63 protein-coding genes, 1 pseudogene, 1 riboswitch and 2 other annotated features (2 of these 67 only partly in view) are annotated in these 57,671 nt (G+C 37.1%); of the genes and pseudogenes, 41 read left to right on the forward strand and 23 right to left on the reverse strand.

All coding sequences use genetic code 11. From position 1 onward, the window contains the following. On the reverse strand, window positions 1-1,098 hold the 5' portion of the coding sequence (locus BKO01S_RS02010; RefSeq protein WP_066047938.1) for a DNA ligase D. It extends 732 nt beyond the left edge of the window; 1,098 of the gene's 1,830 nt are visible here — the first part of the coding sequence; it begins with the start codon at window positions 1,096-1,098; the stop codon falls past the left edge of the window. A gap of 132 nt (window positions 1,099-1,230) precedes the next feature. Here BKO01S_RS02010 and ku point away from each other — a divergent pair, with 132 nt between their 5' ends. The 10 genes from ku to BKO01S_RS02060 all read left to right on the forward strand — a co-directional run bounded on the left by ku (window position 1,231) and on the right by BKO01S_RS02060 (window position 11,490). Next, on the forward strand, window positions 1,231-2,067 hold the full coding sequence (ku, locus tag BKO01S_RS02015) for a non-homologous end joining protein Ku (protein WP_066047940.1): 837 nt from the start codon (window positions 1,231-1,233) through the stop codon (window positions 2,065-2,067). Between the two features lie 108 nt (window positions 2,068-2,175). Next, on the forward strand, window positions 2,176-2,718 hold the full coding sequence (locus BKO01S_RS02020) for a glycerol-3-phosphate responsive antiterminator (RefSeq protein WP_066047942.1): 543 nt from the start codon (window positions 2,176-2,178) through the stop codon (window positions 2,716-2,718). Between the two features lie 213 nt (window positions 2,719-2,931). Next, window positions 2,932-3,753, forward strand: a complete 822-nt coding sequence (locus tag BKO01S_RS02025; protein WP_066047944.1) for an MIP/aquaporin family protein — start codon at window positions 2,932-2,934, stop codon at window positions 3,751-3,753. Window positions 3,754-3,789: 36 nt separating this feature from the next. Next, window positions 3,790-5,280, forward strand: coding sequence for a glycerol kinase GlpK (glpK, locus tag BKO01S_RS02030; protein ID WP_066047946.1), 1,491 nt, complete (start codon window positions 3,790-3,792; stop codon window positions 5,278-5,280). A gap of 161 nt (window positions 5,281-5,441) precedes the next feature. After that, entirely contained in the window at window positions 5,442-7,121 is a 1,680-nt protein-coding gene (locus BKO01S_RS02035) for a glycerol-3-phosphate dehydrogenase/oxidase (RefSeq protein ID WP_066047948.1), read from the forward strand. Window positions 7,122-7,652: 531 nt separating this feature from the next. After that, a riboswitch (ZMP/ZTP riboswitch) is annotated at window positions 7,653-7,736 on the forward strand. Window positions 7,737-7,809: 73 nt separating this feature from the next. Beyond that, window positions 7,810-8,646: a bifunctional 5,10-methylenetetrahydrofolate dehydrogenase/5,10-methenyltetrahydrofolate cyclohydrolase gene (locus BKO01S_RS02040; protein ID WP_439951027.1), complete on the forward strand. Its 837-nt coding sequence runs from the start codon at window positions 7,810-7,812 to the stop codon at window positions 8,644-8,646. A 202-nt stretch (window positions 8,647-8,848) separates the two neighbouring features. Then, window positions 8,849-9,049, forward strand: coding sequence for a cold-shock protein (locus tag BKO01S_RS02045; protein ID WP_066047952.1), 201 nt, complete (start codon window positions 8,849-8,851; stop codon window positions 9,047-9,049). A gap of 195 nt (window positions 9,050-9,244) precedes the next feature. Then, on the forward strand, window positions 9,245-10,693 hold the full coding sequence (cshA, locus tag BKO01S_RS02050; protein ID WP_269748489.1) for a degradosome RNA helicase CshA: 1,449 nt from the start codon (window positions 9,245-9,247) through the stop codon (window positions 10,691-10,693). Window positions 10,694-10,796: 103 nt separating this feature from the next. After that, window positions 10,797-10,997, forward strand: coding sequence for a cold-shock protein (locus BKO01S_RS02055; protein WP_066047955.1), 201 nt, complete (start codon window positions 10,797-10,799; stop codon window positions 10,995-10,997). 85 nt (window positions 10,998-11,082) lie between these two features. Further along, window positions 11,083-11,490, forward strand: a complete 408-nt coding sequence (locus BKO01S_RS02060; RefSeq protein ID WP_066047957.1) for a cytosolic protein — start codon at window positions 11,083-11,085, stop codon at window positions 11,488-11,490. A gap of 18 nt (window positions 11,491-11,508) precedes the next feature. Here the strand turns inward: BKO01S_RS02060 and BKO01S_RS02065 are convergent, their stop codons facing one another. Continuing rightward, window positions 11,509-11,805 (reverse strand): DUF6509 family protein, encoded by a 297-nt coding sequence (locus BKO01S_RS02065; protein WP_066047959.1) that lies wholly within the window; start codon window positions 11,803-11,805, stop codon window positions 11,509-11,511. Window positions 11,806-11,961: 156 nt separating this feature from the next. Here BKO01S_RS02065 and BKO01S_RS02070 point away from each other — a divergent pair, with 156 nt between their 5' ends. Both BKO01S_RS02070 and BKO01S_RS02075 read left to right on the forward strand, forming a co-directional pair. Further along, the gene (locus BKO01S_RS02070) at window positions 11,962-13,191 is read left to right on the forward strand and encodes a two-component system sensor histidine kinase NtrB (RefSeq protein WP_066047960.1); all 1,230 of its coding nucleotides are present in this window, start codon (window positions 11,962-11,964) and stop codon (window positions 13,189-13,191) included. 80 nt (window positions 13,192-13,271) lie between these two features. Then, window positions 13,272-14,660, forward strand: coding sequence for an amino acid permease (locus tag BKO01S_RS02075; RefSeq protein WP_232311140.1), 1,389 nt, complete (start codon window positions 13,272-13,274; stop codon window positions 14,658-14,660). 378 nt (window positions 14,661-15,038) lie between these two features. Here the strand turns inward: BKO01S_RS02075 and BKO01S_RS23760 are convergent. The 3 genes and pseudogenes from BKO01S_RS23760 to BKO01S_RS24555 all read right to left on the reverse strand — a co-directional run. After that, window positions 15,039-15,501: pseudogene (locus tag BKO01S_RS23760) on the reverse strand (transposase); the annotation flags it as partial. A 199-nt stretch (window positions 15,502-15,700) separates the two neighbouring features. After that, window positions 15,701-16,327: a LysE family transporter gene (locus BKO01S_RS02085; protein ID WP_066047966.1), complete on the reverse strand. Its 627-nt coding sequence runs from the start codon at window positions 16,325-16,327 to the stop codon at window positions 15,701-15,703. 142 nt (window positions 16,328-16,469) lie between these two features. After that, window positions 16,470-16,631 carry a hypothetical protein gene (locus tag BKO01S_RS24555; protein WP_162927778.1) on the reverse strand — a complete coding sequence of 54 codons (162 nt, stop codon included), beginning with the start codon at window positions 16,629-16,631 and terminating at the stop codon, window positions 16,470-16,472. 209 nt (window positions 16,632-16,840) lie between these two features. On the opposite strand from BKO01S_RS24555, the gene BKO01S_RS02090 reads away from it, so the two are divergent. Beyond that, complete coding sequence (locus BKO01S_RS02090) at window positions 16,841-17,041, forward strand: cold-shock protein (RefSeq protein WP_066047968.1); 201 nt, start codon at window positions 16,841-16,843, stop codon at window positions 17,039-17,041. A 46-nt stretch (window positions 17,042-17,087) separates the two neighbouring features. On the opposite strand, the gene BKO01S_RS02095 is transcribed toward BKO01S_RS02090, so the two are convergent. Beyond that, the gene (locus tag BKO01S_RS02095; protein ID WP_066047970.1) at window positions 17,088-17,585 is read right to left on the reverse strand and encodes a GNAT family N-acetyltransferase; all 498 of its coding nucleotides are present in this window, start codon (window positions 17,583-17,585) and stop codon (window positions 17,088-17,090) included. Between the two features lie 109 nt (window positions 17,586-17,694). Here BKO01S_RS02095 and BKO01S_RS02100 point away from each other — a divergent pair, with 109 nt between their 5' ends. The 3 genes from BKO01S_RS02100 to BKO01S_RS02110 all read left to right on the forward strand — a co-directional run bounded on the left by BKO01S_RS02100 (window position 17,695) and on the right by BKO01S_RS02110 (window position 18,893). Continuing rightward, complete coding sequence (locus tag BKO01S_RS02100; RefSeq protein ID WP_066047972.1) at window positions 17,695-17,967, forward strand: hypothetical protein; 273 nt, start codon at window positions 17,695-17,697, stop codon at window positions 17,965-17,967. Window positions 17,968-18,138: 171 nt separating this feature from the next. Beyond that, window positions 18,139-18,555 carry a hypothetical protein gene (locus BKO01S_RS02105; protein ID WP_066047974.1) on the forward strand — a complete coding sequence of 139 codons (417 nt, stop codon included), beginning with the start codon at window positions 18,139-18,141 and terminating at the stop codon, window positions 18,553-18,555. A 107-nt stretch (window positions 18,556-18,662) separates the two neighbouring features. Then, the gene (locus tag BKO01S_RS02110) at window positions 18,663-18,893 is read left to right on the forward strand and encodes a hypothetical protein (RefSeq protein WP_066047977.1); all 231 of its coding nucleotides are present in this window, start codon (window positions 18,663-18,665) and stop codon (window positions 18,891-18,893) included. A 45-nt stretch (window positions 18,894-18,938) separates the two neighbouring features. On the opposite strand, the gene BKO01S_RS02115 is transcribed toward BKO01S_RS02110, so the two are convergent. Continuing rightward, window positions 18,939-19,118, reverse strand: coding sequence for an H-type small acid-soluble spore protein (locus tag BKO01S_RS02115; RefSeq protein WP_066047979.1), 180 nt, complete (start codon window positions 19,116-19,118; stop codon window positions 18,939-18,941). A gap of 239 nt (window positions 19,119-19,357) precedes the next feature. Between BKO01S_RS02115 and BKO01S_RS02120 the strand changes: the two genes are divergently transcribed. From BKO01S_RS02120 to BKO01S_RS24945, 4 genes are all read left to right on the forward strand, one after another. Next, entirely contained in the window at window positions 19,358-20,107 is a 750-nt protein-coding gene (locus tag BKO01S_RS02120) for a DeoR/GlpR family DNA-binding transcription regulator (protein WP_066047981.1), read from the forward strand. After that, window positions 20,104-21,015, forward strand: a complete 912-nt coding sequence (gene pfkB, locus BKO01S_RS02125; RefSeq protein ID WP_066047985.1) for a 1-phosphofructokinase — start codon at window positions 20,104-20,106, stop codon at window positions 21,013-21,015. The genes BKO01S_RS02120 and pfkB overlap by 4 nt, the downstream gene beginning before the upstream one ends. 13 nt (window positions 21,016-21,028) lie before the next feature. Further along, window positions 21,029-22,906, forward strand: coding sequence for a PTS fructose transporter subunit IIABC (locus BKO01S_RS02130; RefSeq protein ID WP_066047987.1), 1,878 nt, complete (start codon window positions 21,029-21,031; stop codon window positions 22,904-22,906). A 100-nt stretch (window positions 22,907-23,006) separates the two neighbouring features. Next, window positions 23,007-23,132, forward strand: a complete 126-nt coding sequence (locus BKO01S_RS24945; protein ID WP_269748490.1) for a hypothetical protein — start codon at window positions 23,007-23,009, stop codon at window positions 23,130-23,132. Window positions 23,133-23,172: 40 nt separating this feature from the next. Here the strand turns inward: BKO01S_RS24945 and bcbE are convergent, their stop codons facing one another. Beyond that, window positions 23,173-24,441 carry a bacillibactin exporter BcbE gene (bcbE, locus tag BKO01S_RS02135; RefSeq protein WP_066047989.1) on the reverse strand — a complete coding sequence of 423 codons (1,269 nt, stop codon included), beginning with the start codon at window positions 24,439-24,441 and terminating at the stop codon, window positions 23,173-23,175. A gap of 189 nt (window positions 24,442-24,630) precedes the next feature. Between bcbE and BKO01S_RS02140 the strand changes: the two genes are divergently transcribed. The 11 genes from BKO01S_RS02140 (at window position 24,631) to BKO01S_RS02190 (ending at window position 34,974) form a co-directional block, all read left to right on the forward strand. Next, on the forward strand, window positions 24,631-25,272 hold the full coding sequence (locus tag BKO01S_RS02140; protein ID WP_066047991.1) for an MOSC domain-containing protein: 642 nt from the start codon (window positions 24,631-24,633) through the stop codon (window positions 25,270-25,272). Window positions 25,273-25,346: 74 nt separating this feature from the next. Further along, window positions 25,347-25,601 (forward strand) — a binding site (T-box leader). A gap of 31 nt (window positions 25,602-25,632) precedes the next feature. After that, window positions 25,633-25,841 (forward strand) — a binding site (T-box leader). 52 nt (window positions 25,842-25,893) lie between these two features. After that, a complete protein-coding gene (trpE, locus tag BKO01S_RS02145; RefSeq protein ID WP_066047992.1) occupies window positions 25,894-27,276 on the forward strand; it encodes an anthranilate synthase component I in 1,383 nt (460 codons plus the stop codon). Further along, window positions 27,273-27,884 (forward strand): anthranilate synthase component II, encoded by a 612-nt coding sequence (locus BKO01S_RS02150; RefSeq protein ID WP_066047995.1) that lies wholly within the window; start codon window positions 27,273-27,275, stop codon window positions 27,882-27,884. The genes trpE and BKO01S_RS02150 overlap by 4 nt, the downstream gene beginning before the upstream one ends. Further along, window positions 27,856-28,884, forward strand: a complete 1,029-nt coding sequence (trpD, locus tag BKO01S_RS02155; protein WP_066047999.1) for an anthranilate phosphoribosyltransferase — start codon at window positions 27,856-27,858, stop codon at window positions 28,882-28,884. The genes BKO01S_RS02150 and trpD overlap by 29 nt, the downstream gene beginning before the upstream one ends. 2 nt (window positions 28,885-28,886) lie before the next feature. Next, window positions 28,887-29,675: an indole-3-glycerol phosphate synthase TrpC gene (gene trpC / locus BKO01S_RS02160; RefSeq protein WP_066048001.1), complete on the forward strand. Its 789-nt coding sequence runs from the start codon at window positions 28,887-28,889 to the stop codon at window positions 29,673-29,675. After that, on the forward strand, window positions 29,672-30,295 hold the full coding sequence (locus tag BKO01S_RS02165; protein ID WP_066048003.1) for a phosphoribosylanthranilate isomerase: 624 nt from the start codon (window positions 29,672-29,674) through the stop codon (window positions 30,293-30,295). Before trpC ends, BKO01S_RS02165 begins: the two co-directional genes overlap by 4 nt. Then, window positions 30,292-31,494, forward strand: coding sequence for a tryptophan synthase subunit beta (trpB, locus tag BKO01S_RS02170; RefSeq protein WP_066048004.1), 1,203 nt, complete (start codon window positions 30,292-30,294; stop codon window positions 31,492-31,494). The genes BKO01S_RS02165 and trpB overlap by 4 nt, the downstream gene beginning before the upstream one ends. Beyond that, on the forward strand, window positions 31,494-32,276 hold the full coding sequence (gene trpA, locus BKO01S_RS02175) for a tryptophan synthase subunit alpha (RefSeq protein ID WP_066048005.1): 783 nt from the start codon (window positions 31,494-31,496) through the stop codon (window positions 32,274-32,276). Before trpB ends, trpA begins: the two co-directional genes overlap by 1 nt. 71 nt (window positions 32,277-32,347) lie before the next feature. Beyond that, window positions 32,348-33,139, forward strand: a complete 792-nt coding sequence (locus BKO01S_RS02180; protein WP_232311141.1) for an MBL fold metallo-hydrolase — start codon at window positions 32,348-32,350, stop codon at window positions 33,137-33,139. A gap of 58 nt (window positions 33,140-33,197) precedes the next feature. Next, window positions 33,198-33,803 carry a sporulation-specific diadenylate cyclase CdaS gene (cdaS, locus tag BKO01S_RS02185; RefSeq protein WP_084361907.1) on the forward strand — a complete coding sequence of 202 codons (606 nt, stop codon included), beginning with the start codon at window positions 33,198-33,200 and terminating at the stop codon, window positions 33,801-33,803. Between the two features lie 70 nt (window positions 33,804-33,873). Beyond that, the gene (locus BKO01S_RS02190) at window positions 33,874-34,974 is read left to right on the forward strand and encodes an AI-2E family transporter (RefSeq protein ID WP_066048009.1); all 1,101 of its coding nucleotides are present in this window, start codon (window positions 33,874-33,876) and stop codon (window positions 34,972-34,974) included. A 66-nt stretch (window positions 34,975-35,040) separates the two neighbouring features. Here BKO01S_RS02190 and BKO01S_RS23765 read toward each other — a convergent pair whose 3' ends face one another. Next, window positions 35,041-35,148, reverse strand: a complete 108-nt coding sequence (locus BKO01S_RS23765; RefSeq protein ID WP_084361908.1) for a YjcZ family sporulation protein — start codon at window positions 35,146-35,148, stop codon at window positions 35,041-35,043. A 193-nt stretch (window positions 35,149-35,341) separates the two neighbouring features. Between BKO01S_RS23765 and BKO01S_RS02195 the strand changes: the two genes are divergently transcribed. Both BKO01S_RS02195 and BKO01S_RS02200 read left to right on the forward strand, forming a co-directional pair. Next, window positions 35,342-37,270, forward strand: a complete 1,929-nt coding sequence (locus tag BKO01S_RS02195; RefSeq protein ID WP_066048012.1) for a beta-propeller domain-containing protein — start codon at window positions 35,342-35,344, stop codon at window positions 37,268-37,270. Between the two features lie 108 nt (window positions 37,271-37,378). Continuing rightward, complete coding sequence (locus BKO01S_RS02200) at window positions 37,379-39,097, forward strand: ABC transporter ATP-binding protein (RefSeq protein ID WP_066048014.1); 1,719 nt, start codon at window positions 37,379-37,381, stop codon at window positions 39,095-39,097. A gap of 43 nt (window positions 39,098-39,140) precedes the next feature. On the opposite strand, the gene BKO01S_RS02205 is transcribed toward BKO01S_RS02200, so the two are convergent. Beyond that, window positions 39,141-39,377: a helix-turn-helix domain-containing protein gene (locus BKO01S_RS02205; protein WP_066048016.1), complete on the reverse strand. Its 237-nt coding sequence runs from the start codon at window positions 39,375-39,377 to the stop codon at window positions 39,141-39,143. Window positions 39,378-39,599: 222 nt separating this feature from the next. Between BKO01S_RS02205 and BKO01S_RS02210 the strand changes: the two genes are divergently transcribed. Together BKO01S_RS02210 and BKO01S_RS02215 are read left to right on the forward strand one after the other, a co-directional pair. Then, window positions 39,600-40,457, forward strand: a complete 858-nt coding sequence (locus BKO01S_RS02210) for a carbon-nitrogen hydrolase family protein (protein WP_066048017.1) — start codon at window positions 39,600-39,602, stop codon at window positions 40,455-40,457. A 24-nt stretch (window positions 40,458-40,481) separates the two neighbouring features. Then, window positions 40,482-41,153 carry a GNAT family N-acetyltransferase gene (locus BKO01S_RS02215; protein ID WP_066048019.1) on the forward strand — a complete coding sequence of 224 codons (672 nt, stop codon included), beginning with the start codon at window positions 40,482-40,484 and terminating at the stop codon, window positions 41,151-41,153. A 117-nt stretch (window positions 41,154-41,270) separates the two neighbouring features. Here BKO01S_RS02215 and BKO01S_RS02220 read toward each other — a convergent pair whose 3' ends face one another. Next, entirely contained in the window at window positions 41,271-41,900 is a 630-nt protein-coding gene (locus tag BKO01S_RS02220; protein WP_066048021.1) for a LysE family translocator, read from the reverse strand. 184 nt (window positions 41,901-42,084) lie between these two features. On the opposite strand from BKO01S_RS02220, the gene BKO01S_RS02225 reads away from it, so the two are divergent. Then, complete coding sequence (locus tag BKO01S_RS02225) at window positions 42,085-42,297, forward strand: hypothetical protein (RefSeq protein ID WP_066048023.1); 213 nt, start codon at window positions 42,085-42,087, stop codon at window positions 42,295-42,297. 35 nt (window positions 42,298-42,332) lie between these two features. Here the strand turns inward: BKO01S_RS02225 and qoxD are convergent, their stop codons facing one another. The 8 genes from qoxD to BKO01S_RS02265 all read right to left on the reverse strand — a co-directional run bounded on the left by qoxD (window position 42,333) and on the right by BKO01S_RS02265 (window position 49,744). Then, a complete protein-coding gene (qoxD, locus tag BKO01S_RS02230; protein WP_066048025.1) occupies window positions 42,333-42,635 on the reverse strand; it encodes a cytochrome aa3 quinol oxidase subunit IV in 303 nt (100 codons plus the stop codon). Further along, complete coding sequence (gene qoxC, locus BKO01S_RS02235) at window positions 42,636-43,241, reverse strand: cytochrome aa3 quinol oxidase subunit III (protein ID WP_066048027.1); 606 nt, start codon at window positions 43,239-43,241, stop codon at window positions 42,636-42,638. It abuts the gene before it with no gap. Continuing rightward, on the reverse strand, window positions 43,231-45,207 hold the full coding sequence (qoxB, locus tag BKO01S_RS02240; RefSeq protein ID WP_066048031.1) for a cytochrome aa3 quinol oxidase subunit I: 1,977 nt from the start codon (window positions 45,205-45,207) through the stop codon (window positions 43,231-43,233). Before qoxB ends, qoxC begins: the two co-directional genes overlap by 11 nt. Beyond that, entirely contained in the window at window positions 45,197-46,180 is a 984-nt protein-coding gene (gene qoxA / locus BKO01S_RS02245; protein WP_198158751.1) for a cytochrome aa3 quinol oxidase subunit II, read from the reverse strand. The genes qoxB and qoxA overlap by 11 nt, the downstream gene beginning before the upstream one ends. Before the next feature lie 411 nt (window positions 46,181-46,591). Further along, window positions 46,592-47,272 (reverse strand): DUF421 domain-containing protein, encoded by a 681-nt coding sequence (locus BKO01S_RS02250; RefSeq protein ID WP_066048033.1) that lies wholly within the window; start codon window positions 47,270-47,272, stop codon window positions 46,592-46,594. A gap of 12 nt (window positions 47,273-47,284) precedes the next feature. Continuing rightward, the gene (locus BKO01S_RS02255; protein WP_066048036.1) at window positions 47,285-48,079 is read right to left on the reverse strand and encodes a formate/nitrite transporter family protein; all 795 of its coding nucleotides are present in this window, start codon (window positions 48,077-48,079) and stop codon (window positions 47,285-47,287) included. Between the two features lie 127 nt (window positions 48,080-48,206). Next, window positions 48,207-48,389, reverse strand: coding sequence for an alpha/beta-type small acid-soluble spore protein (locus tag BKO01S_RS02260; protein ID WP_066048037.1), 183 nt, complete (start codon window positions 48,387-48,389; stop codon window positions 48,207-48,209). 77 nt (window positions 48,390-48,466) lie between these two features. Next, window positions 48,467-49,744 carry an ATP-binding protein gene (locus BKO01S_RS02265; protein WP_066048039.1) on the reverse strand — a complete coding sequence of 426 codons (1,278 nt, stop codon included), beginning with the start codon at window positions 49,742-49,744 and terminating at the stop codon, window positions 48,467-48,469. A gap of 226 nt (window positions 49,745-49,970) precedes the next feature. Between BKO01S_RS02265 and BKO01S_RS02270 the strand changes: the two genes are divergently transcribed. Next, on the forward strand, window positions 49,971-50,429 hold the full coding sequence (locus BKO01S_RS02270) for a BsuPI-related putative proteinase inhibitor (RefSeq protein ID WP_066048042.1): 459 nt from the start codon (window positions 49,971-49,973) through the stop codon (window positions 50,427-50,429). 134 nt (window positions 50,430-50,563) lie between these two features. Further along, entirely contained in the window at window positions 50,564-51,265 is a 702-nt protein-coding gene (gene pssA / locus BKO01S_RS02275) for a CDP-diacylglycerol--serine O-phosphatidyltransferase (protein ID WP_066049504.1), read from the forward strand. A 37-nt stretch (window positions 51,266-51,302) separates the two neighbouring features. Here the strand turns inward: pssA and BKO01S_RS02280 are convergent, their stop codons facing one another. Next, window positions 51,303-51,677, reverse strand: a complete 375-nt coding sequence (locus BKO01S_RS02280) for a nucleotide excision repair endonuclease (RefSeq protein WP_066048044.1) — start codon at window positions 51,675-51,677, stop codon at window positions 51,303-51,305. 377 nt (window positions 51,678-52,054) lie between these two features. Here BKO01S_RS02280 and BKO01S_RS02285 point away from each other — a divergent pair, with 377 nt between their 5' ends. Further along, window positions 52,055-52,588, forward strand: coding sequence for a competence protein ComK (locus tag BKO01S_RS02285; RefSeq protein WP_066048046.1), 534 nt, complete (start codon window positions 52,055-52,057; stop codon window positions 52,586-52,588). Between the two features lie 52 nt (window positions 52,589-52,640). Here BKO01S_RS02285 and purU read toward each other — a convergent pair whose 3' ends face one another. The 3 genes from purU to BKO01S_RS02300 form a co-directional block, all read right to left on the reverse strand. Then, on the reverse strand, window positions 52,641-53,522 hold the full coding sequence (gene purU, locus BKO01S_RS02290) for a formyltetrahydrofolate deformylase (RefSeq protein ID WP_232311142.1): 882 nt from the start codon (window positions 53,520-53,522) through the stop codon (window positions 52,641-52,643). Between the two features lie 145 nt (window positions 53,523-53,667). Further along, window positions 53,668-54,846, reverse strand: coding sequence for a trans-sulfuration enzyme family protein (locus BKO01S_RS02295; RefSeq protein WP_066048050.1), 1,179 nt, complete (start codon window positions 54,844-54,846; stop codon window positions 53,668-53,670). Window positions 54,847-54,996: 150 nt separating this feature from the next. After that, a complete protein-coding gene (locus BKO01S_RS02300) occupies window positions 54,997-55,719 on the reverse strand; it encodes a TVP38/TMEM64 family protein (protein ID WP_066048051.1) in 723 nt (240 codons plus the stop codon). Between the two features lie 273 nt (window positions 55,720-55,992). On the opposite strand from BKO01S_RS02300, the gene BKO01S_RS02305 reads away from it, so the two are divergent. Next, window positions 55,993-57,486: an alanine/glycine:cation symporter family protein gene (locus tag BKO01S_RS02305; protein ID WP_066048053.1), complete on the forward strand. Its 1,494-nt coding sequence runs from the start codon at window positions 55,993-55,995 to the stop codon at window positions 57,484-57,486. A gap of 179 nt (window positions 57,487-57,665) precedes the next feature. Continuing rightward, on the forward strand, window positions 57,666-57,671 hold the start of the coding sequence (locus BKO01S_RS02310) for a DUF2161 domain-containing phosphodiesterase (RefSeq protein ID WP_066048055.1). 753 nt of this gene lie beyond the right edge of the window; the window shows 6 of its 759 coding nt (coding positions 1-6); its start codon is at window positions 57,666-57,668; its stop codon lies beyond the right edge, outside the window.

The raw sequence follows: 57,671 nt of genomic DNA on the forward strand, positions 1-57,671 counted from the left end.
ACGTAGTACAGTTAATAAGCGATTTTGTAAAAATGGCAATATATACGGTGAGATTTCCTGCAAATAACGAATAAAATCAATCTTCTTTACTGCAGGGGTTTCCCATAACGGCTTATCTGGATGGGTAATATCAATATCCTGAGGTAAATTCTTTTGTTGGTGAACAAATTTATCAAACGTACAATCCTCAGGGGAAAGATCAAATCGAAACCGTTCAAAATGAGGTTCTCGCATTTGTTCATCATAAAGTTCTAAATACTTAATCTCCAAGCAGATGGCTGGTTGGACGTGAATGAACCGGTCGTCCTCGTTTGTTTTATTTTCTTTAATGATTTGAAAGAGTGCTTGTTTTTCCTCGGGCTTAATTCCAAATAAAAACTGTCCAATCGGATATATTTTGGAATCTTTGTAAACTCCGACATAGAAATACCCATTAGACTTTTCGTAGGCTGTTACAAAGCAGGAAACATATTTAAAGTTTTTAAACTTTAGCCAAAGAGTTGTTCTTTTGCCTTCTTCCCATATGTTTCTATCCTGCTTGGCAACAATTCCTTCCCCGTCATGTAATACGACTTGTTCCCAAAGGGATTGATAGTTCTTATATGCGGGAATAAGCTGTAGTAAATCAGTACTTATCGGGTCGGGTTTATTAGGTAAATTACAGGCTGCAAAAAGCTTTTGAAGTGCTAGTTTCCGTTCAGTATAATTTCTACCACTGAAAGATGTTCCGTTTAATGATAGTAAATCAAACACAAGGAGTCGGCATGGAGCGTGTAAAGCTTTTTCGAGAATTTTCTTTTCGCTTCTCATTCTCCCACGAACTTGAATGGTGCTAAATTGTGCTTTGAATTCATTTTCAAGATATACTAACTCCCCATCTAACGCTAAGGGGAGGAATTTTTTAAAAACCTCATAATTGTTTTCAAGGTAAAGTTTGATCTCTGGAAATATCTCTAGCAGGGAATTTCCATTCCTGCTGATTAGTTTTACCTCTTCATCCCATAGTAAAAGGGCACGGAAACCATCATATTTTACTTCGTAGTTCCAATTTTCCCCCTGCGGTACCTCAAAAGTTAGCGTAGGTAGCATTGGTTTCATATGGATCACGCTCCTTACTATTAGTTTTCCTACTTAATCATATCCTTACTCTTTTTCCAATTAGTTAGTAGGATAGCAAGGCTTAATAAAGCAATGATAATAAAAAATGACTAATAGGAATGGAGAATGCACATGCATACAATTTGGAAAGGGAGTATAAGTTTTGGTCTCGTAAATATCCCAATCAAGCTTCATTCAGCGACAGAGGATAAGGATATCAAGCTTCGGACATTACACAAGAAGTGTCACTCACCCATTAAATATGAAAAGACTTGCCCTATTTGTGATGAAGAAGTGAAACAGGAAGAAATTGTTCGAGCTTACGAGTACACAAAAGGTAAATTTGTCATTCTTGAAGACGAGGATTTTGAAAAGCTAAAAAAAGAAAACGAAGAAAAGGCAGTCGAGATCATTGATTTCGTAAAAATGGAGGAAATTGATCCAGTCTATTATGATCGAAGCTATTATATGTCTCCGAGTGATGGAGGAGGGAAGGCTTACTCCTTACTAAGAAAAGCGCTCTTAGAATCAGAAAAGGTCGGGATAGCTAAGATCATTATTCGTTCAAAAGAACAGATGGCTGTGATACGAGTATATGAAAATGCCTTAGTTATGGAGACGATTCATTTCCCTGACGAGGTTAGATCGGCTGCTGATGTCCCGAATGTTCCAGCAGAAGATAAAGTAACAGAAAAAGAACTGGATACCGCTATAATGTTGATTGATCAGTTAACTACAACATTTGACCCGGGGAAATACACGGATGATTATCGAACCGCTCTTATGGAGCTTATTGAATCAAAGCGTTCAGGAAAAGAAATTGTTGCACCAGTTGAAAAAGAACAAAAATCAAATGTTACAGATCTGATGGCTGCTCTACAAGCATCCATTGATAAAACAAAACCGAAAAAGGAAGCAGAAGCCCCAAAGAAAAAAAGAGCGACTGTAAAAGCAAAAAAGCAGGCATAAGGCTAAAAGTCAACCGTTTCATAGGTTGGCTTTTTTGATGGTCTAATTTAAAAAATTCTTGAGATATATGTATATACAAAATAAGATAATAGGTAAGGATGTGAGATAATGGATCAAAAAATATTGCCAGCATCATCAAATTTAAAGGATTTTGAGCTATTTTTAAAAAGTCCGTATCGAGTAGGGGTATTCCTTGAAACGCATATCGCTCAATTGAAAAATATTAATCAGTTGGCAAGAGCACATGGAAAAGACATACTCTTTCATGTAGATATGATACACGGTTTAAAAAATGATGATTATGGGACAGAGTATATTTGCCAAGAAATCAAGCCGTATGGAATTATCTCTACAAAATCGAGTGTCATTTTAAAAGCAAAGCAAAAAGGGGTAATTGCTGTTCAAAGAATCTTTTTAATAGATTCACATGCACTAGAAAAGAGCTATAAGCTTGTTAATAAAACAAAACCAGATTATATTGAAGTATTGCCAGGGGCTATGCCATGGATGATTAAAGAAGTAAAAAATAGACTTGACACCCCAATTTTTGCAGGAGGGCTTATTCGTACGATTGATGAAGTGAATAATGCATTAGAGGCAGGAGCAACCTCTATTACTACTTCTAAAAAAGAATTATGGGACTTGTTTTAAATTATTAATCCCATAGTTTATAAAATTTAGCAATTTTTCCATATAATTATTGACAGCGTTTTCAAAGGTTTATATACTGTAAATACAAGTTAATCATTTGTGACGGAGAATAGGAGACTCACGCAGATTACCTAAAAGGTGTATTCTGTCGTGGGTCTTTTTTCGATTTTTACAAAGGGCTGGCTTGATATTGGGTAAGAAAGGGGTATGTGTATGTCACCATTTTTAGGTGAAGTGATTGGTACAATGATTTTGATTGTGTTTGGAGCGGGGATCGGAGCGGGCTCTTCTCTAAAGGGGAGTTACTCCAATAATGCTGGTTGGATTGTAATTACTCTAGCGTGGGGGCTAGCGGTAACAATGGCTGTATTTGCAGTAGGCTCTATAAGTGGAGCGCATCTCAATCCTGCAGTTACGGTTGCGCTTGCGGTTAACGGTAGTTTTCCATGGGCAGATGTACCAAGTTACATAATTGCTCAATTGCTTGGTGCTATTATAGGAGCTACTTTCGTGTTTTTTCATTATCTCCCTCATTGGAAGGGTACAGAAGATGCTGGAACAAAGCTTGGTGTATTTGCAACTAGTCCAGCTATTCCACATACATTTTCAAACGTATTCAGTGAGATGTTTGGGACTTTTATTTTAGTTTTAGGGTTATTATTTATTGGAGCAAATAATTTTACGGAAGGACTAAATCCGATTGCAGTAGGGCTTTTAATTGTGGTGATTGGGATGTCACTTGGAGGAACCACTGGATATGCAATTAATCCCGCCCGTGATCTAGGTCCAAGAATTGCCCATTTTCTACTTCCAATCCCAGGAAAAGGTGGTTCGAATTGGGCCTATTCCTGGATTCCAGTTGTTGGCCCAATTCTTGGTGGTGCTTTAGGAGCAGTTTTCTACAATATCGTCTTTCTAGGAAAAGCGGGATCCTACACTTGGCCGGTAGTAGGCGCTTCCGTCATTGTTCTTGTATTATCATATGTTTTTGGTAAAAAACAATCAAGTAATACGACTGCTTCACAAGCAGCTTAAATTTTAAATTTTATCTATTATTAGGGGGAACTTTTAATGGAAAAGTACATCTTATCATTGGATCAAGGCACAACAAGCTCGAGAGCGATTCTGTTTAATAAAGAGGGAGGAATTGTTCACGTAGCTCAAAAGGAGTTTACTCAAATATTTCCGAAGCCAGGTTGGGTTGAGCATAATGCGAACGAAATTTGGGGGTCTATTTTAGCTGTTATTGCTAGCGTCATGTCAGAATCGAATGTAAAACCAGAACAAATTGCTGGGGTAGGGATTACAAACCAACGGGAGACGGCTGTTGTTTGGGATAAGGAAACAGGCCTTCCTATTTACCATGCGATTGTTTGGCAATCCCGACAAACAAGTGGAATTTGTGATGAATTAAGAGCTAAGGGGTATAATGATTTATTCCGTGACAAAACAGGGTTACTCATCGATGCTTATTTCTCGGGAACAAAGGTTAAATGGATACTAGATCATGTTGAAGGTGCACGTGAAAAGGCAAACGAAGGGAAGCTTCTTTTTGGAACAATTGATACGTGGCTCGTATGGAAGTTATCAGGTGGGAAAGCTCATGTAACCGATTATTCAAATGCGTCTCGTACGTTAATGTACAATATTTATGAATTACAATGGGATGAGGAGCTTCTTGATATTTTAACGGTTCCAAAATCAATGCTTCCTGAAGTCCGACCTTCCTCGGAAGTTTATGCTCATACGGTAGATTATCACTTCTTTGGCCGAGAAGTTCCGATAGCTGGAATTGCTGGAGACCAGCAGGCTGCATTATTCGGCCAAGCGTGCTTTGGAGAAGGAATGGCTAAAAATACGTATGGAACAGGCTGCTTTATGCTAATGAATACTGGTGAGAAAGCAGTTAAATCTGAGAATGGTCTCCTTACTACATTAGCCTGGGGGGTTGATGGAAAAGTTGAGTATGCACTTGAAGGGAGTATTTTTGTTGCAGGTTCTGCCATTCAATGGCTTCGTGATGGGCTTAGAATGTTAAAGAATGCAGGAGATAGTGAAAGCTACGCTTCGAGAGTAGAATCAACAGAAGGAGTGTACGTTGTTCCAGCCTTTGTTGGATTAGGTACGCCGTATTGGGATAGCGATGTTCGTGGTGCGGTGTTTGGGTTAACAAGAGGTACTTCAAAAGAGCATTTTGTCCGTGCCACTTTAGAATCGTTAGCATATCAAACAAAGGATGTTCTTTCAGCTATGGAAGCAGACTCGGGTATTGAACTTAAGGCGTTACGAGTAGACGGAGGTGCTGTTAAGAATGACTTCCTAATGGGCTTCCAATCTGACCTCTTGAACGTACCGGTGGAAAGACCAAAAGTAAACGAAACAACTGCACTTGGAGCCGCTTATCTAGCTGGATTAGCCGTTGGCTATTGGAATAGCAGAGAGGATATAGCTAAGCAATGGGCAGTTGATCGTGCCTTTGAGCCGAAAATGGATTCTGATAAGAGAGAAGAGCTTTATTCTGGATGGAAAAAAGCTGTTCATGCAACAATGGCATTTAAATAAAGGTAAATAAAGGTTTTACCTATTGAATACAATTTGATATACTAATGGTAAGTTAATAACAGGTTGGAGAATCGGAGAGACCACAAAATCATTATCTTTTATGGATAGTGCATTTTGTGGTCTTTTTTTATTACTCTACTGACTAATAGGGGGAAAAAGGGATGAGCTTTTCAAGCAAGCAACGAAAATATATAGTAAGTGAACTTTCTACCAAACATTATGACGTATTAATTATAGGCGGGGGAATAACGGGAGCTGGCATCGCGTTAGATGCCTCCCTTCGCGGAATGAAAACGGCTGTCGTTGATATGCAGGACTTTTCTGCTGGTACTTCTAGTCGATCAACAAAACTTGTTCATGGTGGTTTGCGTTATCTAAAACAATTTCAAATAAAAATGGTCGCGGAGGTTGGAAAGGAAAGAGCGATTGTTTATGAGAATGGTCCACATGTAACTACCCCAGAGTGGATGCTACTTCCCTTTCACCAAGGAGGCACATTTGGAAAATTAAGTACCTCATTAGGATTACGTGTCTATGATTTTTTAGCTGGAGTTAAAAAATCGGAGAAAAGAGTGATGTTTTCTGCGGATGAAACCCTCACAAAGGAACCACTCGTGAAGCAGGAGGGATTAAAGGGTGGTGGTTATTATGTGGAATATCGCACGGATGATGCAAGGCTCACAATAGAGGTGATGAAGGCAGCGGTAGATAAGGGGGCATGCGCGATAAATTATACAAAGGTAGAAAAACTTATTTATGAGCATGGCAGCATCGTCGGAGCAAGGGTAAGTGATTTAATAAACGGAGATTCATATGAAATTCGTGCAAAGAAAGTAATTAATGCCTCTGGGCCTTGGGTAGATAGTATTCGAGAGCTAGATCGGTCAAAATCTGGGAAGGTGTTAAAGCTGTCAAAGGGTGTGCATATCGTTATTGACCAAAAAAGGTTTCCTCTCAAGCAAGCTATTTACTTTGATACACCTGACGGTAGAATGGTATTTGCCATTCCTAGAGAGGGGAAAACTTATGTTGGTACGACAGATACTTTTTATAACGAATCAATTGTTCACCCTAGAATGACAAAGAGTGATCGAGATTATATTATCGCTAGCATCAACTATATGTTCCCTACGGTTCGTATTTCTATTGATGATATTGAGTCGAACTGGGCTGGAGTTAGGCCGTTAATTTGGGAGGAAGGAAAAAACCCTTCTGAAATTTCAAGAAAAGACGAAATCTGGGAATCGAAATCAGGATTAATTACGATTGCAGGTGGAAAGCTAACAGGTTATAGAAAAATGGGTGAAACAGTGGTTGACTTATTAGTGAAAAAATTCAAGGAAGATTTAGGAGTGACGTTTTCAAGCTGTCGAACCAAGGGTTTTCCTATTTCTGGAGGCGATGTTGGGGGCAGTCTAGGATTCGAAAAGTACATTTCTAGTCAAGCCAAAAAGGGAGAGGAAGTAGGATTATCCACAAAAGATGCACAGAAATTAACCAAAATGTATGGATCCAACGTGCCTGTCCTGTTTATGATTATTAAAAATAATATAGAACAAGCACAAAAATATCACATGCCAGTAACCTTATTTGCCCAATTAAAATACGCAATCGATCATGAGATGGCATATTCACCTGTTGACTTCTTTAATCGTAGAACTGGGGCCCTTCTTTTTGACATTGATACTGTAAAGACATATAAAGAGAAAGTAATTGATTTCATGGCTGATGAACTTAATTGGAGTAAAGAGATCAAGCTGAAGTACCAGAAGGAACTCGAATTAGAGGTAATATATGCAACGGTTCCTGTTGATGATCAAAATAACGAAAAGCTAGCATAGCTCTCCTTATGGGGAGCTTTTTTGACAAAAGTAAAAATATGTTATACAATTAACTCTGTTGCACTTTTGAGGTGGATTGTTATTTAAACAGATAATAGTATTAAACTTCACCAAGAAAAGATGTTTGTAATATATTTGATACTCTTCAGAATGGTATTCCATGATACCATTAGAAAATTACATTAGACGGTTTCCCCAACAATCCTTCTTTTAATTAGTATTTTCTCTTTATATACTCATTCCAAAAAAATGTTTTAGTTAAGCTTAAAAGAGTGTCATACCCTGTGTAGACTCCAGGGCCTGATTCACACTGGCGCGGTCTAGGAGCCGTAAGGATGGAAGAGAGGTAGGGCTTTCATTGTTTTAGGAAGATTACTGCAGCCAATCATATCTCAAAAGAATTTTCAAAACGGACAACAGCTGTTGTCCGTTTTTTTATACATATTTTTAAAAACCCGAACGATATGATATTATTTGGTTGAAATATATGTGTTTTAAGAATATAATAAGCATGAATTAACAAAGCTTACTAAAAATCGCAGTAACTGACGACAAATGTGGAAGCAACCACAAGGGAGCTGCGTCGCTGTTAAGCCGGTCGTCTGGGCAGAGGGAGGGCAAAGGTCTTTCTCTTTTTCTAATATATGGAGGGGTTAACGTGACGAAACCTATTATTTTGGATGGTCAGATGGTGGCGAACAAGGTCAAAAATTCTCTTAAAGAAAGAGTGGAAAAGCTCAACGAAGCGGGAGTTACTCCTTGTTTGGCTACAATACTAGTTGGTGATGATCCTTCTTCAGCAACATACGTAAAAATGAAGGGGAATGCATGTGAGAAGTTGGGGATTGTATCGAAAAGAATCCATCTGCCAGCTACAACCACCACAGAAGAGCTATTAGCCACAATTTCAGAATTAAATGATGATACAAGTGTAAATGGAATTCTCTTACAGCACCCAGTGCCACACCATGTAGACGAGAGAAAAGCGTTTGATACAATAAGCATCCATAAGGATGTTGACGGTGTGACGAGTTTTGGATATGGACAAACTGCATTAGGATTTGGTGTTTTTCCTTCTTGTACACCAGCTGCGATTATTACGATTATCAAGGAATACGGAATTGAAGTACAAGGAAAGTATGTAGTAGTTGTAGGGAGAAGTCCAATCCTAGGTAAACCGGTTTCAGCACTTTTATTAAATGAAAATGCAACCGTTACTACATGTCATTCATATACAAACAACTTAGCAGACATCGTGAAGCAAGCTGACATTGTTGTTGCGGCTGTTGGGAAACCAAACTTTATTAAAGGTGAATGGGTGAAGGAAGGATCAGTCATTTTAGATGCTGGTTATAACCCAGGCAACATTGGCGATGTTGAATACGATACATGTTTTAAGAAAGCTGCTGCTATTACACCAGTTCCTGGTGGTGTTGGCCCTGTAACAATCGCAATGCTTTTAAAACACACGGTAGATTCGGCGGAGCGTGCTCTACAAGCAAAAGGAGAAAAAGTGGTAGTCTAAACCAATTAATCTTCTTGACTTATTAGATGTATTGGATTAATATAAGGTTAACGCTATAAAGTTCGGTATATATTTTTTGGTTAAGTGGTCGTAACTGCAGGATGTGGTCGATTTTCTTCCCTTCCTTCCTGGTTACGGCTTTTTACGTTTTTGATCTATATATTTTGTACTTATGGTGAACAATTTTTTGGAGGTTTTACACATGAACACAGGTAAAGTAAAATGGTTTAACGCAGAAAAAGGTTTCGGATTCATCGAATCTTCTGAAGGTCAAGATGTATTCGTACACTTCTCAGCAATCCAATCAGAAGGCTTCAAAACTTTAGAAGAAGGTCAAGAAGTTACTTTCGAAATCGTTGAAGGCAACCGTGGACCACAAGCTTCTAACGTTCAAAAAGCTTAATATATTGAGTCATTTAAGGTGATGCATTGATATAAGCATCACCTTTTTCTTTGGAATGAAACCATGATAATTAACTCCGTTTTATTCTCTCGCGATCATTCCTTCACTCAAAAAAATTTACAAAAATAACTTTAAAAATTAAATCTAAGTACAAAATAATGATATAGGTGTTTAAAATAAGGAGGAAAAATAACTTTGACAACATTTTCAGATTTTGGTCTAAGTAGTGAATTACAAAAAGCAGTATCAAATATGGGATTTGAAGAACCAACACCGATACAGGCACAGGCGATTCCAATCGCTCTTCAAGGTAGAGATATGATTGGTCAAGCGCAAACAGGAACTGGGAAAACAACCGCGTTTGGTGTTCCGTTATTGGAAAAGATGGATGTAACGGAAGGTATACAAGGTCTTGTATTAGCACCTACACGTGAATTAGCTGTACAGGTGGCTGAAGAATTAAACCGAATTGGTCAAGTAAAGGGTATTCGTACTCTACCGATTTATGGTGGTCAAGATATTAATCGTCAAATTCGTTCATTAAAAAACCGTCCGCAAATTATTGCAGCTACACCGGGACGCCTAATTGACCATTTAGATAGAAGAACAATCCGTCTAAACAATATTAAAATGGTCGTTTTAGACGAAGCCGATGAAATGTTAAACATGGGCTTTATTGAAGATATTGAAAGAATTCTAAGCGATATCCCTGAGGATCGTCAAACATTGCTTTTCTCTGCGACTATGCCAAAGAGAATTCAAACTCTTGCTGAAAAATTCATGAAAAATCCAGAGCTAGTAAAAGTAAAAGCTAAGGAAATGACTGTAACTAACATCGAACAATTTTATTTAGAAGTTCATGAAAAACAAAAGTTTGATGTTTTAACAAGCTTACTTGATATTGAATCGCCTGAACTAGCTATAGTATTCGGACGTACAAAAAAGCGTGTTGACGAGGTAGTTGAAGGGTTAATAAAAAGAGGATATTCGGCTGAAGGTATTCATGGTGATATTCCGCAGTCAAAGCGTGATCAAGTCATTCGCCGCTTTAAGGATGGTACAATAGAGATCATGGTTGCAACAGATGTAGCTGCTCGTGGACTTGATATTAGTGGTGTATCACATGTTTATAACTTTGATATTCCGCAGGATCCAGAAAGCTATGTTCACCGTATTGGTCGTACAGGTCGTGCAGGGAAGAAGGGTCTAGCCTATACATTTGTATCGCCACGTGAAATGGATCATTTAAAAATTATTGAGCAAGTGACAAAGAAAAAAATGGTGAAAAAGCCAGTTCCGTCTTACAAGGATGTGATAGCTGGTAACCAAGAAGCTACTATTAACAAAATTATGAAGGTAATTGAGAATAATGAGTTTTCGGATTATAAACGTGCCGCAGAGTCATTGTTAGAGGATATTGATTCTGTAACTGTTCTTGCTGCAACATTAAAGCTCTTAACAAAGGAACCGGATGCTACTCCGATCAAACTAACAGCAGTAGAACCGATTCGTTCACGTAAACCGAAATCTGGATTTAGAGACCGTCCACGCTCGAATGATCGTGGAAGAAGCAAGGATTTCCGTAGCAAAGATCGTAGAGATGATCGTGGTTCACGTAATCGTAAACCAGCAAAACAAAAATAATTTACATTTTTATGATTGAAATATAAAAAAATTAGGCAAGATATTAATGTGATACAAGGTATCATTAAAAAAAGAGCTTTTGAAATTTAGGAGGATTTTTTACATGGCAACTGGTAAAGTAAAATGGTTTAACTCAGAAAAAGGTTTTGGATTTATTGAGGTAGAAGGTGGAGAGGATGTATTCGTACATTACTCTGCAATTCAAAGCGAAGGCTTCAAGTCTCTTGATGAAGGTCAAGAAGTTAGCTTTGACATCGAGCAGGGACAGCGTGGACCACAAGCTGTTAATGTGAATAAAATCTAATGGATCCAATAGAGCTCTTTTTAGAGCTCTTTTTTGTGTGATCTGAAGCTAATGAAACTGTAAGCTATCTATAAGGAGGTTTATCATGAAATCATTTACTGTTCAATTTCATAAAGAAGACCAAGTGGATAAGATGACGGTTATTAAACTAAATGAAGAAGATTTTCAATTGGCAACTAAAGATGGAACTCGTCATTTATTTGAACTCGATACAAATATAGGTTTTTTTGTTTATTTTGATGCAGTTGATTCCAAAGGCAAAGAATCGTATCTGGTTCTTCACTATGAAGAAGAAAGTGAAGAGCCAAGTGGTTGCTATTCTTTTGAACTCAAGGACTTTTATCAATTTGCAGCCCTTCATTTAAATGATTTAGAGTACAATGAAGAGGAAGTTGAGAAGGAAGATCCTGAAGAAGAGTATGGGCCCATTCACCATTTAGCGCATTTAATGTATCACATTATTGAAGAAGGTAAAAAAGTAGAAGAGGAGTAAAGAGAGCACTTGCTCTTTTTACTCCTCTTCTGCTTCTATATAATGCTCTTTACAAAATGATTGTAGCGATTCAATCTCTTCATCTTCTAGGTCAAATTCTAGCACTTTTTCTGTGTCAGCCTCTAAAATGTGATAGTGTGAAATGCGCGGACCATTTTCGTCAACAATATACAGGACCTTTAATTTTAGTCCTTGTTCTCGGTACAAATCATCTTCTTCGTCCACAGTAAAATCAATCAAAAATTCGTATCGATTTCCTATAAGTATGTTGAAGGGGTCTTCGACTCTTTCAACGGTGTATTCTGTAAAGTTCATCTTTTACCTCCTGAATGTAACTGATTATATTATACCCTTATTTTCTTTAAAATCCATTGAAACACTCCTTGGATACGTTATTTGAATATACAGTTTTCTTCAATTAACACTAAGCGTATAATAATTATTAAGAACGCTACAAGCTAGGAGAGTTTCATGGAAAATAATCAAAAAATGAAAGAGATGGAAGAAGAGCTGTCCTTTTATAAAAGACTCGTATCTACATTGCCTTTTTCCTTTACTTACAGTGACCCTGAATTCGATAGGAAACTATGTAAGAATGACAATGGGCAAGTTTACGTAAAAAGGTCAACACCAAATAGGAGAGAGTTTAAAATCACCTCTGCCAATAGGATTCCTTTTGAAGAGATTGAAGTACTGTTAAATGAAATATTAGATGTTGTACCCCATCATATTGTGTTTATTAATTCTAAAGGGATAGTCACTCTCTGCAATGAGCAAGCTGCAATAGATTTACATGTTGATCGTGAAAGTGTAATTGGAAAACATTTGCGAGAACTTCTTCAAATTCCGGATAAACAAATTAAAATGCTTGAAACATTACAAACGGGCAAGCCAATTGTCAATCAAGAAATATTAGATAAAAATTATGGAATTATTAATACAAGACTTATAAAAAACTCAGAAGGAAAGATAGAACGTGTGGTAGGAGTATTTCGATTCTTAAACCATATTAAGGAAGCAGAAAAACAGACATTAGCTAGTAGAATAGCAGCGGGAATTGCGCATGAAATACGGAATCCTTTAACAACTGTGAGAGGATATTTACAATTGCTAGAGGGGAGAGTAGAGAAGGAGACTGCGGAGGTGTTTCTTTCCCTTCTTATTCCGGAAATTGATCGAGCAAATAAGATCATTACAGATTTCCTCCGTATTTCGAAGCCAGGTGTAGAAAGAAGAGAAGTATTGGAGGTAAAGGATTTCTTTATTGATTATCTCGGTCATTTTCTCAACAGTGACGCTCTGCTTAATAATGTGAATATTACGTTTAATATTAGTGACGATTCTGCAAACTGTTTCTTTATTGGGGATCGGGAAGAATTATTTCAGGTATTCTCTAATCTATATCAAAATTCCATGCAAGCTAAAAAAAGCAGCTTAATGGAAATTACTATATCAACGGAATTGATTGGTTCCAATATATTCATTCAATTCATAGATAATGGAATTGGAATTGCTCCTAATCTAATCCAACATGTGTTTGATCCTTTTTTCACTACAAAGGATGAGGGGACGGGCCTAGGACTATCTGTTTCAAAGAAAATCATTGAAAACTATCATGGCACTATGAATGTCAAAAGCAGTCCTCTAGGAACGCACTTTCTTATTTATTTACCTGTTCATAAGGGAGAAATACCCCTCTAACCCAATTGTAAAACATTTTACTTCTAGATACATAACTCTTTCCTTTTCATCGAACAATAGGTATGAAAGGGGAGAATTGTGTGGATAAAAAGACAAAAGGAAACGAAGAGGGACTTTCCTGGTATGCGCTATCCTTAATTGGAGTCGGATGTATTATCGGAACGGGCTTCTTTTTAGGATCAAGTATAGGGATTCAAATGGCAGGACCAGCTGTACTATTCGCCTTTCTAGTAGCAGGGACAGGGACATATATTGTTTATGACTCTCTAGGAAGGATGTCTGCTCAGGACCCCCAAAAAGGATCCTTTCGGGCGTATGCAAAGAAAGCATATGGTCCTTGGGCTGGCTTTACAAGTGGATGGGTATACTGGATGTCAGAAATGCTTATTACAGGAAGTCAACTTACAGCTCTTTCCATATTTACGAAGTTTTGGTTCCCCGATATCCCATTATGGGTATTATCCGCTTTTTATGCCGTTCTAGGTATTGTAGTGGTTTTATTAGGAAACAAAGGTTTTGAAAAAATAGAAAATCTTCTTGGTGTTATTAAGGTTTCAGCTATTTTAATGTTTATTATTATTGCTATTCTTGCGTTAACTGGTGTTATAGACGGTCAAAAGGGATTTGATCACTTTCCAAATACCAAAAATGAAGTTTTGCCAAATGGATTAAAAGGCTTATGGTCTGCCCTTATCTTCGGATTCTATGCATTTGGTGGAATAGAAATTATGGGAATTATGGCCACTCGCTTAAAGAACAAAGATGATGCTCCAAAAGCAGGGAAGATTATGCTCATCGTCTTAACGATTATTTATCTAATATCCATATTTCTAGCTGTTACCATGATCCCTTGGCAGGAACATTCAGATAAAAAAAGTCCATTTGTAAGTGCACTTCACGAGTATGCTCACTTAGGCTTTGTTCCTCATGTATTTAATGGGGCTCTGATTATTGCTGGTTTTTCGACTATGTCAGCATCCTTATTTGCCATAACAACCATGTTAGTAACGATGGCAGACGATCATGATGCTCCTAAAATATTAGCGAAGAAAGGGAAATTAAAAGTACCGCCAATCGCTTTAATGGTAACAATATCAGGTTTGGTTGCGTCCATTGTCACGGCTCTCTTAATGCCAGATTCCATTTATGAATATATTACAACGGCAGCAGGTTTAATGCTTTTATACAATTGGATTTTAGTCTTATTTTCTGCACCGCGTCTCATTACCTTTTCTCGCTGGGATCATACCAAACGGTTTATTGGGATGGGTTTAATCCTATTGGCCATTTCAGGTACATTATTACATTCTTCTTCCCGTCCCGGTTTATTTGTTAGTATAGTAATTGTGCTTATTATTGTGTGTGCTGATATCATCTCCCATTTTGTGAAAGCAAGTGCTAAGAAGAAAAAAATAAACACACATAATGGAAAGTTAAAAAGTCATCGACCGTATCGGAAACGACAATAGCCCCTTTTAGAAAGGGGCTTCAGATTGTCGACAAAAGTTAGTGAGAAGCCCTTCTCGCTACCTTTTGTCATTTTTTGTTTGGAAATGGTGCGAAAAAGGCTGATTTCCGCTTCGGGCGCTTGCTTTCCGGGGGGCGGGCGGTGAGCCTCCTCGTCGCTGACCGCTCCTGCGGGGTCTCACCTGTCCCGCTGAATCCCCCAGGAGTCAAGCACCCTCCGCTCCAATCAGCAGGCTCGCTCTTTAAATTTTGACCCTAACCCCTGATATTGTCTCTTTGGGTCTTCATCAAGCACCTTGCAAGTCCAAGTTGCTAGTTTCTTCAAATTTATGGAAGCAAAAGTAAGCATCGCCTGCATGGACAATTTTTTAAGACCTCGTAGGTTTTTTACCATGTTCCTTTCGATCTAGATTCAGCTCCAATTGGAGTTTCTCTTCATAAGCGCGCGTTTCTTTACGCTTGCTTTTACATGTGTATAGTCTACAAATACATGATCAGCAGACAAACAGCCCTTTATCCATAATCTCTTTTAAAATATGATAGAAGATGTCTTCAAACACACTGGATTCAAGATAATGACGCTGATAATTCTTACCGAAGGTTGAGAAGTGAGGTACGATAAGCCACGTTGGTTTCAATCTCTTTTATGGTTTGACGCATGGAACGTATACCCAATATGTATTGGATGAATACCATCTTAAATAAAACGACTGGATCAATACTTGGATGTCCTACCTCCGAATAAAGATTTGTAACCAACGGATAAATAAACGAAAAATCTATGGCTGACTCAAGCTTACGTACTAAATGGTCATGTGGAACTAATTGATCAATTGCCAGCATTTCTAATTGTTCACGTTCATTAAACAGATTTTATGAATAAAGTTGATTCGAACGGAGGTTGGCGACTCCTGCGGGAAAGGCGGCTCGGCCCCGCCCGCGGAAAGCGTCCAACCGGAGTGGAAATTAACCACACTGATTATCTATCTTTATTTTAAAATAAAAAAGACTGTAGCCCCTTTTAGAAAGGGGCTTTTTTGTATTAATTCATAAAAATCTTGTACGCTTCAAAGCCAAAATACAAGCCGAATCCTATCAATGATAAAGATGAGATCAAGGTTATAATTGTTAATATTTTCGTTGTAAGTAATTTTCTAAAGCTGCTTGCAACTGCTGCCATACAGATATCCCAAATGACAAGGCCTAGTATAATGGCACTGCTAAAGTACAATAATTCTGCGTTTTCATACATGGTTGAAGTCTTTGCCAATACAGACCCGTAAATTCCTAACCAAAACAAAATGGTTAATGGATTAGAGATGGACATGAAAAATCCAGTAAAGAAGGATTTAGATAATGAGGCATCCCTTGTTCCTTTGCTATGTACAATCTTTCCTGCATTTAGTAGCCCTTCTACACCTGTGTAAACCAGCACAAAGAATCCAAATAACCATAGGAACAATTTTACGATAGGTATCTCAATAAACTGTGAGAAGCCTAAAAAAACTAGTAGCATATAAAAAATGTCTGCTATAACAGAACCTAGGCCAAGCACCCACGCATGTAAAAATCCATGTTTAATGCCTTTATCCATTTGTGCAGCATTAACGGGACCAATTGGAGCAGCAAGTGATAACCCTAGTAGCACATAACTGAAAAATACACCCAAAGCATTTCCCCTCCAATCAAAATACAACTGCTCGTACAAATTGTATTCATGAAGGAGTGCTCGTACGACTAAAATATGAAAATGATTTAGGTTGTTTAAACAAAATTCCCTTCAACAGGATATTTGTTGAAGGGAATAAGAATTAGTCATTCTCTTGGTATTCTGAATCAATGCGTTCATTAAGGTAAGTATTTAGAGTTGTAGCAAATTGAATAGATTGAAGACTCATTTCTTCCTCAATACCGTAACTAGTAGTCTGCTTTTTATAGGGAATTTGAAAGTTGTTTTGTTTTCGATAATCCATGAATAGTCTCCTTTCACTGTTAGTATGTACACATTCGTATTATTTATTGGAAAAATGTTTTCTATACAAAATTTCACAACAGTGGTATAATCTATTTAGTGGATAAAGCGAAGTAGAAAATCCAATTATTATAAAAAGGGTGATAGATTGGTCTTCTTTTTTATAATAGCTGGATTTTTTATTTTTTAGCTACTTTTAGGAGGGGAAATATGGGATTCGGAAGAAAAAATCAAGAAGAAGTTGTGAAAGAAGAAACAAAGGTGTGGGTCTGCTCATCAGAAAGCTGCAAATGTTGGATTCGTGATAATTTTAAAAGCACCGAAAGCCCAAGCTGCCCTTTATGCAAAAGTGAAATGAAGCAATCAACGAAAATCGTTGAAGTGTTAAATAACCCAAGTAAGTCATACTAATAAGTAAGAGAGAAAGGCTATATATAGCCTTTCTCTAAGGTATTTTCTATTGCCTTGGAAGGATGAGTTGATAGAAGAGTACATCCTGCCAAGTATCAAATTTAAATCCAACCTCTTTAAAATGTCCTGCCAATGTAAATCCAAACTTTTTATGAAGTGCAATACTTCCTTCGTTTCCTGCTGTTATACCTCCGATCATTGTGTGAAATCCGTGCGCATTTGCCCTATTAATAAGCTCAGTCATTAATGCAGTACCAATCCCTAAGCCTCTTGCAGTGGAATCAATGTAGATAGATAATTCTGTAGTAGAATTGTATGCCGGTTTTTCACGGAAAGGACTTAAACTTCCGTAACCGACTACTTCACCATGCCATTCAGATACGATTAATGGATATTTTCCACCGTACTTGGCAAACCAAATTTTTCTTTTTTCTAACGATTCAGGTTCTAAATCAAAGGTTGCAGTTGTGTTTACAATAGCATCATTATATATTGATAAAAGGGTAGGCAAGTCATCAATATGTGCGTCACGTATCTTTAGCATGGTAGTCCTCCAATAAAATAAAAAATAAAATATCTACTATTTTACCTTTTAGATAGCTAATTGAAAATAAAAATATAATTATTCTATACAAAAAGGAGAACGTTTCCTTGTGATTATGACTCACCCATACTTTACTGTAACGAGAAAAATTGTAAATGGTGCTCAGGTAGTGATACAGGAAGAGCAACTTTTAAAAATGTATGAAGATAAAATAACTACAACTATTTCAAGCTTTCCATTTTCTGATATTCATGATATATCGTTTAGGAAATTGACGAAGGAATTAGGTATTCTTTACTTACATACGAATCAAGGTTTGTTTCCATATAAAGTAAGAGAAGAACCTCACCGCTTTATTGAACATTTTTATAAGCTGAAATAGATGAGATAAAGCCACTTGGGTGGCTTTTTTATTTTGCCCGATATCGAATAGAATTAAATACCTAATATTGGAACATGTGACATAAAACAATAAGCGGAATAGTGGTTAAAAAAACCCCAATGAGAGCAAATTAAAGATGCTTCACCAAATGAATTCAAGGGGGTAACACGAATGATAAAGAAAAAAGTTCTTCTTACAGCTATGTCATCAGTTATGACACTTGGGTTATTGTCTGCTTGTGGAGTAGATGATAACAATAATCTAAATAATGACGATGATGTCAACTATAGACCGGTTAGGTACAATCAAAATGATGATAACGGGTTAAACAACAACGGGAACCGTCGTGGTACAGGAACTTTAAACAACAACGGGAACCGTGGAAATGGGATTTTTAACAATGACAACGATCTTGGCGAAAATAACGGTATTTTTGACAACGATCGAAATAATAACTTAAATAACGATTTATTAAATAACGATAATGATGATAATGACCTTGATTTAGATTTAAATGATGACAATAATAACAATGATCGTAATGGTCTTGGTGGAAAAAATGGAAATATGACTGGTAGAGACCGTTAATGACATTTGGTTGGGCTAAATTGGCCCAACCTTTTTTAATATTTGAACTTTTTGTGACAGTTTGTTATAATTATTACAAAATTCAGTATAATTAGTGGAGGTGTCACATGCTTCGTACAATTGTTGCTGGGATCGGTGGGTTTTTTCTAGTATTTATTGAGTCCTTTTTAGTGATGAAGTTAAAAGGTTGGAACTCAATTGAAATTGGAGGTATCGGACCTTTCGTAAGTGTATGGTCAATGAATTTCTTTTTATTATTTACAATGTTTTCTCATGTATCCTTATGGTATGAAAGGCTCCAAAATGAGCGAGAAGAGGCTCAACCCGAAGGGAAATAAAAAGAAGCATCCATATTTCGTCTGGGTGCTTCTTTTGTTTTTTTATTAAACTTCTTCTAGCTCAGAAATATCGACCGTTGATCTTTCTTCTAATGGTCCACGCAAATGAACGGTTGCGGTCTTCCTATCCTCATGAAGCTCGTCAATCCACACAGAAGCACCGTTATACTCCACGTTAATATCTGCTGATGATGATAATATTTGCTTTACTCTTCTAGAATCCATAATTACAGCCTCCTTATCTAATTCATTTACTACTTTCCCCAATTAATAAGTAAAACATGTGACTGTATTTAATCGGATTCGGTCAATTCCCGTGAGAAAATGATAGATTTTTGTCGAAAATTTGATAGTTTTTGATAATTTGAGAAAGATTTTGATAGAAAGTGATTGATTTTTGAAAAGGGTTGCAGTAAACTGAACTCAAGTAATTAATAAAGAAAGCGTTTTAATGAGGTGATACATTGTTAACGCCAGAGCGCCATCGATTGATTTTGCAGCAATTAAAAGAAAAAGGTGTTATAAAGATACAAGACCTTGTTGACTTAACTAATTCATCAGAATCAACGATAAGAAGGGACTTAACACAACTAGAAGATGATAAATTTCTAAAAAGGATACACGGTGGTGCCGCTCGACTACAGGGGAAATTGCAGGAACCGAGCATGGTTGAAAAATCCACCAAAAACCTTCAACCAAAGAGGAGGATTGCCAAGTATGCCTCCAGCTTAGTTGAAGAAGGAGATTGTATTTTTCTTGATGCAGGATCAACAGTTATGGAAATGATCCCCTTCTTACCAAAAAACATCGTGGTAGTAACAAATGGTCTGATGCATGTCAAACCTCTACTTGAAAGAGACATTCCTATGTATCTAATCGGTGGGTTTGCTAAACCTAAGACGAATGCCATTATTGGTCGAGGTGCACTAACTAGTTTGGAGCTATACCGTTTTGACAAATGCTTTATGGGAGTCAATGGAATCCACACTCAATTTGGGTATACAACTCCTGATCAAGAAGAAGCAATGATTAAACAATCAGCAATTGCTCTCTCAAGAGAGGCATTTGTTTTAAGTGATGAATCGAAGTTTTCGGAAATAGCTTTTGCTAAAATTGCAGATTTACACGAAGCGTCGATCATTACAGATGATCTGAACAGTGAGTTCCAAGATCAATACATGAGCAAAACGACAATAAAGGTTGTGAAAGAATGATATACACGGTAACGCTAAATCCTTCACTGGATTACATAGTGGAGGTAGATGATTTAACACTAGGTGATTTAAATCGAACGAAAAACGAATCAAAGTTTCCAGGTGGAAAAGGTATAAATGTTTCAAGATTGCTACAGAGAATGGGTGTTACTAGTAGAGCACTAGGGTTTGTAGGTGGATTTACAGGACTTTACATTAAGAATTACTTAAAAATGGAAGGTATTGAAACAAATTTTGTTGAGGTTAATGAAGATACCCGAATTAATGTGAAGTTAAAATCCACTAGCGAAACCGAAGTGAATGCAAAAGGACCTACTATTCAGGAGGTAGATTTTAGAAAGCTTCAAGAACAAATTTCAGAATTAACCTCAGAAGATACTTTAGTATTGGCTGGAAGTATTCCATCAAGTATGGAATTAAATACGTATGAGAAGCTTGTGTCTATCTGTCACAACAACCAAACAAAGTTTGTGGTAGATGCAGAAGGAGATTTATTAAAGAAAGTTCTACCTTATAAACCTTTTCTTATAAAGCCAAACCACCACGAACTAGGTGAATTATTTAATACAAGTTTTTCAACTGCAGAAGAAGTAATTCCTTATGCTCGTAAGCTTGTAGAAATGGGAGCAGAAAATGTCATTGTTTCCTTAGCAGGAGAAGGGGCTGTGCTTGTAAATCGAGAAGTAGCCTACGTTTCAAATGTACCAAAAGGTGAAGTTAAAAGTTCGGTGGGAGCAGGAGATTCAATGGTTGCCGGATTTCTTGCAAAATACGCAGAAACGAAAGAGATTGAAGAAGCATTCCGTTATAGCGTTGCATCCGGCAGTGCAACAGCATTCTCAATTGGTTTAGCAACGAAAGAAAAGATAGAAAATCTTTATACTCTGGTTAATACTACAAAATTCTAAAGGAGAAAAAGAGATGAAAATTACTGAGATTTTAACAAAAGAAACGATACATCTAAACCTTTCAGGCTCAACAAAGCTTGAAGCGATTGACCAGCTTGTTGATGTGCTTGATCGTGCTGGAAAGCTAACAGATGCAAAGGAATTTAAAGCAGGAATTCTAAAGCGTGAAGAGCAAAGTACGACAGGAATTGGAGAAGGAATCGCTATTCCCCATGCAAAAACAACTGCGGTTAAAACGGCTGCTATTGCATTTGGTAAGTCGGTTAATGGGATTGAATATGATTCCCTTGATGGTCAACCAGCACACTTATTTTTTATGATTGCAGCTCCAGATGGAGCAAACAATACCCATTTGGAAGCGCTCGCAAGACTTTCGTCCATTTTAATGAAAAATGAAGTGAGAGAGGCATTATTAAAGGCGAATACAGAAAGAGATGTTCTAAATATCATTGATCAATACGACCAGGAAGAGAGAGAGGACGGGGAAGAGATGTCTGGGGAAAAGCAATTTATCGTTGCTGTAACTGCTTGTCCAACTGGAATTGCTCACACGTATATGGCCGCTGATTCTCTAAAGGCAAAGGCCGCAGAGCTAGGTGTAGACATTAAAGTAGAAACAAGAGGTTCTGGCGGTGCAAAGAACGTTCTAACTCCTGCTGAAATTGATAGAGCAGTTGCTGTTATTGTTGCTGCAGATACAAATGTGGAAACGGATCGTTTTAGTGGAAAGCATGTTATTGAAACAAAAGTTGCAGATGGCATTCGTAAACCGAAAGAGCTTATCGAAAGAGCACTAAAACAAGATGCTCCAATATTTAAGGGTAGTGGAAATGCAACGGCATCATCTTCTGACCAAAAAGGTCAAGGTGTTGGTGCGACGATTTACAAGCACCTTATGAGTGGTGTATCTAATATGCTTCCATTTGTTGTAGGTGGTGGGATATTAATTGCTATCTCTTTCATGTTTGGTTACAACGCTTTTAATCCAGAAGACCCATCGTATCACCCAATCGCTGAAGCATTAATGACAATTGGTGGCGGCAGTGGTGCATTTGGATTTATAGTTCCTATTTTAGCAGCATTTATTGCCATGAGTATTGCTGATCGTCCTGGGTTTGCAGCTGGTGCTGTTGGAGGTTTATTAGCTAACAGTGGTGGTGCAGGTTTCTTAGGTGGAATTATCGCTGGTTTCTTAGCAGGTTATATTGTTGTTGGTCTAAAAAAGCTTCTAACAAGCTTGCCTTCTTCACTCGAAGGTATTAAAACCATTCTTTTATATCCTTTACTTGGAATTGCGCTAACAGGTTTTGCAATGATTTATATCGTAAATGGTCCAGTTGGAGCGCTTAATACAGGAATTACTAATTGGTTATCTGGTCTTGGTACAGGAAATGCAGTATTACTAGGGTTAGTGTTAGGATTAATGATGGCATTTGATATGGGTGGACCGATTAATAAGGCAGCATATGTTTTTGGTACTGGTTTGCTAGCTAATGGTGTATATGAGCCAATGGCTGCCGTTATGGCCGCAGGTATGGTTCCTCCACTTGGAATTGCGATTGCAACTACTTTCTTTGGTAAGAAGTTTTCAAAGCAAGAAAGAGAAGCAGGTAAAGTGAACTATATCATGGGATTATCTTTTATCACAGAAGGAGCAATTCCATTCGCAGCAGCTGATCCTTTACGTGTCATCCCGTCCCTGATGGCTGGTTCTGCAGTGGCAGGTGCGTTAACAATGATGTTTGGAATTGGTTTACGTGCACCGCACGGTGGGTTATTCGTAGTACCATTAGTTGATGGTGGCTGGTTTATGTATTTAATCGCTATTGCTGCAGGCGCAATCGTGTCTGGAGTACTACTTGGATTAGTAAAGAAACAAGTTCAACAATAAATCTTTCAGGTCAGTGGGTTCTCCACTGACCTTTTTTATGTGTAGAAGGCGGTTAGATAAGCCATATTAAATGTAGCTTGAATAAAGGAGGGTTACTAATATGACAAAAAGAAACATAAAAACGAAATCAGGCATGCAAAGTGTACCGAAAAGTATTAATGATATGGATCTATCAGGAAATGCCTCAGAAAAAGAAAAGAAAGCAGAAAAGAAAAGACCAAATTAAAGAGAAAAAAAGTCGTACTGGCAAAGCAGTACGACTTTTTTTAATGGGCATTTTTCTTGTTAGGTTTAATCCCAAAGAAAATGATAACTAAACCAACGGCACTTATACCTGCTAAAATATAGAACAAAGAGGACTGGAAACTCTTTTGTAGAATTGCCATCACAGGTGGTCCTACAGCAACCCCAATAAACCTCATCGAACTATAGATGGAGGAGATTGTCCCCCTTTCTTCCATTTCAATTCCTTCCGTTATAAAGGCGTCTAAGCAAGGGAGACCTACTCCAATACCTATCCCACCAATTGTAAACATGGCAATTAGAAACCATAATTGATCTGAGAAGCTCAATGCAACTGTACTTATGACAAGTAGCCCTATCCCTGTAAAAGTAATCCATTTCATCAGGATTTTGTTTTCTTTAATCATTTTACCAGTGATATATGAAGAAAGGCATAGGGCTCCAAGTGGAATGGTTAAAAATAGTCCTTTTTTTACATCTTTTATATTATATTGTTTTTCTAAAATATCCGATAAATAGAACAGCACAGCAAAAAGGACAAACATAAGAATGACACCAACGATAAAAACAGTATAGAGCCAACGCCCATTTTCTAAGAAGATTTTTTTTACTTTGTGAATAAACTTTTTAAACGGAACAGGTTCTTTTTTCTTTTTTGGATTCTGAACAAGAAACAGTGTTAAAAGGATAGAAATTAAACAAAACACAGGAATAGACCAGAATGGTAAATGCCAGAAAAAGCTTGCTAAAAATGCACCTAAGATGGGGCTTAGTACTTTGCCCAAGGTATTTGAAGTTTCAATGACGCCTAAGGAACTACTGACTTCTTCTTCGCTTTTAAACATATCACCAATAAGTGGCATTACGATAGGGAAAGCACCTGCTGCACCAACCCCTTGTAAAGCTCGACTTATGAGAATAATCCAGTAGGGGTCCTCTATTTTCCAAGCAGCCCATCCTGAAATGAGACCTCCAATACCTGCAATAAATAAACTCGGAATGATAACTTTTTTTCTTCCGATATGATCAGATAGGTAGCCTGCTATTGGAATAAGGAGGATGGCTACGATTGAATATACAGTAATTATCATGCTAGTCTGGAAAGGAGAAATGTTAATTTTCTTTTCCATAACTGGAAGTACCGGTATTAGCATGGAGTTTCCCAGTGTCATAACAAGAGGAATGGAGGACAGAGATAGTACCGCCCACCGTTGATTATGGTGTTTACCATCACCCTTCTTTTTGTCTTCTTTAAATTTTTTCCCATGCCTAGACTTATAAGAATTTGACATTTCGACCCGCCTTCATTTTTAAGTATTTATAAGAAGGGACCTTTTCGCCCAAAACAAGGGTATTTCTCACATATTAATAATATGGACAGAAATCCCGAAACTAATGAGTTTTTTCTCTTACATAAAAATGGATTTTCCAAACATTCTAGGCTAAAATATGTATCATCATTAGGTGTAAGGGGTGACAATATGGGAGAAATTATATCGCTAAGTGTTGGAAAGCCAAAAGATTTTATGTGGAAAGGGAAAAGCGAAAGTTCAGGAATTGGGAAAGGAAAGGTGTCGGTTGCCGAGTTAACAAAAGATGGTTTTGTTGGTGACGGTGTCGCTAGTATAGAATTCCATGGAGGACCAGAACGCGCTGTTTGTGTGTATTCTTATGAACATTATCAGCAATGGGAAAAAGAATTTAATGTAAAGCTTTCCCCACCGTCCTTAGGGGAAAACTTATGTGTGACAGGCATGCTTGAAAAAGATGTTTACATTGGGGATGTTTATTCCCTTGGGAATGCCGTTGTTCAAGTCACACAAGGGCGTGTTCCCTGTTCCAAAATCTCTAAGTTCAATGAGATAGACTTGTTTTTAAAAAGGATTGTTGAGACAAACTATACGGGTTACTTCTTTAAAGTGTTACAAGAAGGAAAGGTACATAGCGAAGGGAAACTTGAACTGTTAGATAGAACTCAAGAAAAAGTATCCATACTTTACGCGAATCAAATTTTCCTCCATGATAAAAAAAATAGAGCTGGTTTAAAAGACTTATTAGAAGTAGATGAACTAGCAGATGTGTGGAGACAAAATATTGAAAAGCTCTTAGCAAAAACTATTTAATTTACTTTTAAAAATTTTCAGTTTATATGGTTGACTTTTGTTTGTATTTTTTATATGATAATAAACAATTAAAGACTACGGCGTTGAAGAAGAGTAGTACCTAATACAGAAACTTTAGAGAGCTGATGGTTGGTGAGAATCAGTGTGGAAGTTTTAGGGAATGGACTTTGGAGCCTCCAAACCGAACCTATATATAGGAGTAGGCCTTGGCGAAAGTCTCATCGTTACAAGAGACAGATATTTGTTGCTTCAATTTAGCAAAGATATCTGTAAAGTGAGCTAATACTATTAGCTAATAAAGGTGGCACCACGGGTTTCTCGTCCTTTTTCAGGAGAGAAGCCCTTTTTGTATTTCATAAAATAAAATCGTCGATTAAGAGTAGTAAGCCAAGTGTGTTTGACACAGAGAGTCGGGATTGCTGAGAACCGACCGTACCCTTGGCTGAATGGACTTAAGAGAGTGGTCTTGAACACGGAGTAGGGACCAACGGATATCCACCGTTACAAGGATGTAAAGGGAGCATCTAGCTCTGAATCTGAGGTGGCACCACGATTTATTCGTCCTCTATACGTAGTCTTCTACGTATAGAGGACTTTTTTTATTTATAAGGAGGGAAAAAAATGAACGCCAATTTACAGAACATTATTATTGAAGAAATTCTTGGTGACACGTTAACACCCATTTCTATATTTCAGCGACTTAAGGGTGTAAAGAAATGTTTACTAGAAAGCTCATTAAAGCATGAACATTCGGGCAGGTATTCTTTTATCGCAGCAAATCCTGCGGTCGAGTTAAAGGGGAGCGGTCATAAAACAACCCTTATAAAAAAACAAAGCAGTGAAACGATTGAAGCGAATCCTTTAGAGGTATTAAAAAGAATTATACCTCATGTGGAACATGAGTTCTTTAAAGATATCCCTTTCATTGGGGGAGCAGCAGGTTTTGTAAGCTATGACATTGTTCGTTACTACGAGGAGATTGGCAAAACACCAAAGGATGAAATGGAAATTCCAGAGGTTCACTTCCTTTTATTTGAAACCATTGTGGTTTTTGATCATTTAACACAAAAAGTATTTATTGTCGGAATTCCTATTTCTGAAGACACAGCTGATGTAAAGAGCTTAGTGGAAGAAACTAAGAAGATGATCATGACGGGGAGAGAAGAAGAGACTTTACCGGTTTCCATCTCTTCCTATGAAGCATCGATTTCAAAGGAGGAGTTCATTGAAAGGGTTAAAAAAGCTAAGGAGTATATCGTTGAAGGTGACATATTTCAAGTTGTACTTTCCCAACGGATGAAAGCATCAATTAAGGGTGATCCGTTCTCATTTTATCGGAAGCTTCGAGTTCAAAATCCTTCCCCGTATATGTATTATTTTGATTTTGAACATTATGTGGTGGCAGGGGCGTCACCGGAAAGTTTAATGAAAGCTGTCGGGAATACCGTGTATACGAACCCTATTGCTGGTACAAGACCAAGAGGAAAAACAGCGGAAGAAGATGATCATCTAAGTGTCGAATTGATACAAGATGAAAAGGAATTAGCAGAACATCGTATGCTCGTTGACCTTGGGCGAAATGATTTAGGTAGAGTTTGTGAATTCGGTAGTGTACAGGTCAGTAAGTATATGGATATCGAGAAGTATAAGCATGTGATGCATATTGTTTCTGAAGTACAAGGAACGTTGAAAGGTAGTTATCATCCCATTGATGCATTAATTTCTTGCCTTCCCGCCGGAACGGTTTCTGGAGCTCCGAAAATTCGAGCAATGGAAATTATCAACGAACTAGAGGATGTAAAACGAGGCATTTATTCAGGTGCAGTCGGCTATTACTCTGCTAACGGAAATATCGACTTTGCTTTAGCGATCCGTACAATGGTGATTAAGGATTCCCAAGCCTATATACAAGCTGGTGCAGGAATTGTGTATGATTCAGTTCCAGAAAAAGAGTATGAAGAAACGATTCACAAAATGAAAGCTTTCTTGGAGGTTGAAAAATGATTTTACTAATTGATAATTATGATTCCTTTACCTTCAATCTATATCAATATTTAGGTGAACTCGGGGAGCAAATCATTGTAAAAAGAAATGATGCTCTAACGATTGAAGAGATTATTGAGCTATCTCCAAAAGCCATTGTGATCTCTCCTGGACCAGGTCGTCCTGAACAAGCTGGAATTTGTATTGAAGTCATCAAACAGCTATACAAATCAATACCAATACTAGGAATATGTTTAGGACATCAAGCGATTGGTTATGCCTTTGGGGCTACGGTTACGAAAGCAAAGGAAATTATGCATGGGAAAATTTCAAAGATTTCACATACAAAGAATGAGCTTTTTAAAGAGTTTGAAGAGCCGCTAGATGTGATGCGGTATCATTCCTTGGTTATCGAAAAAGGGACATTACCAGACACGATACAAGTACTTGCTACCTCTATTGACGATGGAGAGATTATGGCGATTAAACACAAAGAAGCACCAATGTATGGTTTTCAATTTCATCCCGAGTCAGTGGGTACAGAAAGTGGTAAAAATCTAATTCAAGCATTTCTAACAGCAATTGGAGAGGAGCTTCAAAATGAGAGAGTATCTACAAAAACTGTCTGAAAAAAAATCACTAGACCAAACAGAGATGAAAGAAGCAGTTAGTAAACTTTTTTCGGATGAAGTAACTGATAGCGAAATTGCAGCATTTCTTATTGGCTTGAAGACAAAAGGAGAAACCGTCGAGGAAATAGTTGGTTTAGTACAGGCGGTTCGTGAAAATTCACTTACTTTTACCCGTAAAGTGGAGAATGTGATGGATAATTGTGGGACTGGTGGGGATGGATCGAAAAGCTTCAATGTGAGTACCACGTCTGCGTTTGTTATTGCCGGAGCAGGGATACCGGTTGCAAAGCATGGAAATAGAAGTATCTCTAGCAAAACAGGAAGTGCAGATGTTTTGGAGCATTTAGGGATTAATTTAACGTTAACCCCAAAAGAAGCAGAAGAATGTTTAGATAATGTAGGAATCAGCTTCTTATTTGCTCCCCATGTACATCCAAAGATAAAAAACATTATGAAAGTGAGAAGAGAGCTTAAAATCCCAACAATATTTAACTTAATTGGACCCTTAACAAATCCGATGGAACTAGATTATCAACTTCTTGGAATATATCGAAGAGACTTACTTCAGACCTTTGGTGAGGTGCTTAAAACACTAGGTAGAAAACGGGCAGTTGTAATCAATGGTGCAGGATATATGGATGAAGCATCGTTACAGGGTGAGAATCATTTATTCATTCTAGATAACGGTACGATATCAGAAAAGATTCTAACTCCTGAAGAAGTAGGTCTTACTTCATACCCAAACGAATCAATCATCGGTGGAAATGCCATGAGAAATGGAGAAATCCTATTATCTGTTTTGAATGGGGAAAAAGGAGCGTGTCGAGATACAGTGTTGTTAAATGCAGGAATAGGAATATATGCAAGCGGAAAAACGGATTCGATAGTAGAAGGGATTGCGAAGGCAAAAGAAAGTATCGATAGTGGAGCAGCTAAACAAAAGCTTGAAGATCTAATTGCAAAAGGAGAAACATTCAGAAAGGAAGGAGTTGTATAACGATGGAAACAATCCTAGACAAAATTATAGCTGAGAAACAGAGAGAAGTACTTTCCTTAAAAGAACGCCCACTGCTAAAAGAGATTGACAGAAATCATGTATCCTTTATTCAGAAATTACAACAAGCAGAGGAAGTAAAAATAATAGCAGAGTTTAAAAGAGCATCTCCTTCAAAAGGAGCAATAAATTTAGAATGTGATCCGTCAGAACAGACATTACAGTATGTGAGGGCAGGTGCCGATGCGGTAAGTGTACTAACAGATCGCAGTTTTTTTAAGGGAGATTTCCGAGACTTGGAGGAAGTTCGAAAGACGATCGGGGCACCTATTCTTTGCAAAGATTTCATTATAGACCCTATTCAAATCGATTACGCAAAGCATGCTGGTGCTGACCTTATTTTATTAATAGCCGCGGCGTTAGATCAAAAAACATTGCATTCTCTCTATCATTATGCAACGAAAAAGGGTCTTGAGGTATTGATGGAGGTTCACAACGAGGAAGAATTAGATAAAGTGTTGACTACGGATAACGTCTTAATTGGTGTCAATAACCGGAACTTAAAAACATTTGAAGTCGATTTAGCAACAACCGAACGGTTAGCTGCGAAAGTGGTTGACTCAAAAAGATACTTAATAAGCGAGAGTGGAATCGCTACTACAGAGGATGTAAGAAGAGTTGTTCATGCAGGGGCATCTGGAATTTTAGTAGGCGAAACGTTTATGAGACACGAAAAGCCGGAAGAAGCATTACGGTCCATGAAACTTCCGTTAAGAAGGGTGGCTTCTAATTGAAAGTAAAAATATGTGGAATTACTGATATACATGCAGCAAAGGTTGCTGTCGAAGCAGGAGCTGATGCCATTGGTTTTGTTTTTGCAGATAGCAAACGAAAGGTTACGATTAATCAAGCGAAAGCTATCATCGACACTCTACCAACTGATGTACGTAAAGTGGGTGTATTTGTAAATGAAGACATAGAAACCATCCAAGACATTATAGATATGACGGGGCTAACGATGGTTCAACTTCATGGTGATGAAGATCCTGAGACTTGTAAAAAATTTTCAGTACCAGTAATCAAGGCTTTAGGTGTATCATCAAAGAAAGATTGTGAGAAAATTCAGGAATATCCATGTGAATATATATTATTAGATAGTCCAAAAGGTAAATACCGTGGTGGAAACGGCGAGACGTTTCCATGGGAGATGGTTGACTCTGAGGCTCTCAAAGGGAAAAAGCTCATTGTAGCAGGCGGACTAAATATCAACAACGTCTCATTAGCTATTCAATCACTTCATCCATTTATGGTTGATGTTAGTAGTGGAGTGGAGACGAACGGTAAAAAAGATGATGAGAAAATGATTCAATTTTTAAGTAAAGCGAAAATGGGGACAGGGGAGTTTTGTCAATGACTACGTATGCAATGCCAGATGAAAAAGGCCATTTTGGAATATACGGGGGAAGATTTGTACCAGAAACGTTAATGCAAGCCGTTCTAGAGCTAGGGCAGGCATATGATGATGCAAAAAATGATGAAAGCTTCCAAGCCGATCTAACTTATTTACTAAAAGAGTATGTGGGGAGAGAAACACCTTTATATTTTGCTGAAAATTTAACAAAGCATGCAAATGGAGCAAAAATCTATTTAAAAAGAGAGGATTTAAACCACACAGGTGCTCATAAAATTAATAACACGGTCGGTCAGGCACTATTAGCTGTTAGAATGGGTAAAAAGAAAATTGTTGCCGAAACGGGTGCGGGACAGCATGGGGTAGCAACGGCAACTGTTTGTGCTTTATTAAACCTAGAATGCGTTATATTCATGGGAGAGGAAGATATCAAGAGACAACAACTGAATGTGTTTCGAATGGAGTTATTAGGAGCAAAGGTGGTATCTGTTACCTCTGGAAGCCGTACGCTAAAGGATGCATGTAATGAAGCTTTACGATACTGGGTTTCCAATGTAACAGATACTCACTATATCCTTGGTTCAGTAATGGGGCCACACCCGTTTCCGATGATGGTGAGAGATTTTCAAAGTGTCATCGGGAAGGAAACAAAGCAACAGTATAATGAGAAATTTGGAAAGAATCCAGAAGCCATTATAGCTTGTATTGGTGGTGGAAGTAACTCCATGGGAATGTTTTATCCTTTTGTTGAAGACAGTGAGGTAAAGCTAATTGGTGTGGAGGCTGCTGGCCATGGTATTGATACGGAACAACATGCAGCTTCACTAACAAAAGGAAAGCCTGGCGTATTACACGGTGCACTTATGTATTTGCTACAAGATGATGCTGGTCAAATTCAAGAGGCTCATTCGATTTCTGCAGGATTAGATTACCCAGGTGTTGGGCCAGAACATAGTTACTTAAAAGATATTGGGAGAGTACAGTACGAAAGCATTACAGATTCTGAAGCGTTAGATGCATTAAAACTATTGTGTAGACTGGAAGGGATAATCCCTGCGCTTGAAAGTGCACATGCTGTAGCATATGCATTAAAACATGCTCAAACAATGTCACAAAATGAGTCTATCGTCGTCTGTCTATCGGGTCGTGGAGACAAAGATGTTCAAACCATACAAGCAAATATGAAGGAGGCATTAGAATAATGAATCGCATTGAAAAGGCGTTCCATAGCCTAAAAGAGAAAAATGGTAAGGCATTTGTACCGTATTTGATGGCAGGGGATGGAGGATTAGATCAGTTATTGGAACAATTAATCTTTTTAGAGAGTTGTGGGGCGACAGCAATAGAAATTGGCATTCCCTTTTCCGATCCAGTAGCTGACGGACCGGCTATTCAAGAAGCAGGGATTCGTTCATTACAGTTGGGTACTACCTTAAAGGGAGTGTTGTCAGCAATTCAAACGATTCGCCCGATTGTGTCAACCCCGCTTATCTTAATGACCTATATGAACCCAATTTATGCATACGGCATTGGTTCCTTTATTCATGACGCGGTGAAGGCGGGAATAGATGGGTGCATCATTCCTGACTTACCTATTGAAGAGGAAGAATTAATTGCTTCTCATTTACAAGATGCTAATATTGAATTGATTCGTTTAGTTACATTAACGAGTCCAATTGAAAGAATAGAAGAGATCGCTAAGAAAGGTCGAGGTTTCTTATACGCTGTCACAGTAACGGGAATAACAGGTGCTCGAACAGAATTTAATACTAGTGTTGCTGAGTACTTAAAGAATATTAAAAGCGTAAGTCCTATTCCTGTTTTGGCAGGATTCGGAATTTCTACACCTGAACAGGTGGTAGAGTTAGGCTCTTACTGCGATGGGGTTGTTGTTGGTAGTAAGATTGTTCAGTTTTTCCATGAAAAGAAATTAAATGAAATTGAACATTTAATTGCAGCATCGAAAACAGCGGACGTTTCTTGAAAAAATTGTAATCAGCCTCCTAACATGAATATGGTGAAACATAGACATCATATACATAGGGGTGAATAAACTTGGATATTAGAAAAAACAAGATTACCAATGACTTATACGGTTATCGTACAGCGATAGCTAATATCGCACTAGTAGGTGGTTGTGGAGCTGAGGGGAACGACTGGGTATTAATTGATGCGGGAGTTCCTTTCTCAGGGAGTTATATTAAGCATTTTATTGAAAAAGTGATAGGCCTTGGAAAGAAACCGATTGCTGTTGTTTTGACACATGCTCATTTTGACCATGTTGGTGGTCTGTCCTACCTACTAAATAAATGGCGGATTCCTGTGTATATACATGAACGGGAACAAGTGTATGTAACGGGGGAAAAAGATTATCCACCACCACATCCATTTATTGAAAAAGGGCTTATGGCATTTATTTCACCTCTTTATCCTAGGAAAGCAATAAATGTCCAATCGTATGTACGTATGCTACCAACAGACGGTTCCATACCTGAAATGCCTGGTTGGAAGTGGATCCATACACCTGGACACACAGAGGGCCATGTTTCCCTGTTCCGTGAAAAGGACCGTGTAGTAATTGCGGGTGACGCACTTATTACTGTCAAGCAGGAATCAGCTTTAGCGGTTTTAACTCAAAGGAAAGAGATCCATGCTCCACCGGCATATTTCACTCAAGATTGGGATCTGTCATATGATTCGATAAAAAAGATTCAGACTCTTAAACCATCGCTTATTTATACTGGCCATGGAAAGCCAATGGAGGGTATGGAACTGAAAAAGGGACTCGACCTATTGCTAGGGCGCTTTGAAAGAGAAATGATGGGTAATGAAAAATATGTTCATTAAAGAAGGGCCTTAGTAATCATTACTAGGGCGTCTTTACTTAGAAAGCATGTTGTAGGAGGTGGAGAGATTGTATGAACAAAAAAGATTTCAACAGGATGTAAAGCTAATGCTATCAACGATACAGGAAAAAACGAATTCTATTCAAGAGACTATTTCTGAGGAAGATTGTTGTATTTTATCTGAGTTTGATCTATTACTTAAGTTGGTTTCTGATGCTCAATCTGTTGCATCCTCTTATTATCTAGAATCATATTTATCGCCATACACAACAGAATACAATCAAATTGCGAAGGCATCATCTAAGCTATCCGAAAAGAGACACGGAGCATTAATTGTCGTTGAAAGAAAGCAACCATTAGTAGACATATTACATAATGGTGTCTTGATAGGTGCAAAATTTAGTCAAACTCTTCTCGAAACCATATTCTATCCTGGAAACCCATTGCACGATGGTGCAGTTTTGATACAAAATGATTTCATTCACTCAGCGGGTAATATCTTACCTGTAAGTAATCAAACGTTTCAAAGTAAAAAGCTCGGTACAAGGCACCGAGCAGCATTAGGACTATCTGAAATGACTGATGCCATTATGATTGTGGTCTCTGAGGAGACGGGGCGTATTACATTTGCGATTAATGGGAATTTACATGTAGTGAAGACATAAGTAGAAAAGTTTGGCATTTATTTCATTTCCTGCTATCATCGTATATATATCTATTGTGGGGAAGTGTAACATGTCATTATCTAGAAAAAAATGGTTTCAGGCGATGATCGCTATCATTTTACTCCTTATTATTTCATTATTAATTAGAGAGAATATCTTTTTATTTCAGCCTCTTATCGTATTGTTACAGACTATATTTTTGCCCTTCGTAGTAGCTGGAATATTATTTTATTTATGTAGACCTTTCATTTTTTGGCTAGTGAAAAAAAAGGTACCGAAATGGCTGGCTATTTTATCCGCTTATTTGACGGTAACACTTGTTTTTTATGGGGTGTACCGTTTAATTGGACCGATTATCTCTGATCAACTAGATCTTTTTATAAACAATATACCAAATATGGTTAGTTCGGTTGTTGACGGAATTAGATATATACAAGAAAATCGTGATACATTCCCAGAATTTATTCAACAGGCCATTATAGATGGTAGTAAACAACTAGAGACACAAATTAAAAACAATACCGGTAATATTGCTGAAGGTATTTTTTCTATTTTTGGATTTATCGGAGGGTTTATTAATACCATTTTCTATTTGGTGTTAGTTCCATTTATCCTGTTTTATATGTTAAAGGATAGCGACCATTTTGCACCAAGAGTGGCTAGTTTCTTTAAAAAGGATTTACAACAAGATGTATTACAAATCCTAAAGGAAACAGATCGAACCATCTCTACCTACATACAAGGACAATTAATTGTAAGCTTGTGTGTTGGAGTATTACTATATATTGGATATTTAATTATCGATCTTGACTATTCATTGGTATTGGCGTTGTTTGCAATGTTAATGAATGTTATTCCTTTTTTAGGCCCGTTCTTAGCGGTAGTTCCTGCCCTGTTTGTTGCGTTATTTCAAGATCCCATTATGCTCGTCTATGTTGCCATCATAACGGTGATTGCTCAACAAGTAGAAGGGAATGTCATCTCACCACAAGTAATGGGGAAAAGCTTGAATATTCACCCGTTAACGATTATTGTTCTTATTTTAACCGCAGGGAATTTAATGGGGTTATTAGGTATTATTTTCGTCATTCCTCTTTATTCCATTGTTAAAGTACTTGTGACACATGTACTCAAAATATATAGATTAAATAAACAAGACCTGTCTTCTTAAATAGAAGCCAGGTCTCGTTTGTTTAGAAGCAAACCTGTCAAGCAAAGGTATTTTTGTTAGTTATTTTTAGTTGTTAAAATAAGAAGCACCGACAATGATCAACAGGATAAACAATACAACAAGTAGAGCAAATCCGTTGTTAAAACCTCCGTTATAGCCTTGATTGCAGCCCATTCCTTTCACCTCCACTTAAAAAGTGAACAGCTTGTATACTGTCTATTTATCCTATGACGAAAACGTCATGATGGTTGGACAAGTTAACTAGGTCAAACACCCTTTTTTGTTTATTAATTAATAAGTTTGTAACCTTTTTGTAATCATAGCAGTCCAATCGTATAAAGCATCATTATTCAGAAAGGTGGTTGCTATGAAAAGAAAATGGTTTATTGGCCTTTTAATTCTTTTTGTCTTGGTTTTTGCATCTATATGGATGTACACAAAAGATACACGTCTTGCAGCAAAATACGGAACAGGAAATGAACTGGAGGGTGAGGTTGTTAACAATACTCTTCCGTTGATTGAAGATAAAGAGCAGTTAAACCAATATTTTTATCAAATTATTAAAGAAGAGAAGCAGAATGAAAAGTTTTTTACCATTACAAAAGAAGATAAGGCTTCGGAGGAGTCGTCAACGGATAACGTTGCTTTCGACTCAAGTTCAAAAGCAAGTGGCCAGGAGGTCTCAAGTACAAATGTTCAAGTGCAAGGGATTGATGAAGCTGATATCGTTAAAACGGATGGTGAGTATATATACCAAGTAGTCGATGGTAAAGTAAATATTATTTCAGCCCAATCAGCCAAAGAAATGGAACATGTGGCGTCCATTCAGTTTCAGCAAACCTTCTCCCCCTCACAATTGTTCTTAGATAAAGGTCAGTTATTAATTATTGGCTATAGTTATAGTTATGAGGAAAATACCGCCGAAAAGAAAATAGCGGCTGATAGCTTGTATGCCCATATGAATGAAAGTACAAAGGCTCTTCTTTATAATATAAACAATCCATCAAAGCCAACATTAGAAAGAGAAATATCTCTTGAAGGGCATCTTTCAAGCGCTAGAAAAATAGGAAGTAATATTTATTTAATAGCCAATCATTTTCCACAATATTGGCTTTTGGAAGAAGAGGATGAGGTAGATTTACGCCCACGGTATTCAGACTCTGTAACCCAAAAGGAAGTAACCTCAGTTTCATATGACGATATTCAATACATTCCTGGATCTAGAGAAGCAAACTATACTACTATTGCTGCCTTTGACCTTTCAAAGGCCTCTCAAGAAGCAAAGATTACGACATATTTAGGGAGCGGTGGGCAGCTTTATATGTCTAAAACTAACCTATATTTAGCTCTTACGAACTGGAGACCAGCAGAAGACAGGAAGATAGCTACTACTCCAAATACAATGATTTATAAATTTGGAGTTGATCAATTAGAAGTTTCTTTTCAAGCCAAGACGGAAGTAATTGGAACGGTCCTAAATCAATTTTCAATGGATGAACATAACGATTATTTTCGAGTAGCAACAACTGAAGGAGAGAGCTGGGATGAAAACATTCCTTCAAAAAACCACTTGATTATTTTTGATAAGGATCTAAAACAGGTCGGTACACTTTCTAATCTTGCAAAAGGAGAGAGAATCTATTCAGCAAGATTTATGGGAGATCGTATATATATTGTAACTTTTAAAGAAACGGACCCCTTATTTGTCATTGATGCCTCGGAGCCTAGTAAACCAACAATCCTTGGAGAACTAAAGATTCCAGGATTCAGTAATTATTTACACCCTTACGACGAGAATCATATCATTGGCTTTGGATATGATACAAAGCTAGTTACTATGGATGGCGAAAAAGAGCCTAGGGTTTTAACGGAAGGAGTGAAGCTTTCCTTTTTTGATATAACTGATATTCACAATCCGAAAGAAAAGTTTACTGAAATTATAGGAGGAAGAGGAACGTATTCACCATTAAATTACGATCATAAAGCATTGCTCTATAATAATAAAAATGGTCTCTTTGCTTTTCCAATTAATGTGTATGAGGGAGTAGAGGGTAACGAATACGAACAAAAATTTATCTTTCAAGGTGCTTACGTATACAATATAAGCCTAGATCAAGGGTTCTCACTAAAATCAAAGATCTCTCATATGAAAGGTAAAGCTTTATATGAAGAATGGGAAAACGAAATTCAACGCTTGGTATATATAGATGATCAGCTTTATGCATTATCTCATTCGAAAATAAGTTCGTACAGTTTAGAAAACTACCAATTCCTTTCTGAATTAGAATTGAAGTAAAAGGGAGCCATGATGCTCTCTTTTTTTTCGTTGCTTAGTCGGGTAGTTCTATTCTATAATAATTCGTATCTAGAAATAATAGGCAAGCTTTATATAAGGAGACTATCTATGATTCGTCGATTTTTTAGTTATTACCGACCGCATAAAAAGTTGTTTACGATTGATTTTAGTGCAGCTGTGTTTGTGGCAATATTAGAGCTAGCTTTCCCGCTCGCTGTACAATGGTTTATAGATTCCCTTTTACCAAGTGGTAATTGGTCAATGATTGTTTCTGTCAGTCTAGGATTACTAACATTTTATATTATCTCAACCTTTTTACAGTATATTGTCAATTATTTAGGACATATGCTAGGAATAAATATTGAGACAGATATGAGGCAACAGCTCTTTACACATGTTCAGAGACAGTCGTTTCGATTCTTTGATAATACGAAGACAGGACATATTATGAGTAGGATTACGAATGATTTATTCGACCTTGGAGAACTTGCTCATCATGGTCCAGAGGACATCTTTATTGCTTGTATGACTTTTATCGGAGCGTTTTGGATTATGCTTACGATTAATGTCAAGTTAGCATTAATTGCTGTATTTATGGTACCTTTTTTAATTTGGTTAATCACGTTCTGTAATCTACGTATGAATAAAGCATGGAGTAATATGTACGGTGATATTGCTGACGTTAACTCACGTGTAGAGGATAGTGTATCAGGAGCTAGGGTTGTACAATCATTTACAAATGAAGAGTTCGAGATTAATAGATTTAAATCGAATAATGAACGGTTTCGGTTGTCAAAGCTTTCTGCCTACAAAATTATGTCTTTTAGTCTTTCAGGCATATATATGATGACGCGTTTCTTTGTCCTTATTGTATTAGTCTATGGGGCATGGCTAAGCTTTTCAGGTGAACTGACATACGGGGAGCTTGTAGGTTTTATCCTATATGTAAATGTTTTGTTTAAGCCAATTGACAAAATTAGTGCAATAATGGAGCTTTATCCAAAGGGAATGGCAGGGTTCAAGCGATTTTTGGAACTAATAGATACTGCTCCAGATGTATTGGATCAGGATGATGCAATCGAGGTGGACACATTAAAGGGAAATATACACTTTGAGGATGTGAATTTCCAATACGAAAGCTCGAAAAGCATTTTACACGGCATCAATTTACAAATAAAAGAGGGAGAAACGGTTGCATTCGTTGGGCCTTCAGGAGCAGGCAAAACAACGATATGCTCACTGATTCCTCGTTTTTATGATGTAACAGGTGGGGAGATTTCCATTGATGGTATTGACATTCGATTAATGACCAAGAAGTCTCTCCGATCTAATATCGGTATAGTCCAACAGGATGTATTTCTTTTTACAGGTACGATACGAGAGAACATTGCTTATGGGAAATTAAATGCTAGTCAGGAAGAAGTGGAAGACGCCGCGAGACGAGCTCATCTTCAGGACTTTATTGCTTCTTTACCAAACGGTTACGAAACGCAAATAGGGGAAAGAGGCCTCAAGCTTTCAGGAGGACAAAAGCAAAGACTTGCCATTGCTAGAATGTTTTTAAAGAATCCCCCTATATTAATTTTAGATGAAGCAACGTCCGCCCTGGATACCGAAACAGAGATGATTATCCAAACAGCCCTATCCGAGCTTGCAAAGAATCGTACGACACTTATTATTGCGCACCGATTAGCAACAATTCGAAATGCCAATCGCATAGTCGTTGTAACAGAAGCAGGGATTGCTGAACAAGGGACACATGATGAGTTAATTGAAAAAGGTGGAATTTTTGCAAATTTACATCAAGTACAATTCCAACAACAATAAAGAAACAGTGGCTTCTAGTTGGAAGCCACTGTTTCTTTGTGTTTTACATAAATGGAGGAAGACCGTTACCCATTTCCTTTACTATTAGTGATATAGAATCAATTTGTTTTTGATCGAGGTCAAGTGCTTCTGCAATCTTATTCTCAAGATTTTTAGTGACATTACGCTTTCCTAGTTCAACTAAGGCGATAAGTGAGTAGCTACAGTTTACAAGCTTTGCAAAGTCTCTTTGGGTCATGCTGTAGCTTTCTCTAATAAAACGAATGATTTGGCTGTCCATCGATTCACCTCTTCTTTTTGACGAAACTCCTAAATCACCTGTGTTTTTCTTGTAGACACTTTCTTTATAAAACTATTAATAAATTAGCACTTTCAGGATAGTCTGTAAAGATGCTTTTTACGATTTATAGAGAATAACAGGAAATAGAGCATGAAAGTTGTGATTTTCTCAATTTTCATCCATAATATTGGTTATGTAATATAGCAAAGGAGTTGCTGCTTTATGAAATATAGAGTATCTGCTGTTCAATATCACTTACATACGATCTCATCATTTGATGATTTCGCCGCTCAGTGTGAGCACTACATTAAAACAGCACAGGAATTTGGTTCTGACTTTATACTTTTTCCAGAATTTTTTACCACGCAGCTATTATCGATCGGTGATGATAGTGGGAATGCTTTATCCATAAATGACCTTCCAAAGTTTACAGGAAAATATGTAGATCTATTCAAGAAATTTGCATCTGAAACGGGAATGCATATTATTGGAGGAACACATGTATTAGAAAGGGAAGGTAAGCTTTTTAACGTTGCTCACTTGTTTTACCCAGATGGGAGAGTAGAAGAACAGGCAAAGCTTCACATTACTCCTACGGAAGTAGAAGAATGGAATATGTCTGCTGGGGATGGACTTCGAGTGTTTGATACAGATAAAGGTAGAATTGCGATGCTTACCTGTTATGATATAGAGTTTCCAGAAATTGTTCGAATGGCAAGAGCAAAAGGGGCTGATGTCATTTTTTGTCCATCATGTACAGACGATCGTCACGGTTTTCATCGTGTCCGCTATACTAGTCATGCAAGAGCAATTGAAAACCAGATATATGTGGTGCTTACAGGAACGGTTGGATCTTTACCGACGGTTGACTTTATGCGTGGCAATTTCGGTCAAGCAGTTGTTATCACTCCTAATGATGTTCCTTTCCCACCACAAGGAATTATGGTTCAAGGGGAGATCAATGATGATATGATTGTTACCGCGGACCTCGATTTAGATCTTCTCTATGAGGTAAGGCAAAAGGGTTCTGTTACGACATGGCGTGATCGTAGAACAGATCTTTATACTGACTGGAAATAAAACTTTTGAACAGGAGTGACAGGAATGGATTACGTTCGTATTACAAGCATTGAGGATCCTTTGTTTGTTAAGATGCATGAGTTAATGAAGGAAGTATTCCCACCTGAAGAGGTATTAGAGTTTGAATTATGGAAGGAACCTTTAGAGGATCCTAGTATTCGAGTATTCGTAGCTGTTCACAACGGAGAGGTGGTTGGCTCAACGGAATATCGTTACTATCCTAACTGGAATATTGCGATGACGGATTTTACCATTATTGGCCATCAAGGTCTTAGCTTAGGTCGCTTTCTAGCTCAAAACCGTTTAAGGGACTTAACTGCATTAGCTAAAGAAAATGGGAAAGAACTGTTCGGAATGTTTGCTGAAATTTATGATCCATACCAGCGTGGCGATTTTGAATTCGGTGGAGTAAAAGCAATGGATCCGTTTGTAAGAAGGGAAGTACTTTCCCATCTAGGTTACAAAAAGCTAAACTTTACTTACGTGCATCCTTCATGGAAGAACGATGGAGAAGCAGTTGCAGGGTTAGACTTATGCTTCATGCCATTAGATGATCAATTGGAAGAGATTTCTTCTGACTTAGTAGTTGATTTTATTACAACTTATTACAGTGTACTATCAAATAAGCCTGTTCAATGGCTGCAAATGGTAGAGGAACTAAAGACAAAACATACGATTGAATTACTTCCACTATAATCAAAAAGCAGGTGAAGCATTATGCTTCACCTTCTTTTTGATATATACGATGTGAAATCATTCTCTATGCTCATTTGTGAGCTTCCTTACCCATTTTTTTTCGAAAATCATATGTAGTTACCCTTGAAAAAACAATACCTTTATCCCCTGAAACGCAAAATATATTCCGAAACCTAATAACGAAACCCCCGATAGAATAGAAGTGAGAATGATGTACTTTAAGCTTAGCCATTTACGAAAAACGCTAGTAAGACCAGCAACAAAAATATCCCACAGGGCTAACCCAAGGAATATCATGGAACTGTATACCAGAAGATCGGTTGTCCCAAAGCTTGATGCTGTTTTTGCGAGGACTGATCCGTAAATACCTAACCAAAATAATATGGAAAGAGGGCTTGAAATAGACATGATAAATCCGATGAAGAAGCAACGCAAAACGGATTCATTTTTGCGCTGATAATCAAATGTGAATTTGTTGGCAGAGGCAATGCTTTCAATACCGCTATAAATAAGAATAAATCCTCCAAAAAGCCACAGAAAAACTTGAATTAATGGGTTATCTAGAAAATGAACTACTCCCAAATACACGGTCAACATAAAAATTCCATCTGCTACCATAGAGCCTGCACCAACAGCCCATGAATGCCAGAACCCATTCTTCAGTCCTTTATCTAATCTTGCAGCATTTACAGGCCCAATTGGGGCAGCTAATGTTAGGCCAAGAACAATATAACTTAGGTAAATCACAGTATCACTCCACTCACTAGGATTGTCCAAAGATACAACTTGTACATCTTATGCAAGGGGAGGGGAATAACATTCATAAGAATGAAATTTTTCACTAGACAAGCCCTAAATGTGTCTAATTTTCAAAAAATATTTGACAAATTTGTGAACTTTATTAAAATATAAATAAAGGGGATGAAATAATATGAATGAGATGCAACGTAGAGCGTTAGGTCCAATTAGTACAATTGCTAAATTTGGTTTAGTAATAGGGGCGTTATTGTTTTTATACAGCTTTTTTGAAAGCGGTATCACAATGAGTTATACACTTTCTATTAGCATTAGTATTATGGCTTCATCCATGTTGGTGTTCGGTTTTGGTTTATTTATTTCCTTAATGGGAGAATTGCGCAAATAAAAAAATCCGGCTATTAAGCCGGATTTTTGTTTTTATTAATGAGCAGCATGCCCTGATGTTAACACCCAGATAGAACCAACTACGATAACAACAGCACAGAATACCATAAATGCAATATTTATGATATTTACTTTGCCATCTTCTCCTTCTGTCATATGCATAAACATGAACAATTGAAGACCCGCTTGAATGACAGCTAGTGTCCCTATAATCCACATGACAATCGTAAAGGACAAGTTCATCTCAAGTGCTACCCATGCAGCAACGAATGTGAGTACTAGTGACAATACGAATCCAAAGACGTGAGTTAGCGGAAAACGTTCTGTACTTTTTTCCATCTATAACACCATCCCTTTTAAATAAACAAACGTGAAGATAAAGATCCAAACAACATCAAGGAAATGCCAGTAAAGACCGATGATAAAGGTCTTTCTAGCAGTAACAGGTGTTAACCCACGCTTGGCAATTTGAATGATAACCATTGTTGCCCAGAAAATCCCGAAGGTAACGTGAGCACCGTGTGTTCCTAAAAGGACAAACAAGCTTGAAAGAAAGGCACTTGTTTGCATAGTTGCACCTTCATGAATATAATGAATAAATTCATTAATCTCCATGAATAGGAATCCTGCACCTAATAGTAGGGTTAAAATAAACCAGCCAATTAAGCCCTTCTTATTGTTTCGGCGCATTTCCCAAATAGCAACACCCATTGTAAAACTACTTGTTAAAAGGAGGACCGTCTGAATCATTACTTCTTTCATCATAAAAATATCTTGATGAGTAGGGCCACCTGCGTAATTTTTATAAAGTACACCGTAAACACTAAAAAGTGTAGCAAATAATACAATTTCGGCTCCAAGGAATATCCAGAACCCTAAAATATTCATACGGCTTTGTTCTGTTTGATATTCTAATGGGAGGGAAGTGTTCACATTAGCTGACATGATTATTCACCTTGCCTTCCATTTTCTTCCAAGTGCTTTCTGTCTTTCTAATTTCGTCCTTATGAATGTGGTAACCATCATTGTAATCAAATGAACGATAAATCAATCCTGCAATAATAAGCACAGTAGATACTGCAGCTAATAAATGCCACTCGAAAATGAGGAAGAATCCAACAATTCCGAAGGCCACGCACATTAGGAACGGCAGACCAGAGTTGCTTGGCATATGAATTTCTTCTATTTCTTCGTCTTTTAATGTAATACCTTCATTATTCTTTTTCATATACCAGAATGCATCTAAAGATTTCACTTCTGGTAGTTTAGCAAAGTTATAGTGTTGAACAGGGGATGATGTCGCCCATTCTAACGTTCTAGCATCCCAAGGATCACTAGAGATGTTTCGATCTGCATATCGAATACTCCAGTAGATGTTGTAACAGAATACAGCGAAACCTGCTGCTAAGATTACGGAACCAACTGCTGATAGCATGAATAAAGGTGCAAATCCTGACTCAGCAGAGTACGTATATGCACGTCTAACGGCACCGTTTAAGCCTAAGAAGAACATCGGCATAAATGTTACGTTAAAACCGATAACAAATAGCCAGAAATGCCATTTTCCTAATTTTTCGTTTAACATAAAACCAAACATTTTTGGCCACCAGTAGTAAAGTCCAGCGAAAACTGCAAAGACCACACCTGGTATTAATACATAGTGGAAGTGAGCAACTAAGAATAGAGTGTTATGGTACTGATAATCAGCAGCACCCATTGCAAGCATAACACCGGTTACTCCTCCAATTACAAAGTTAGGAACAAAGGCTAATGACCAAAGCATTGCTGTAGTCATTTTAATTCGACCTTTACGCATCGTAAACAACCAGTTAAACATTTTTACACCCGTCGGAACGGCAATCATCATCGTTGTGATAGAGAAGAATGAGTTAACTAGAGCGCCAGATCCCATTGTGTAGAAATGGTGAACCCAAACAAGCATACTTAGTACTGCGATGGCAACGATTGAAACGACCATCGATTTGTAACCGTAAAGCTGCTTGCGAGAGAACGTCGAAATAATTTCAGAAAACATACCGAAAGCAGGGAGGATAACGATATATACTTCAGGGTGTCCCCATAACCAGAATAGGTTAGCCCAAAGCATATCAGACCCACCAGCAGCAACTGTAAAGAAATGTGTTCCGTACAAACGGTCAAATGTCATTAACGCAAGTGCAACCGTAAAAATAGGGAATGCAGCAACGATAATAACGGAAGTGATTAGCGTTGTCCATGTGAACATAGGCATTCTCATCAATGTCATGCCTTTTGTACGCATTTTTAAGATCGTAACGATAAAGTTAATACCAGTCATTAAAGTTCCTAGACCAGCAATCTGTAAAGAAATTGCATAGTAGTTATTCCCAATTCCTGGACTAAACTCTTTACCTGCAAGAGGGAAGTATGAAGTCCATCCTGCATCTGGTGCACCACCAACAACGAACGCGATATTAAACAGCATCGCACCGCTGAAGAATAACCAGAAACTTAAAGCGTTAAGTTGTGGAAACGCTACGTCTCTTGCGCCGATTTGAAGCGGAATAACAACGTTCATTAAACCAATTAAGAATGGCATTGCCATGAATAAAATCATTATAACACCATGCGCAGTAAATACTTCGTTATAGTGCTGTGAGTCTAAGATGCTCATTTCTGGACGAGCCGTTTGAGCTTTCATCATTAGTCCATCCATACCACCACGGAAGAACATAAGAACAGCGGCTACAATATACATAATTCCAATACGTTTATGATCAACAGTGGTGATCCATTCACGCCATAGCCATTTCCATTTTTTTAGATACGTTAGACCACCAATAATACCTAGAGAAGTTAATAAAATAGCAATCTGTGAACCTAGGATAATTGGATCTCCCGTAATCAGAATTTCATCCCACTTAATGCCCACTATGGTCACCTCCATGGTCTTCCTCATTATTTTCTACATCAGTAGTATCTTTTTCATTTGACTTTTTATCTTCCTGGTCGAAAATCTTTCCTTGGTACCCATGATAACGATAGTCTTCAGGGTCTGTCACAAGCTCAGAATCGTGATCGGCATGGTTGATCCATGCTAAGTGAGTATTAGAATAAGTTAAACGTCCAAGATGTGTCGGTTTTAGTAATTCCATGTACTTTTCTTCTGTAAGCTTTGGAGCAGTTTCTTTTACTTCTTTAACCCAAGCATCGTATTCTTCATCGGTTTGAGAAAGTACCTCAAATTCCATTTGTGCGTAACCGCGACCGTTGAAGTTTGTGTTTCTACCCATATATGAACCAGGATTATCAGCAACTAAATATAGTTCTGTCTCCATTTTATTCATTGAGTATTTTTGGCCACCTAAAGCAGGAACCCAGAAAGATTGCATCGTTCCAGCAGATGTTAATTTAAACAGTACAGGGGTGTCCTCCGGAATGTTCACGTAATTGATTGTTTCAATACCTTCTTCGGGATAAGAGAAGATCCATTTCCAGTCTGCGGACGTGACGTGAATAACGACTGGTTCTTTCTCCTCATACCCTGCAGGAACATCTTCTAAGTCATACAATGTTGTAACTGTAGGAATTGTTAAAGCGATAACGATCAAAATAGGAATGGCTGTCCAGACGATTTCTAATACGGTACTACCGTGTTCTTCTGGCGGCTCATACCCCATGTTTTCTGGCTTTTCTCTATATTTCCATACAATATAGCCAAATAAGCCAAATACGACAACTACGACTAAAAGCATCCACATTAAAGACCAATTAATTAACTCCATGATGCTTCTAGCTACTGGTCCTTGAGGCTGAAATACAACCATCTCACAACCACTTAAGAAAAGTAATGGTACGGCTGTAACCAGGGATAGAACTAGCATTTTCAACTTCAATTGTTTCATCTCCTTCTTATATGAAATCAGGGTTTGTGTTTTGTTTCACAAGGAAAATTAGAGTTTACCACAAAATAATATTTTTGTATAACAAAATGTTCGTTTTTTCACAATAGTTATTTTGTTAACCTTTGTAAGGTAAACTTCTTTCTACATTCCTAATTACCACTATGTAGATGATAATAACATGTAAAATAAGATTAATTTGTGACAAAAAAAGTAAGGAAAATAATGTTAGGGGTAAATTGAGGGGGTAAATGTTGATATATCAAGGGTTTTTTAGTATTTTTCTTTACGTCTTAAATTTCGACAATTTTGTGACAGGGAGTCACCATTCATTCATAATTAAAAGGAAAACGATTGCATGAAAGAAGAACCAGAAGGGGGGACAAAACAAAATCAGGCTCATAAAAGCCTGATTTATTGATAAGACATAGCAAATAGTCCTTGGTTTTTTTTCCACTCTGCGTAAAGAACCTTTTCAAATGAATGAAAGTTTTGTTTTGACAATTCCTCTTTTAACCACTGTTCATCTAATCCTGCTTCGTGAAGATTTCCAGAAAGTACTTCGCCATCAATGATTAACGTTACAGGAATGGAAGGTTGCTCTGCTTTGATGTTTAAATCATCTAAAGTGGGCGGTCGGTTCTGGGATTTCGGGAGTACACTTACCATTCCATTCGTTTCTAGAATTGCAAATTGAACTTCCTGTAGAGAAAAATACCCTTGTTGACGAACTAAAGCCTGTAATTGATTAATGTCGAGCTTTGCTTTTTTTAATGTTTGATATTTAATGATCCCATTATGTATTACGATATTAGGTTCACCCTCAAGAGACTTCCTTGTGCTTTTAAACTTTTGTGTAATTATTTCGACTAAAAAGATCAGTCCCCCCCATACAGCTGTACTAAAAAGGATTTCTACCCAACTCGTTTCATGGTCATATATTGCATTTCCCACCAATTCACCTAAAATAAGAGCGGAAATAAAGTCAAAGGGAGTAATCTGGGATAGTTGAGTTTTCCCTAATAGTTTAGCTAAAAGAAACAAAACAACAAATCCAACAATTAATTCAATTCCAACTGTGAAGTAGTGATTCATGTATCCAATCTCCTATTCAAGGGTTTTGTCCTCATCAAGAAAGGGAAGATTCACGTAATAATACATAGCTCCCATCAGGATACTTCCTCCAATAAGGTTGCCGATGGTCACTGGAACTAGGTTATGAATGACTCCTGCAAATGAGATCGTCCCGGGATGATTTAAGACAAGTGCGATAGCAAAGGTACACATATTAGCAATGCTGTGTTCATATCCAGAAATAAAGAAACAAAAAACAAATAAAATCATTACGAATAGCTTTGCCCCATTCTCCTTCATAGACATGGGAATGAAGAAAGCTAGACAAACTAGCCAGTTACAAAGTATGGCTCTAAAGAAAAGCTCCGTGGTTGGAACATGCATCTTCTTTTCAACCACACTTAACAAAAAATGATTTACCGATGACTCTGAAAATAACCCCGTTACATAAATTAATAAAGCAAATGCGGTTGCACCTAAAATATTTCCTATGTAACTTAATCCCCACAAAGTCCAAACATGCTTCCAACTCATTTTTTTCCTTAGAGCGGTATACGTATAATAAAAGGTGTTTCCTGTAAACAAATCTCCCCCGCCATAAGCAATTAAGATAATTGCTGCTCCAAATGTGAAAGCGGCCATTGGATAAGCGACAGGGGAGTGCTCATTATAGAAATAGCCACCTGTTTTAAATGCCACAATTACCCCGAATCCAATGAACATACTTGCAAGCATACTACGTAATAGATAACGAAGAATGCTTTGTTTATATGTTTTTACTTTTTTTAATGCGAGCTTTTCGACTTCTAAAAGTGGATAAATTTCCATCATTTCCTCCGATCATCAAACTTCTCCAATAGAAGTTATTATTTTCTAAATTTGTATAACTATGTACAATCATATCATAAGGAAGAAAAAGAGAAGCTCAGGGATCTACTCCTGAGCTTCTCTCTGACTAAGATCGTAATTGTTGCTCTGCCATTCGGATTAGACGCTTGGTCATTTCTCCTCCTACAGAGCCGTTTGCACGTGCGGTTGTATCTGCACCAAGTTGAACTCCAAACTCATTGGCAATCTCTTCTTTCATCTGATTCAGTGCATTCTCTGACCCAGGTACCAATAGCTTGTTTCTACTCATGGCTATCCACTCCCGGCACAAGTTTTGAGCATGATTGATGCTCAGGTTTAGTTTGAGAAGAAGTATTCAATAATATACTAAGATGTAGTTAGTACATTTTTTTCATTCTGTGTAGTAGTCAAACTAGGTAAAAGAATGGTTGCAGTTGTTCCTTTATTAGGGTCACTTTTATAGGTAATATTCCCACCATGTTGTTCAATAATCTTAAAGCTTACCGTTAATCCAAGACCGGTTCCTTTTTCCTTTGAACTATAAAAAGGCTCTCCTAGGCGATTAATAGACTGTTCAGGAATTCCATACCCGCTATCAATTACCTGTATCATTGTCATTCCATCATCATTTACATCAAGTATGACATCAACCGTACCGCCGTTACTAGAAGCCTCTATGGCATTTTTTATAATATTAATAAGCAGTTGTTTAATTTGATTTTCTTCACTATTGATCATAGATGGTTGTTTGTTAATAAAGTTTATATTCACATTTACCATATTAGCCTGTGTCTCTAACAAGGAAATGACATGTTCAATGGTGTTACTAACTTCAGTTTCTGAAAATTGCACCTTTTGAGGCTTTGCCAATAGCAAGAGCTCACTAACGATATCATTAATTCTTTCTAGTTCACTGAGCATAATTTCGTAAAATCTGTCATTTTTCTGGTCGGCTGGACGAACAAATTGAACAAAACCTTTAAGAGAGGTTAGAGGGTTTCGAATTTCGTGTGCTATACTTGCTGCTAGCTCACCAATTACAGATAGTTTTTCGGAACGTACCAACCGTTCTTCAGCCTGTTTTTTTTCTGTAATATCCCGTCCAATGACTACAAGTCCTTTTCTCGATCCATCTGCATGGAACAACGGGTGTTTAATGGTATCAAATGTTTTAGTTCCTCCTCCAGGTAGAGGGATTTTTTCCTCACATCTAGTAATCGTGCGATTTTCCCATGCAATACGGTCTGAATATTCTTCGCAGTAAATCAAAGCTTCACGGTAGAACTCGCTGTATTCAGCCAATTCAGTATCCGTTTTTCCTTTATAGTCCACATTCTGTAATTGAAAAAGTTCAAGTCCGAAGCTGTTTGTTTTAAGCCAACGTCCTTCTCCGTCCTTAAAACAAACAAAGTCTACCATAGAGTTAATGAGAGTAGATAATTGTTGTTCTTCTTTTTCTACCGTTTTTAGTTTAGGGCTTTTCTTAACAATTAAAAAGAAAAAGAACAAATTAAAAATGACAAAGAGAATATCTTTTAGAAGGTGTGTAAACTTATTAGAAGAAACATCACCTGTTATCACAATAGAAGTTAGAATATAAATAAAACAAAAAAAGAAATAGATTATGATTAAATTCTTTTTCAATGAGGTTCTCCTGTTCTTTCTTGCATAGAAAAATTAGTAAAAAAGTACTAATGATATTCATGATAATTCTATTCTGTAAAAGTACCATGTTTTTTTCGAAAAAGAAAGAGGAATACGGAGATAATCATATACAGATATTATTTTTTTACCACTAGCTTAGTTTGTAACTTCAATACAATTCAAGACGACTAATAAGGTAAAAGCATGACAAAATGAGGTGTTTATTTTGAGGAAAATCGTTGTGTTCATAATTGTTATCTTTTTTTTAGCTGGATGTGGTACTGCAAGGGAAGTAGAGCCGGTGGTTTCGTCAGGTCAAAAGGAGGGGAATATGGAAACAGGACAAGGGGAGGTCATATCTCATATTCAAGAAGTTAGTCCTTTATTGTTCCAGTATCATGTAATAAATGAAACAGGAAAGGATATTACTCTTGACTTTACTTCTTCTCAAAGATTTGATTATTCAATAAAGAATTCAAATGGAGAAGTGGTATTCTTATTTTCAAGTGTCACGTCCTTTTTACAAGTAGTGGGGAAAGAAGTTCTTTCTGGGGGAGATCAACTGTCTTACGATATTAATGTGAAGGATGTTGAGTTAAGTAGAGGGAAATATACATTAACAGCTTGGATGACTCCGAAGACTGGTAAAGCCTATAGTGCATCCGTTACTTTCTCAGTAGAGTAACTATCCTTTTTCACGAAAAGCCTAACTCCGTAGGGGTGTTAGGCTTTAAAATTTATAGAAGCTAGGAATAAAAGAAGAAAATGGTATAATAGGTTCGTAAGTTAAAAAAGGCTCAAAGGAGGTTGATGGAGCTAGTGCGATTTACAAAAAGTATCCCTAATATGTTCACGTTAGGAAATTTATTTTGTGGTTTTTTATCCATCGGTTTTGCGGCAGAAGGTGAATATAATAATGCTGCCATTTTAATCCTTATTGGAATGATGTTAGATAGCATGGACGGACGCTTGGCGAGAATGCTTAAAGCTGACAGTTCACTCGGGAAAGAGCTAGACTCATTAGCTGACATTGTTACGTTTGGAGTAGCACCATCATTTTTAGTGTATTATACATATTTAAATCAATTGGGTAAGTTAGGGATCATGGTTGCTGGATTATTTCCTTTGTTTGGTGCATATCGACTAGCGAGGTTTAATATCAGTAGTACGAAATCAAGTTTGAATTATTTTATTGGTGTACCAATTACTGCAGCTGGTGGAATCTTGGCCTTATTAACGTTATTTGGTAATTTTATACCAAACGTAATAACAACTGTTGTATTTACGGGATTATGTTTTTTAATGGTAAGCCGGATAAGAATCCCAAGTTTTAAGGAAGTTCCATTACCTAAATACGGGACCATTGTAACTCTTTTTCTAGGGTGTTTATTATTTGTTATTTATAAAGGTACATATAAGCAATTCCCATATTTAATCTACATAGCAACTCCACTTTACATTGCTTATTTAGCTTATCGCTTTGTAAAAAAGAAAAATAGTAAAGAAGAAGAGCTAGACTAAAAAACCCTTCATTTGATTGAAGGGTTTTTTACTGCTTTTATTTGAAGAAAACTTTATCAATATTATATTTAGCCTGTAATTCATTGATAATATATGTTTCATAAATTTCTCTTTCCGTTGCGTCTTCAACAGTAAGTACTGCAATCTTGTATACTTCATCCCGATGATTCTTAATAGGGGATACTTGATCTTCAAAATGCTTTTTTACTCGTGGACGAAGTTTCCGTGCTTTTCCAACAAACAATAAATCATCGTTTGCATTAAAGAAAAGTATAATTCCACCTTTATCTCTTGGAATCTTGTGATAATCAGTAAAACCATATTCACTGCTAATTACTGCTTCAACTGGTTCCCCTACTTGTCGTTTCTTTGTAATTACGACATCTGGGTTAGGTATTTCAATTTTTATCATATGTATTCACTTCCTATTCTTTCATTGATACTACCATTATTATAGGTAAAAATCCACTTTGTAATAACTATTCCATGTTAGTAATATCACCAATTGATAAAAAAAAGATATTATGAACATTTTGTTAATATTTCAATTCACTAACCTACCTTGATTTTTAGTTCTTTTAACCTAGTAATAAAGGGTTGATAGGTAAAAAGTGATAGGAAAAATACATTATAGCGGTTGTTTTATTTTTGTCAAATTCCGTATGTTAGAAAATATAACATGAATTAAGGCTAATTTAAAAACTATTGAAACGGTTATTGAAGAGTACGATTGAGATATGGATAATATTTCTATAAATAACTCATTATGTGATTATGGAGGACTGGTGGATGAAAAGCATTGATAGCTATATTTTAACAAGTGAAACATTGTTTATGATTCCTGAAATCGATCAAAATAACCGTGTATGTACGATGGTTCAGGAAGGGAAAGCATCCTTTATCGTTTTGAAGTCTCCAAAAAAAATTTTAGAGGAGACCTTAAATTACTATGGATTTACCTTAGAAGGGGCGATAAACGGGGCAAAAGCAGTACTAGGCAATTATCATATGGTGCCAATAGTTATTAGTGCACCTTTAAACATGTATTGGTTTCCAACCCAGTCTCCATCTAGTGACCACTGTATATGGATTTCTCTTGTACATATTGACGATATTGTACAATATAGCTACCTACAGTCCCTTGTTTCTTTTAAAACGGGCGTGTCAATCATCATCAATAAAAAAGCTGCAAGATTAATAAACAAGCAACAGCAAACAGCTATTTTAAAAGTACGGACGGAACAAAGGCTTGCCAAGAAGAAGGATTCCTATTTTATTCTTCATAGGGGAATTCAACGAGGAAAAAATCCATTAGTAGAATAATTAAAAACACCGGCATATGTTGAAATATGCCGGTGTTTACTTGTAGTAATTTTTAATCGAAGACGATTGTTTTATTCCCAAATGGGATGATTCTATGGCTATTATGCCATTTTACCGCTTTTAAAAGTACTTTTCTTTCTACCTGGCTTCCGATTTTTTTTAAGTCAGACAGTTCATGATGATGTTTCACGCGTTCAATGTCTTGTTCAATAATTGGCCCTTCGTCTAAATCATCTGTAACGTAATGAGCTGTTGCTCCAATCAATTTTACTCCTCTTTCGTAGGCACGTTTATATGGGTTCGCACCAATAAATGCTGGTAGGAAAGAATGGTGTATATTTATAATTTGATATGGATAGTGTTCAATAAATGTTGGAGATAAAATTTGCATGTATCTTGCTAAAACAATGGTATCTATTTTAAATTCTTTTAATAGTTCCAATTGCTTTTTCTCAACTTCTGCTTTTGTTTCACGAGTAATTGGTAAGTAATAAAAAGGAATGTTAACATTCTCAACATACTCTCTTAAATCCTCGTGATTTCCAATGACCAATTTAATGTCACCTAACAAATCACCACGTTGCCACTCTAGTAATAACTCTAAAAGACAGTGGTTTTCCTTTGATACAAAAATGGCTAGATTTTGTGAGTCACTTCCATAATTAAATGTATACTTCATTTCAAATGTATTAGATAAAAGTTCGATTGATTGTTCAATGGCATGTTTCTTATTATCTAAGTCTGGACATTCAAATTCAATTCGTAAGAAAAAATGACCTGCTTCAGGATCGGTTGAATGTTGGTTTGAATCAATAATATTGCAGTCATGTTCAAATAAAGTAGTTGAAACCTTTGAAACGATCCCGGGTCTATCAGGACAGCTAATAAGTAAGATTCCACGATTTTTTCTTTTTTCTATCAAGCTGTTTTCCAAGGTAATCCTCCTAGTTGTAAATTATATTTCCCAATCATACTACAGACTAAAGTAGTTTTGCACACAATTTTTAATTAGGAAAGTGAAATTTGACAATTTTTAAAATCTTTTTAAGATCAAATGAAAAGTTCTAGAGTGTTACTTCCTATTTATTTAATGCCTGTTCTAAATCAGAGATTAACTTTTCAGCAGGTTCCATCCCGATTGACAGTCGAATTAAACCGGGACTAATATGTTCTTTTTCAATTAATTGCTTTTCATTATTTCCAAAGTTTAAAGACATAATCAAACTTTCAAATGAGCCCCATGAAACCCCGATTTTAAATACTTTGACTTTATTTATAACTTCTTTAACCTTCTCGAAAGTAGCGTCTTTTAGCTCAAACGTCAATAAACCTGAAAATCCTGTCAGTTGCTTTTGAACCAGGGGGTTGTCCTGGGAATGGGGAAGTCCGGGGTAGTTTACTTTTTTGACAGCTTTATGAGAGTCTAGAAATTTTGCAACCGCAATCGTATTCTCTTGGTGAATCTTCATTCGAAGTGGCAAAGTCTGTAGACCTCTTAAGAGTAAGGCTGCCTCATGTGGCCCCATTGAACCACCAAAAAGTAAGTACTCCTTTTCAAAAATCTTTTTCATCATCTGCTTACTTGTTATTAAAGCGCCTCCAACAATGTCACCATGTCCACCTAGGTATTTTGAAGCCGAGTGTACAACTATATCAATTCCAAACAACAAAGGTTTTTGAAACAGTGGTGTGGCCCATGTGTTATCAATGACTGTCCTTATATTAAACTCTTTTGCGAGATGTGATATTTTTTCTAAATCAACAATCTCATGGTTCATATTCGTTGGATTTTCTATAAAAATGAGTCGCGTGTTTGGTAATATTTCTTTTCTGATATCGTCCATATTTGTGGAATAAATGGTTGAATAAGACACATTGAATTTTTCCATATAAGAAAGTAAGTCCATAGTTGATTTATATAAATTGCTGATACATAAAACATGATCTCCTGCTTGAACAGAAGAAAACAGGGCTGCGGTGATTGCAGCCATACCAGAAGCAAAGCATTTACACTCTTCACCACGTTCTAAATCAGCTAATTTTTTTTCAACTATACTTACAGTAGGATTTGTTCCTCTCCAGTAAACATAATGATTCTCCTGATTATTTTCTGCTTCCATAAACTTTTCATGGGAAGGATAAGTAAATAAAGCATTTTCAAAAATAGGGGGAATAATCGCTCCATAATAGGGATTAGTATCTGTATTATAGTGCATACAAATTTCTTGGTCATTTGTTATATCGTCATACCGTTTCATTTAGTTCCTCCAGTAGATCGAATCATAATAATGTCTAGCATTTAGTATGATTTGAAAAACGGTGTTTATTCGGCGTGGAGAAGAAGTAGAGGGAGGAATCTACGAGATATCAAGTAAGTAGATTCCTAAAAAACAGGGAGGAACTGCGGATTATCTGTTTTTAGAAGAAGTTCTCTTAGTTACTCTTTTTTTACTGTAAATATATAAAATGGTGATCAGTATGAGGAATACTCCACCAAGCATATATTCGTTAACCGATGATGACAACAAACCAGCAGGAATGAGTGCTAAAACGAAAAAGTAAATGAAGTTTCCTAACAGAGTTCCGAATAAAAAGCTAGAAAACTTAATTGAACTTACACCCGCTAAAATATTCACTAGGCTAGTCGGTATAAAAGGGAATATTCTAGCCTCAAACACATATAGAAATCCTCTTTGTTCCACTGTATCGATAAGCTTTCTATCTATCTTATTAAGAAGCCGATTTTGAAATAAATAACGAACTAGGAAGAAAATAACGATAGCAGCTAGTATGCTTGTTAACCAGCTCCACAAAAATCCAAACACAAAACCAAAGAAGGTTACATTGAGGGTGATAACTAACAACAAAGGGATGATTGTAAAAGTGTTTTGAATGATCATGATTAACGTAGAAAGTAGTAAAATTCTAAACCAGTTGTTTCCAACATATCCTTGTATCCTCTGCAAGTCACCTTCCAGGACTGCTTCAAATAAATTCGTATATTGAAGGAAAGCAATAATCCCAAGAATAATAAAAACCAGTAAAATATTCCTCCAGGTAAACAATTGACCACCTATGTCTCGATTTTTCATATAAGTTACATTAGTGGTTGGATGAAATAAACCAGCCACTGCGTCCCCTTTATTTAGACTGTTTGCTGACTCTTTTATCTTATTATATTTATGCCAATAGTGTACCACAAAGAGGGTGTCAGACACCCTGAAAAGACAAAGTAGAGGTATTTGTCCACGTGGAGTGGACAGTTAAAATGCAATTCTATTGTAAAATAATCTTACGTGAAAAAACATTTTTAATCGAAATATTTAAAAAATTAAAAATAGTTCTTCCCAATTATGAGAACTCTCATTATAATAAGAAAATAAAATACTAAAGGGGGAATTTATTTGGAAGATTTCGTGAACTGGTTAAATGGAATTATATGGAGTCCAGCACTTATTTATTTATGCTTAGGAGTAGGATTATATTTTTCATTGGCTACTAGATTTTTACAGGTTCGTCACATGGGTGATATTGGAAAGTTAATGTTCCAAAAGCATTCGTCAGAAAATGGAATAACTTCTTTTCAGGCTTTATCTTTAGCTCTATCTGGGCGTGTGGGTACAGGAAATATCGCAGGGGTTGCAACAGCAATTGCTTACGGTGGTCCTGGTGCTGTGTTTTGGATGTGGTTAATTGCATTTTTAGGAGCTGGCTCTGCGTTTGTTGAGGCCGCTCTAGGTCAAGTCTACAAAGTAAAACAAGATGGTCAATATCGTGGAGGACCTGCTTTCTACATTGAAAAAGGGTTGAAAATGAAGTGGTATGCAGTATTATTTGCATTAGTTACAGTACTTGCAACAGGTGCTTTGCTACCGGGAGTTCAAGCAAATAGTATCGCTGCTGGTATGGATAATGCATTTGGTATTAGTCCAGCGATCACAGGGACACTGATTGTTTTTGTTTTAGCTGTTATCATCTTTGGTGGTGTAAAGCGTATTGCTCGTACAGCAGAGATTATCGTACCATTTATGGCAGTTGCGTATATTATTGTAGCTTTAGCAATTATTGTATTAAATATTTCTGAATTACCTGGGGTCATTTCATTAATTTTCTCAAGTGCTTTTGGTCAAGATGCTGCGTTTGGTGGAATTCTTGGATCAGCTATCGCTTGGGGGGTAAAGCGTGGGATCTATTCGAACGAAGCTGGTCAAGGTACAGCGCCGCATGCTGCAGCTGCTGCAGATGTATCACATCCAGCGAAGCAGGGGATTGTTCAAGCGTTCTCTGTTTATATCGATACATTATTCGTTTGTTCAGCAACAGCGTTTATGATTTTAATTACAGGTATGTACAATGTTACTCCTGAAGGGGCAGATCCGATTCGTACGCAGCTAGAAGGTATCGAACCTGGTCCACAGTATACTCAAGCTGCGATTGAGTCAGTAATGCCTGGGTTTGGAGCTCCATTTGTTGCGCTTGCGTTATTGTTCTTTGCGTTCACAACGATTATGGCATATTACTATATGGCCGAAACAAATCTTGCTTACATTAAGGGCAAGATGAATAGCAAATGGATGGACTATTGTTTACGAGTAATTTTCCTATTTATGGTTTTCTATGGAAGTATAAAGACAGCGGGTCTTGCTTGGACTCTGGGGGATATTGGGGTTGGAAGTATGGCATGGCTTAACATTATCGCTATTGTCCTACTAACGAAGCCAGCATTAAGAATTCTTCGTGACTACGAAGAGCAAAAGAAAGCTGGTAAAGACCCTGTATTTGATCCAGTTAAAGTTGGAATCGAAAACGCAGATTTCTGGGAAAAGGAATATGTGTATGGTGGACAACATGAGGAAACAAGAAAAGATTTTGAAAATAATAATACTATAGAGAAATAAGTATTTTGAATTGTTAACCCACATTGATTTGGAAGATTCATATTTCCATATCAATGTGGGTTTTCTCTTGTGAAACTGTCCGTCTAGGAAGGACAAAAAGGGAGGAAGTGTCCACGAAGGGTGTCTGTCACCTACCCAGTGTGGTATACTTTTTGGAAAAGGGTAGAAGGGGTACGTGGATGGTT

Source organism: Robertmurraya korlensis NBRC 107688 (genome assembly GCF_001591645.1).
Taxonomy (GTDB): domain Bacteria; phylum Bacillota; class Bacilli; order Bacillales; family Cytobacillaceae; genus Robertmurraya_A.

Coding starts and splice junctions, on each gene's coding strand:
- BKO01S_RS02280 (WP_066048044.1), bottom strand. CDS start 51,677: ATGATAAAAATTGAAATACCTAACCCAGATGTCGTAATTACAAAGAAA.
- BKO01S_RS02210 (WP_066048017.1), top strand. CDS start 39,600: ATGAAATATAGAGTATCTGCTGTTCAATATCACTTACATACGATCTCA.
- qoxC (WP_066048027.1), bottom strand. CDS start 43,241: ATGTCAGCTAATGTGAACACTTCCCTCCCATTAGAATATCAAACAGAA.
- BKO01S_RS02295 (WP_066048050.1), bottom strand. CDS start 54,846: ATGAAACGGTATGACGATATAACAAATGACCAAGAAATTTGTATGCAC.
- BKO01S_RS02225 (WP_066048023.1), top strand. CDS start 42,085: ATGAATGAGATGCAACGTAGAGCGTTAGGTCCAATTAGTACAATTGCT.
- BKO01S_RS02260 (WP_066048037.1), bottom strand. CDS start 48,389: ATGAGTAGAAACAAGCTATTGGTACCTGGGTCAGAGAATGCACTGAAT.
- BKO01S_RS02285 (WP_066048046.1), top strand. CDS start 52,055: ATGAAAAGCATTGATAGCTATATTTTAACAAGTGAAACATTGTTTATG.
- glpK (WP_066047946.1), top strand. CDS start 3,790: ATGGAAAAGTACATCTTATCATTGGATCAAGGCACAACAAGCTCGAGA.
- qoxA (WP_198158751.1), bottom strand. CDS start 46,180: ATGAAACAATTGAAGTTGAAAATGCTAGTTCTATCCCTGGTTACAGCC.
- trpA (WP_066048005.1), top strand. CDS start 31,494: ATGAATCGCATTGAAAAGGCGTTCCATAGCCTAAAAGAGAAAAATGGT.
- BKO01S_RS02035 (WP_066047948.1), top strand. CDS start 5,442: ATGAGCTTTTCAAGCAAGCAACGAAAATATATAGTAAGTGAACTTTCT.
- qoxD (WP_066048025.1), bottom strand. CDS start 42,635: ATGGAAAAAAGTACAGAACGTTTTCCGCTAACTCACGTCTTTGGATTC.
- BKO01S_RS02115 (WP_066047979.1), bottom strand. CDS start 19,118: ATGGATTCTAGAAGAGTAAAGCAAATATTATCATCATCAGCAGATATT.
- BKO01S_RS02195 (WP_066048012.1), top strand. CDS start 35,342: ATGAAAAGAAAATGGTTTATTGGCCTTTTAATTCTTTTTGTCTTGGTT.
- BKO01S_RS02055 (WP_066047955.1), top strand. CDS start 10,797: ATGGCAACTGGTAAAGTAAAATGGTTTAACTCAGAAAAAGGTTTTGGA.
- trpB (WP_066048004.1), top strand. CDS start 30,292: ATGACTACGTATGCAATGCCAGATGAAAAAGGCCATTTTGGAATATAC.
- BKO01S_RS02140 (WP_066047991.1), top strand. CDS start 24,631: ATGGGAGAAATTATATCGCTAAGTGTTGGAAAGCCAAAAGATTTTATG.
- BKO01S_RS02215 (WP_066048019.1), top strand. CDS start 40,482: ATGGATTACGTTCGTATTACAAGCATTGAGGATCCTTTGTTTGTTAAG.
- BKO01S_RS02200 (WP_066048014.1), top strand. CDS start 37,379: ATGATTCGTCGATTTTTTAGTTATTACCGACCGCATAAAAAGTTGTTT.
- trpD (WP_066047999.1), top strand. CDS start 27,856: ATGAGAGAGTATCTACAAAAACTGTCTGAAAAAAAATCACTAGACCAA.
- BKO01S_RS23765 (WP_084361908.1), bottom strand. CDS start 35,148: ATGGGCTGCAATCAAGGCTATAACGGAGGTTTTAACAACGGATTTGCT.
- bcbE (WP_066047989.1), bottom strand. CDS start 24,441: ATGTCAAATTCTTATAAGTCTAGGCATGGGAAAAAATTTAAAGAAGAC.
- BKO01S_RS24555 (WP_162927778.1), bottom strand. CDS start 16,631: ATGGATTATCGAAAACAAAACAACTTTCAAATTCCCTATAAAAAGCAG.
- BKO01S_RS02130 (WP_066047987.1), top strand. CDS start 21,029: ATGAAAATTACTGAGATTTTAACAAAAGAAACGATACATCTAAACCTT.
- BKO01S_RS02090 (WP_066047968.1), top strand. CDS start 16,841: ATGGGATTCGGAAGAAAAAATCAAGAAGAAGTTGTGAAAGAAGAAACA.
- BKO01S_RS02110 (WP_066047977.1), top strand. CDS start 18,663: ATGCTTCGTACAATTGTTGCTGGGATCGGTGGGTTTTTTCTAGTATTT.
- BKO01S_RS02065 (WP_066047959.1), bottom strand. CDS start 11,805: ATGAACTTTACAGAATACACCGTTGAAAGAGTCGAAGACCCCTTCAAC.
- trpC (WP_066048001.1), top strand. CDS start 28,887: ATGGAAACAATCCTAGACAAAATTATAGCTGAGAAACAGAGAGAAGTA.
- BKO01S_RS02020 (WP_066047942.1), top strand. CDS start 2,176: ATGGATCAAAAAATATTGCCAGCATCATCAAATTTAAAGGATTTTGAG.
- BKO01S_RS02255 (WP_066048036.1), bottom strand. CDS start 48,079: ATGGAAATTTATCCACTTTTAGAAGTCGAAAAGCTCGCATTAAAAAAA.
- ku (WP_066047940.1), top strand. CDS start 1,231: ATGCATACAATTTGGAAAGGGAGTATAAGTTTTGGTCTCGTAAATATC.
- BKO01S_RS02150 (WP_066047995.1), top strand. CDS start 27,273: ATGATTTTACTAATTGATAATTATGATTCCTTTACCTTCAATCTATAT.
- BKO01S_RS02045 (WP_066047952.1), top strand. CDS start 8,849: ATGAACACAGGTAAAGTAAAATGGTTTAACGCAGAAAAAGGTTTCGGA.
- BKO01S_RS02025 (WP_066047944.1), top strand. CDS start 2,932: ATGTCACCATTTTTAGGTGAAGTGATTGGTACAATGATTTTGATTGTG.
- BKO01S_RS24945 (WP_269748490.1), top strand. CDS start 23,007: ATGACAAAAAGAAACATAAAAACGAAATCAGGCATGCAAAGTGTACCG.
- BKO01S_RS02095 (WP_066047970.1), bottom strand. CDS start 17,585: ATGCTAAAGATACGTGACGCACATATTGATGACTTGCCTACCCTTTTA.
- pfkB (WP_066047985.1), top strand. CDS start 20,104: ATGATATACACGGTAACGCTAAATCCTTCACTGGATTACATAGTGGAG.
- BKO01S_RS02060 (WP_066047957.1), top strand. CDS start 11,083: ATGAAATCATTTACTGTTCAATTTCATAAAGAAGACCAAGTGGATAAG.
- BKO01S_RS02105 (WP_066047974.1), top strand. CDS start 18,139: ATGATAAAGAAAAAAGTTCTTCTTACAGCTATGTCATCAGTTATGACA.
- BKO01S_RS02070 (WP_066047960.1), top strand. CDS start 11,962: ATGGAAAATAATCAAAAAATGAAAGAGATGGAAGAAGAGCTGTCCTTT.
- BKO01S_RS02190 (WP_066048009.1), top strand. CDS start 33,874: ATGTCATTATCTAGAAAAAAATGGTTTCAGGCGATGATCGCTATCATT.
- BKO01S_RS02250 (WP_066048033.1), bottom strand. CDS start 47,272: ATGAATCACTACTTCACAGTTGGAATTGAATTAATTGTTGGATTTGTT.
- BKO01S_RS02040 (WP_439951027.1), top strand. CDS start 7,810: ATGGTGGCGAACAAGGTCAAAAATTCTCTTAAAGAAAGAGTGGAAAAG.
- BKO01S_RS02205 (WP_066048016.1), bottom strand. CDS start 39,377: ATGGACAGCCAAATCATTCGTTTTATTAGAGAAAGCTACAGCATGACC.
- trpE (WP_066047992.1), top strand. CDS start 25,894: ATGAACGCCAATTTACAGAACATTATTATTGAAGAAATTCTTGGTGAC.